General features: G+C 42.7%; 60 protein-coding genes, 2 pseudogenes and 1 other annotated feature (1 of these 63 running past the window's edge). Of the genes and pseudogenes, 7 read left to right on the top strand and 55 right to left on the bottom strand.

Translation table 11 applies throughout. The annotated features are described in order from the left end of the window. The 36 genes and pseudogenes from NIE32_RS05460 to NIE32_RS05295 all read right to left on the bottom strand — a co-directional run. On the bottom strand, window positions 1-733 hold the 5' end (the start) of the coding sequence (locus NIE32_RS05460) for a phage tail tape measure protein (RefSeq protein WP_253053731.1). The gene continues 2747 nt to the left of window position 1, outside the view; the window shows 733 of its 3480 coding nt (coding positions 1-733); it begins with the start codon at window positions 731-733; the stop codon falls past the left edge of the window. Between the two features lie 160 nt (window positions 734-893). Then, entirely contained in the window at window positions 894-1196 is a 303-nt protein-coding gene (gpG, locus tag NIE32_RS05455) for a phage tail assembly chaperone G (RefSeq protein ID WP_253053729.1), read from the bottom strand. Between the two features lie 51 nt (window positions 1197-1247). Further along, complete coding sequence (locus tag NIE32_RS05450) at window positions 1248-1820, bottom strand: major tail protein (RefSeq protein ID WP_253053727.1); 573 nt, start codon at window positions 1818-1820, stop codon at window positions 1248-1250. Window positions 1821-1850: 30 nt separating this feature from the next. Continuing rightward, window positions 1851-2207, bottom strand: a complete 357-nt coding sequence (locus tag NIE32_RS05445; protein ID WP_253053725.1) for a hypothetical protein — start codon at window positions 2205-2207, stop codon at window positions 1851-1853. Next, window positions 2204-2560, bottom strand: coding sequence for an HK97-gp10 family putative phage morphogenesis protein (locus NIE32_RS05440; protein WP_253053723.1), 357 nt, complete (start codon window positions 2558-2560; stop codon window positions 2204-2206). The genes NIE32_RS05445 and NIE32_RS05440 overlap by 4 nt, the downstream gene beginning before the upstream one ends. Further along, entirely contained in the window at window positions 2544-2882 is a 339-nt protein-coding gene (locus NIE32_RS05435; protein ID WP_253053721.1) for a phage head closure protein, read from the bottom strand. Before NIE32_RS05435 ends, NIE32_RS05440 begins: the two co-directional genes overlap by 17 nt. Before the next feature lie 4 nt (window positions 2883-2886). After that, window positions 2887-3168 (bottom strand): head-tail connector protein, encoded by a 282-nt coding sequence (locus NIE32_RS05430; protein WP_253053719.1) that lies wholly within the window; start codon window positions 3166-3168, stop codon window positions 2887-2889. A 14-nt stretch (window positions 3169-3182) separates the two neighbouring features. Next, on the bottom strand, window positions 3183-4370 hold the full coding sequence (locus NIE32_RS05425) for a phage major capsid protein (RefSeq protein WP_253053717.1): 1188 nt from the start codon (window positions 4368-4370) through the stop codon (window positions 3183-3185). A gap of 13 nt (window positions 4371-4383) precedes the next feature. After that, window positions 4384-5595 carry a head maturation protease, ClpP-related gene (locus tag NIE32_RS05420; protein ID WP_253053715.1) on the bottom strand — a complete coding sequence of 404 codons (1212 nt, stop codon included), beginning with the start codon at window positions 5593-5595 and terminating at the stop codon, window positions 4384-4386. Window positions 5596-5610: 15 nt separating this feature from the next. Next, window positions 5611-6366: a hypothetical protein gene (locus NIE32_RS05415; RefSeq protein ID WP_253053713.1), complete on the bottom strand. Its 756-nt coding sequence runs from the start codon at window positions 6364-6366 to the stop codon at window positions 5611-5613. Beyond that, window positions 6363-7787: a phage portal protein gene (locus tag NIE32_RS05410; RefSeq protein WP_290443468.1), complete on the bottom strand. Its 1425-nt coding sequence runs from the start codon at window positions 7785-7787 to the stop codon at window positions 6363-6365. The genes NIE32_RS05415 and NIE32_RS05410 overlap by 4 nt, the downstream gene beginning before the upstream one ends. Window positions 7788-7828: 41 nt before the next feature. Beyond that, window positions 7829-9559: a terminase large subunit gene (locus tag NIE32_RS05405; RefSeq protein ID WP_253053953.1), complete on the bottom strand. Its 1731-nt coding sequence runs from the start codon at window positions 9557-9559 to the stop codon at window positions 7829-7831. Continuing rightward, window positions 9559-10011, bottom strand: coding sequence for a phage terminase small subunit P27 family (locus NIE32_RS05400; protein WP_253053711.1), 453 nt, complete (start codon window positions 10009-10011; stop codon window positions 9559-9561). Before NIE32_RS05400 ends, NIE32_RS05405 begins: the two co-directional genes overlap by 1 nt. An 83-nt stretch (window positions 10012-10094) precedes the next feature. Next, window positions 10095-10481 (bottom strand): hypothetical protein, encoded by a 387-nt coding sequence (locus NIE32_RS05395; protein WP_253053709.1) that lies wholly within the window; start codon window positions 10479-10481, stop codon window positions 10095-10097. A gap of 193 nt (window positions 10482-10674) precedes the next feature. Beyond that, the gene (locus NIE32_RS05390; protein WP_253053708.1) at window positions 10675-11091 is read right to left on the bottom strand and encodes a DUF722 domain-containing protein; all 417 of its coding nucleotides are present in this window, start codon (window positions 11089-11091) and stop codon (window positions 10675-10677) included. Continuing rightward, window positions 11088-12470, bottom strand: coding sequence for a DEAD/DEAH box helicase (locus NIE32_RS05385; protein WP_253053707.1), 1383 nt, complete (start codon window positions 12468-12470; stop codon window positions 11088-11090). The genes NIE32_RS05390 and NIE32_RS05385 overlap by 4 nt, the downstream gene beginning before the upstream one ends. 25 nt (window positions 12471-12495) lie before the next feature. After that, window positions 12496-12792, bottom strand: a complete 297-nt coding sequence (locus NIE32_RS05380) for a VRR-NUC domain-containing protein (RefSeq protein WP_253053706.1) — start codon at window positions 12790-12792, stop codon at window positions 12496-12498. A 309-nt stretch (window positions 12793-13101) separates the two neighbouring features. Next, window positions 13102-15549: a virulence-associated E family protein gene (locus tag NIE32_RS05375; RefSeq protein WP_253053705.1), complete on the bottom strand. Its 2448-nt coding sequence runs from the start codon at window positions 15547-15549 to the stop codon at window positions 13102-13104. A 16-nt stretch (window positions 15550-15565) separates the two neighbouring features. After that, on the bottom strand, window positions 15566-15736 hold the full coding sequence (locus NIE32_RS05370) for a hypothetical protein (RefSeq protein ID WP_253053704.1): 171 nt from the start codon (window positions 15734-15736) through the stop codon (window positions 15566-15568). A 56-nt stretch (window positions 15737-15792) separates the two neighbouring features. Continuing rightward, window positions 15793-16011: a hypothetical protein gene (locus tag NIE32_RS05365; RefSeq protein ID WP_253053703.1), complete on the bottom strand. Its 219-nt coding sequence runs from the start codon at window positions 16009-16011 to the stop codon at window positions 15793-15795. Between the two features lie 29 nt (window positions 16012-16040). After that, window positions 16041-16646, bottom strand: a complete 606-nt coding sequence (locus NIE32_RS05360) for a hypothetical protein (protein WP_253053702.1) — start codon at window positions 16644-16646, stop codon at window positions 16041-16043. Window positions 16647-16652: 6 nt separating this feature from the next. Continuing rightward, a complete protein-coding gene (locus NIE32_RS05355; protein WP_253053700.1) occupies window positions 16653-17348 on the bottom strand; it encodes a hypothetical protein in 696 nt (231 codons plus the stop codon). A 192-nt stretch (window positions 17349-17540) separates the two neighbouring features. Next, window positions 17541-17705 carry a hypothetical protein gene (locus tag NIE32_RS05350; RefSeq protein ID WP_253053698.1) on the bottom strand — a complete coding sequence of 55 codons (165 nt, stop codon included), beginning with the start codon at window positions 17703-17705 and terminating at the stop codon, window positions 17541-17543. Window positions 17706-17710: 5 nt separating this feature from the next. Further along, window positions 17711-18334, bottom strand: coding sequence for a beta clamp domain-containing protein (locus NIE32_RS05345; RefSeq protein ID WP_253053696.1), 624 nt, complete (start codon window positions 18332-18334; stop codon window positions 17711-17713). Beyond that, complete coding sequence (locus NIE32_RS05340) at window positions 18331-18609, bottom strand: DUF3310 domain-containing protein (RefSeq protein ID WP_253053694.1); 279 nt, start codon at window positions 18607-18609, stop codon at window positions 18331-18333. Before NIE32_RS05340 ends, NIE32_RS05345 begins: the two co-directional genes overlap by 4 nt. Window positions 18610-18612: 3 nt before the next feature. Next, a complete protein-coding gene (locus NIE32_RS05335; RefSeq protein WP_253053692.1) occupies window positions 18613-20736 on the bottom strand; it encodes a DNA polymerase in 2124 nt (707 codons plus the stop codon). Between the two features lie 11 nt (window positions 20737-20747). Continuing rightward, complete coding sequence (locus NIE32_RS05330; protein ID WP_253053690.1) at window positions 20748-21458, bottom strand: DUF2815 family protein; 711 nt, start codon at window positions 21456-21458, stop codon at window positions 20748-20750. Window positions 21459-21500: 42 nt separating this feature from the next. Beyond that, a pseudogene (locus tag NIE32_RS14445) lies at window positions 21501-21614 on the bottom strand (hypothetical protein); the annotation flags it as partial. Further along, entirely contained in the window at window positions 21614-22795 is a 1182-nt protein-coding gene (locus NIE32_RS05325) for a DUF2800 domain-containing protein (protein ID WP_253053688.1), read from the bottom strand. The gene NIE32_RS05325 and the pseudogene NIE32_RS14445, both read right to left, overlap by 1 nt. Then, on the bottom strand, window positions 22792-23301 hold the full coding sequence (locus NIE32_RS05320) for a hypothetical protein (protein ID WP_253053686.1): 510 nt from the start codon (window positions 23299-23301) through the stop codon (window positions 22792-22794). The genes NIE32_RS05325 and NIE32_RS05320 overlap by 4 nt, the downstream gene beginning before the upstream one ends. 69 nt (window positions 23302-23370) lie before the next feature. Further along, the gene (locus tag NIE32_RS05315; protein ID WP_253053684.1) at window positions 23371-23619 is read right to left on the bottom strand and encodes a hypothetical protein; all 249 of its coding nucleotides are present in this window, start codon (window positions 23617-23619) and stop codon (window positions 23371-23373) included. A 39-nt stretch (window positions 23620-23658) separates the two neighbouring features. Then, window positions 23659-23781: a hypothetical protein gene (locus tag NIE32_RS14215; RefSeq protein ID WP_290443463.1), complete on the bottom strand. Its 123-nt coding sequence runs from the start codon at window positions 23779-23781 to the stop codon at window positions 23659-23661. After that, window positions 23782-23976 carry a hypothetical protein gene (locus NIE32_RS05310; protein WP_253053682.1) on the bottom strand — a complete coding sequence of 65 codons (195 nt, stop codon included), beginning with the start codon at window positions 23974-23976 and terminating at the stop codon, window positions 23782-23784. Then, complete coding sequence (locus tag NIE32_RS05305; protein ID WP_253053681.1) at window positions 23960-24106, bottom strand: hypothetical protein; 147 nt, start codon at window positions 24104-24106, stop codon at window positions 23960-23962. The genes NIE32_RS05310 and NIE32_RS05305 overlap by 17 nt, the downstream gene beginning before the upstream one ends. After that, a complete protein-coding gene (locus tag NIE32_RS05300) occupies window positions 24103-24303 on the bottom strand; it encodes a hypothetical protein (protein ID WP_253053680.1) in 201 nt (66 codons plus the stop codon). Before NIE32_RS05300 ends, NIE32_RS05305 begins: the two co-directional genes overlap by 4 nt. Beyond that, window positions 24304-24534 carry a helix-turn-helix transcriptional regulator gene (locus tag NIE32_RS05295; protein ID WP_253053679.1) on the bottom strand — a complete coding sequence of 77 codons (231 nt, stop codon included), beginning with the start codon at window positions 24532-24534 and terminating at the stop codon, window positions 24304-24306. 167 nt (window positions 24535-24701) lie between these two features. Between NIE32_RS05295 and NIE32_RS05290 the strand changes: the two genes are divergently transcribed. Continuing rightward, on the top strand, window positions 24702-25316 hold the full coding sequence (locus NIE32_RS05290; protein WP_253053678.1) for a LexA family protein: 615 nt from the start codon (window positions 24702-24704) through the stop codon (window positions 25314-25316). A gap of 79 nt (window positions 25317-25395) precedes the next feature. After that, window positions 25396-26547 (top strand): tyrosine-type recombinase/integrase, encoded by a 1152-nt coding sequence (locus NIE32_RS05285; RefSeq protein WP_253053677.1) that lies wholly within the window; start codon window positions 25396-25398, stop codon window positions 26545-26547. Between the two features lie 70 nt (window positions 26548-26617). On the opposite strand, the pseudogene radC reads toward NIE32_RS05285, so the two are convergent. The 5 genes and pseudogenes from radC to NIE32_RS05260 form a co-directional block, all read right to left on the bottom strand. After that, window positions 26618-27091 (bottom strand): annotated as a pseudogene (gene radC, locus NIE32_RS05280) (RadC family protein); the annotation flags it as partial. A gap of 173 nt (window positions 27092-27264) precedes the next feature. Further along, a complete protein-coding gene (locus tag NIE32_RS05275) occupies window positions 27265-28290 on the bottom strand; it encodes a hypothetical protein (protein ID WP_253053676.1) in 1026 nt (341 codons plus the stop codon). A 165-nt stretch (window positions 28291-28455) separates the two neighbouring features. Next, window positions 28456-30159, bottom strand: coding sequence for a sensor domain-containing diguanylate cyclase (locus NIE32_RS05270; RefSeq protein WP_253053675.1), 1704 nt, complete (start codon window positions 30157-30159; stop codon window positions 28456-28458). A 175-nt stretch (window positions 30160-30334) separates the two neighbouring features. After that, window positions 30335-31645 (bottom strand): bifunctional folylpolyglutamate synthase/dihydrofolate synthase, encoded by a 1311-nt coding sequence (locus NIE32_RS05265; protein ID WP_253053674.1) that lies wholly within the window; start codon window positions 31643-31645, stop codon window positions 30335-30337. A gap of 387 nt (window positions 31646-32032) precedes the next feature. Continuing rightward, on the bottom strand, window positions 32033-34666 hold the full coding sequence (locus tag NIE32_RS05260) for a valine--tRNA ligase (protein WP_253053673.1): 2634 nt from the start codon (window positions 34664-34666) through the stop codon (window positions 32033-32035). A 74-nt stretch (window positions 34667-34740) separates the two neighbouring features. Continuing rightward, window positions 34741-34968, bottom strand: a binding site (T-box leader). A 166-nt stretch (window positions 34969-35134) separates the two neighbouring features. Here NIE32_RS05260 and NIE32_RS05255 point away from each other — a divergent pair. Beyond that, on the top strand, window positions 35135-35317 hold the full coding sequence (locus tag NIE32_RS05255) for a YszA family small membrane protein (protein WP_253053671.1): 183 nt from the start codon (window positions 35135-35137) through the stop codon (window positions 35315-35317). Window positions 35318-35327: 10 nt separating this feature from the next. On the opposite strand, the gene NIE32_RS05250 is transcribed toward NIE32_RS05255, so the two are convergent. From NIE32_RS05250 to NIE32_RS05205, 10 genes are all read right to left on the bottom strand, one after another. Beyond that, window positions 35328-36371, bottom strand: coding sequence for a protein kinase family protein (locus NIE32_RS05250; protein WP_253053670.1), 1044 nt, complete (start codon window positions 36369-36371; stop codon window positions 35328-35330). A 1-nt stretch (window position 36372) separates the two neighbouring features. Next, a complete protein-coding gene (locus tag NIE32_RS05245; protein WP_253053669.1) occupies window positions 36373-37314 on the bottom strand; it encodes a hypothetical protein in 942 nt (313 codons plus the stop codon). Beyond that, the gene (locus NIE32_RS05240) at window positions 37307-38779 is read right to left on the bottom strand and encodes a LysM peptidoglycan-binding domain-containing protein (protein WP_253053668.1); all 1473 of its coding nucleotides are present in this window, start codon (window positions 38777-38779) and stop codon (window positions 37307-37309) included. The genes NIE32_RS05245 and NIE32_RS05240 overlap by 8 nt, the downstream gene beginning before the upstream one ends. A gap of 181 nt (window positions 38780-38960) precedes the next feature. Further along, the gene (locus tag NIE32_RS05235; RefSeq protein ID WP_253053667.1) at window positions 38961-39635 is read right to left on the bottom strand and encodes a DUF421 domain-containing protein; all 675 of its coding nucleotides are present in this window, start codon (window positions 39633-39635) and stop codon (window positions 38961-38963) included. 250 nt (window positions 39636-39885) lie between these two features. Next, complete coding sequence (gene yihA, locus NIE32_RS05230) at window positions 39886-40470, bottom strand: ribosome biogenesis GTP-binding protein YihA/YsxC (RefSeq protein ID WP_253053666.1); 585 nt, start codon at window positions 40468-40470, stop codon at window positions 39886-39888. A 301-nt stretch (window positions 40471-40771) separates the two neighbouring features. Next, window positions 40772-42490 carry an ATP-dependent protease LonB gene (gene lonB / locus NIE32_RS05225; RefSeq protein WP_253053665.1) on the bottom strand — a complete coding sequence of 573 codons (1719 nt, stop codon included), beginning with the start codon at window positions 42488-42490 and terminating at the stop codon, window positions 40772-40774. 642 nt (window positions 42491-43132) lie between these two features. After that, a complete protein-coding gene (gene clpX / locus NIE32_RS05220; protein ID WP_253053664.1) occupies window positions 43133-44401 on the bottom strand; it encodes an ATP-dependent protease ATP-binding subunit ClpX in 1269 nt (422 codons plus the stop codon). Between the two features lie 480 nt (window positions 44402-44881). Then, window positions 44882-46186: a trigger factor gene (gene tig / locus NIE32_RS05215; protein WP_253053662.1), complete on the bottom strand. Its 1305-nt coding sequence runs from the start codon at window positions 46184-46186 to the stop codon at window positions 44882-44884. Window positions 46187-46401: 215 nt separating this feature from the next. Beyond that, window positions 46402-47457: a tetratricopeptide repeat protein gene (locus NIE32_RS05210; protein ID WP_253053660.1), complete on the bottom strand. Its 1056-nt coding sequence runs from the start codon at window positions 47455-47457 to the stop codon at window positions 46402-46404. Window positions 47458-47533: 76 nt separating this feature from the next. Continuing rightward, complete coding sequence (locus tag NIE32_RS05205) at window positions 47534-48778, bottom strand: aminopeptidase (RefSeq protein ID WP_253053659.1); 1245 nt, start codon at window positions 48776-48778, stop codon at window positions 47534-47536. A gap of 174 nt (window positions 48779-48952) precedes the next feature. Here NIE32_RS05205 and NIE32_RS05200 point away from each other — a divergent pair, with 174 nt between their 5' ends. Both NIE32_RS05200 and NIE32_RS05195 read left to right on the top strand, forming a co-directional pair. Continuing rightward, a complete protein-coding gene (locus NIE32_RS05200) occupies window positions 48953-49336 on the top strand; it encodes a YolD-like family protein (RefSeq protein WP_253053658.1) in 384 nt (127 codons plus the stop codon). Window positions 49337-49485: 149 nt separating this feature from the next. After that, on the top strand, window positions 49486-50157 hold the full coding sequence (locus NIE32_RS05195; protein WP_253053657.1) for an SOS response-associated peptidase: 672 nt from the start codon (window positions 49486-49488) through the stop codon (window positions 50155-50157). 124 nt (window positions 50158-50281) lie between these two features. On the opposite strand, the gene NIE32_RS05190 is transcribed toward NIE32_RS05195, so the two are convergent. Beyond that, window positions 50282-51445 (bottom strand): iron-containing alcohol dehydrogenase, encoded by a 1164-nt coding sequence (locus NIE32_RS05190; protein ID WP_253053656.1) that lies wholly within the window; start codon window positions 51443-51445, stop codon window positions 50282-50284. Between the two features lie 254 nt (window positions 51446-51699). Between NIE32_RS05190 and NIE32_RS05185 the strand changes: the two genes are divergently transcribed. Continuing rightward, entirely contained in the window at window positions 51700-52335 is a 636-nt protein-coding gene (locus NIE32_RS05185) for a TIGR01906 family membrane protein (protein WP_381450774.1), read from the top strand. Window positions 52336-52421: 86 nt separating this feature from the next. On the opposite strand, the gene NIE32_RS05180 is transcribed toward NIE32_RS05185, so the two are convergent. Next, the gene (locus tag NIE32_RS05180; RefSeq protein ID WP_253053654.1) at window positions 52422-54356 is read right to left on the bottom strand and encodes a fructose-1,6-bisphosphatase; all 1935 of its coding nucleotides are present in this window, start codon (window positions 54354-54356) and stop codon (window positions 52422-52424) included. A 342-nt stretch (window positions 54357-54698) separates the two neighbouring features. On the opposite strand from NIE32_RS05180, the gene NIE32_RS05175 reads away from it, so the two are divergent. Then, window positions 54699-55217 carry a DoxX family membrane protein gene (locus tag NIE32_RS05175; RefSeq protein WP_253053653.1) on the top strand — a complete coding sequence of 173 codons (519 nt, stop codon included), beginning with the start codon at window positions 54699-54701 and terminating at the stop codon, window positions 55215-55217. Window positions 55218-55302: 85 nt separating this feature from the next. Here the strand turns inward: NIE32_RS05175 and scfB are convergent, their stop codons facing one another. Together scfB and scfA are read right to left on the bottom strand one after the other, a co-directional pair. Next, window positions 55303-56709 (bottom strand): thioether cross-link-forming SCIFF peptide maturase, encoded by a 1407-nt coding sequence (scfB, locus tag NIE32_RS05170; RefSeq protein WP_253053652.1) that lies wholly within the window; start codon window positions 56707-56709, stop codon window positions 55303-55305. A gap of 71 nt (window positions 56710-56780) precedes the next feature. Then, window positions 56781-56930 (bottom strand): six-cysteine ranthipeptide SCIFF, encoded by a 150-nt coding sequence (gene scfA / locus NIE32_RS05165; RefSeq protein ID WP_253053951.1) that lies wholly within the window; start codon window positions 56928-56930, stop codon window positions 56781-56783. Window positions 56931-57671 lie beyond the last annotated feature (741 nt).

Below are 57671 nucleotides of genomic sequence, written 5' to 3'. Positions count from 1 at the left end.
GTGCGCCTGAAAGTCCGCCATGGATTATGTCCTTAACAGACACCCCAGCTTTAACTAATTCTTCTTCGGCTTGTGCTGCCTGTGTTGCACTGTACGCCGTTTTTGATCCTTGTACAATGGCTAGATTTTCAAGCTCTTTACTATACCTGCGGACTTCATCAGGTGCCATTACTGACTTTACTCCGGACATCTGCGATTCAAAGTCCATAGCTGACTTAGCAGCAAGACCGAGACCTCCACCGATGGCAGTCGTAGCAACACCAAACGTACGCATCATTGTCGATCCAGTTGCAGAAACACGATCACCAACATCACGAAACCTGTCCGCATTTGCGGCCGCACGTCCCCAAAATGTGGATTGTTCAGCAATCTGTTTATTTACCCGACCAAGTTGAGCTTCTGTATTTTTCATTGCCGCTACGCTGTTGTTATAGCGTTTGGATAGATTATCGACTTCTTTTTGATTAATTTCCGCAGAATTTGATGCTCGATCATATTCAGACTTTAACGATGCTACACGTGATCTTTGCAGTTCTAATATGCTAGTTAGGCGGCGAGAGTTGGCCTGCATCCCTGCCAGCGTTTTGTCAAAACCATCAACACCTGCAGCTGCGACTTTAAATTCGCTGTTGACACCGCGTATTTTCCGAGTGATTTCACCCATGGACTTAGAAAAATCAGCCTCTTGAAGACTGAGACTGATTTTAAGTGCACCTATTTCTTGGTCTGCCATACTCTCACCTCCTACAGCAATTGATCGATGTACACACGTTCAGGCTTGTTCATAATAAAAAACATCCGGGCATCGATCTCGTTGATCTCTTTGTCCGTCATGCCATTTTTTTGCAACGCGCGATAAAGTTTTTTTATATTCTCAAACTTATCGCGCGGCGTTAGTTTTTTTCTTCTTCTGTTTCTGCGGATGGGAGAATACCCATAACAACATCAAAAAATTCAAGATATTTTTTATTCCACTCGATCATATCGATACCGTTTATTAATTCTTCTGAAGTAAACTGCCCATGAAAAATATCATCAGCTATAAATTGAGCAAATTCCTGAATGTCTTCTTTCTTATCAAGTGTTTTGAAGTCAATTCTTGTCTGCATTTCAGTAAGATTAATCAATGCTGCCAAATAAACTTTACCCGATGAAAATTTCTTTTCTTTGCCATCTATAGTTAATGTGACTTCCAATGTAAATCACCTCATATTCAAAATAAAAAAGGACTCCGAAGAGTCCATAAATTAAGCTGGAGTAGTTCCGTCATACACTTTGGTAAACCAGCTTGAAATCAAATTGGCAGCAATTCCTTCGTCGCCACTCTGCGCCTTGAAACGCCATTTACCATCATTATTTCGTGCAACAAAATTTCCCGTAATCGACGGCGTTTGAAAATTGATATTGTTATCTTTCGTTTGGAATTGCTCTTGGTATGGCTGGAATTTTCCTTTAAGCAGCCAAACATAAAGGTACGTATTGTCGGATTTAAGCGACCGAAATCCAATCGCCACATATGGAGGATTATCATCTGTACTATCCACAATCACCCCATTTGTATCTACAGTTTTCCCGAGCAGTGCTGCTTCGTCTTCCGTAGAAATATCTTTTGTACCGATTGTCACTGCGATACCGCCAAGACTTGATGCAGTTTCTGCTGGTCCGTCATCTGCAAATAAAGTACCATCATTATAAGTTGGATTGATATTTGCATTAATTAGACCGGCAATTTTTTTTGGTGTCGTATCATAAGTGACGCCTGTAGTATCATCAGTGAGAAGTTTGCAATAATACAGATCTTTTAAACCAATTTGTGCCATTGTACTGTCCTCCTAAAAATTAAAACGCACCTACAAATTAGGCACGTCAGTTTTTTTAAATCGTATTGCTCTGTGCATGATCTTTGTATCCATCTCGGGCAGATCATAAGCCCCGGTCCGAGCATAGTAGATACCATTCAATGCTGCTTTAACTGCCGCTTCAATTGGCAACGTATTCGTATAATTTCCACTGCTGTTCGGCTTCGCCCAAAGATCAACCTGCAAATAATAGTTGGTCAGCTGTTCCTCATCATCAGCCGTCAATGCTTCTGTCTCGTCAATAAACAAAAACGTGGCATAGGTGAGCGCTGAACCATTATAAAACTGGTAATTTACCGGCACACCGATACTCGCCAATGCTGTTAATACTTCACTATTCCGGCTCATAATCCCAAGTCCTTTCGGATGGAATCAGCCATCTTGTTCTGTGTTGTCTTAATTTCCGCATGAAACGTCTTAGCCATAAATCCTTGCGCTGGTTGTGTCGACGTCCCAAACTCAGGAAACTTCAAATACCAATAACCGTGATCGGGGCCAATCTCGCGGGTACCATTTTCTTTTTTAACAATAATGTGATCCGCGGCATGATCACTTCCGGATCCGCGTGGCACACTTTCGGCTATTTTCTGCCGCATATGTTCCGCCCCAACGTCAAGCGCTCGTTCTTTAGCAAATTCCGGATGCTCCAATTGACTCAGTTTAGATAAAAGATCGTCCATTCCCTCAAATTTCAGAGGCATCCGGGATCACCTCCTCGCAAACACAAGTTAGCGTTTGACGTAACTCGTCATCTTGCAGGATCGCTGTGATATTAAAAAAACGCGTCCCGTAGCGGATGCGCATATCCTCAGATAATCCAGTTGTATAGCGAATTCGCCAACGTTCTGATCGACTATTCTGATCGCTATTTGCCGCTACGAATTCACGACCACTCAACGTCTTTGGCCAAGCATAAACGGTCTTTACATCTGTCCAATCGGTCCCCGTCTGAAAGCCGTCTGCATCATAAACTGGTTGCATCGATTGAAAAGTAATCTTTCGATTGAATTTACCTGGATTCATCGGCTTACACCACCGGATCAGTCAGCTGTAGCTGCGTGATAATACCTTTCAAACCAGCATCAAGTTTTCCAGTAGATCTGCTCTCTGGATCTCGATTTTCATAATGATCAACAATCAGCATTTTTGCGGCAATCTTTGCGAGTTCATCGTCAGGATTAAGCGTACAACCAGCACCAATCAGATAGGTTTCAGCTGCCGATATATAGCTGTTTGCTTCATTATCACCGAGTTCATCAGGCGTTGCCCGAAGATATTCCCGCGCTTCATCAGGTGTTAAGATTGCCATAAGGCGTCAACTCCTTATGCTACTGGAATGCTGATCTGACCTTTAACAGCTGCTTCACCGTCAACAGTTTTAATATCAAGACGTTCACGGACCTTAATGCCTGTCTGGTCTTTACCCCACAGGTCTCCAGCTTCTGTTGAAATTTCGATTGACAAGGTTTCGCGGTCAAAAATCGTGATCGCTTCTTTAAAATCGCCCATGTAGACCGGTACAGTATGGCTAGTAACCGGATCACCAACAGCGACAGAAGGAAGCACTTTGTTAGATACAACATGTACTGGATATATACCGAAAAGCAGCTTGCGTGTCGCTTGTGTCGGATCTTTCTGCAGAATGTAATTACCTTCACTGTCTTTCTGCTTGTCCATCCAGTTGAAACCGTCCTGGTTTGTCAAAACAACAGACGAGATAGCAATCGCTGGGTCGAGGATGACGTTGAATACATCTTTGAAGTCATCAAAATCAGCAATTGTGACTTCTTTTCCAGCAGTGATTGTGTTTAATTGGGACAGAATCATAAAGTTTCGTGTAACACGAGCTTTTTTCTGAATCCAGTTTCCTAGATACGCGAGAATATTTTCTGCAGTATCTTGTAATAATTCACGAGATGATTTCAAGATTCCGCCTTTTTTTGCTACTTTATATTCAATGGTTGTAAACTCTGGTGTTGCAACATCTGGAAATTGAGCTGCTTCATCGACATTGTCAAACGGTACTTGATCGGCAGTAACTTCGATCACGCGCGAACCGGTTAGCGTTGTTACTGGTTCCACATGTACAAGCGGTTCAAGGGCATCAAGATTTCGTCTCATCTCCATAATCTGTGTACGAATATCTTGAGGTACTGTAACTCCACCTTCAGATATCCCTGCGACAGGATCAGCTTCAGTCATTGCGTTGTAGATTTTCAAATCTTCTTCGTTTACTGCTTGTTTAGAAAGACCAGCTTTGATGATATTAACGAACGCTTCATGCTGTTTCGCTTTGTCTTCAACAACTGGTGTAGCCGGCTGCGCATTATTAGTAGCGGTCTTTTCTTCTTCATCATAAAGATCTTTGGCCAAATCAAACTTGTTCTGCAGGTTAACCAGTTCATTTTTTGCTGCCTTTGCTTCATCGAGTTTATCCGCAGCAATTAAATCTTTCACTTCTTGTTTTTTTGCATTAATTGCATTCAGCATTTCAAGCAATTTCTTGTTCAAATTGTCCATCTCCTTAAATTAGGTCTAATTCATCGAGCAAAGCTTGTTTTTCCTGCTCGCGGTCTTGCTGCTGATGATCGGCTGCATTTTGCACATCGCGCATTTTTTCAAAATCAACCAGCCGGCGCATCGATAACTTAGCACTGTTAACAATTGCGTAACGATTAAAAGCCATATTGACAGCTGCAGGCTGCTTGTCCTGATTAAGTTCGCCATCAGCAAAACCATTTTTAATAGCCAACTTGCTATCCATGTACGTTTCGTCATCCATTAAGGCGGATAACTTCGAACGAGATTTATGTGTCTTGGCTTGATAGGCATTAATAATCGTCTCTTTAACAGTGTCAAGCACCTCCGCCTGTTTTCTCAGGTCGCTCGCGTACCCTTGAGCGGCGCTAAGTGGATTATGGATCATCATCACTGCAAGTGGCGACATAAGCACCTCGTCTCCAGCCATTGCAATGACAGATGCAGCAGACATCGCTTTTCCATCGATTTTCGTTGTTACTTTTCCGTTATGAGCCTTAAGCGCATTGTAGATTCCAGCTGCTGCAAAGACATCGCCACCGTAACTATCAATCCAGACATCAATCGGTTGTCCATCATAGTCTTTCAATGCTTCTCGAAACGCATTTGGCGCTGTAGCCTTAATGTCAAACCATTCATACAACCAAGCATCATCGTCTGAAATAATGTCGCCATCAATGCGTAACTCTGCGCTACCTGTATCTTCGTTCTTAACGAAGTTCCAAAATCGTTTTGACATATTTACAACCCTCCTTTCGGTGAAATTTTCACTATTTTGATCGTTACCGTACTCATCTTCATAACGATCAAACCAGTCATTGATAACCTGTGCCCATTCACTTTTGTCCTTGCGAGCTTCATCGAGTGCGAGGCGATCCAAGCACTCTTGCCTAGTCGCTTTCATCAGAATAAATTCTGCGCCTAAATCTTCAAGCTGCATTTTGAGCGGATCAGCTGGATAAGAGATAATCATCCAAGCACTGTCAATGTTGCGTTCTCGATCCATGCGATTGACGATGGTTTGACGAAAGTCGGTAATATACGAGATGATGTACTCGTTACGTTCATAAAGCGAAAGTCCGGATAAGTCACGCATGAGCAAATCAAAATCGAATATTAAATTATTTTCCGCTTTATGCTCATTGACGTAAGTCGTTTTTCCACTTTCCGGAGCACCCCAGATAACGTTTATTTTCATCCGTAATCACCTCCCTCACATGTTCATCCCAGACTTAAGCACTTCCGGATCAATAGGTTCTAGCCGTGAGTCATAATTCGTGATAAATGAATACGTGTTCATCATGATCGATGCCACTTTCTGAGCATGTACATTCAAGTCCGGAAGTGCTTCAGCATCAGAAATAACTGCATCACCATCAGCAGCTTTTCCTGCAAAGAAAAAAGAGCCGGATAGGCCCTTTAATCGTGATTTGACTGTATCAATCTGATCAGGTGGTGGAACAAGGATCATAAAGCCATCTGACGGAATCATGCTCAGCGGATCATCGTTAGTAAAGGTCACCTTTTTAAGTAATGCCTTCATCATGGGCAAAGAAAACAGTGAATTTTTAACATCCACACCAGTACTAAAAATGTCGAAAGTTGGTTGGTCTGCTCCAAGCATCTTCATGCCAAATTTTTTCAGATAAATGAACCGGTAAAAGCCTTGAACACCTGTTTCTGTGTCCGAAATGCTCATAGCAGCGTCAAAAGCTTCTTGCGATCCGACCCAATCCATTTTTTTAAGTGCTGAAAAGTCACTACCAGAATAGCTTTGTGCGAACAAAAAAGCATTGAAAAGGACCGGATCAACCACGTTAACAACATGTGAATTTGCTGGCTTTTTCTCCACGAATAATGCAAACGTGCCTTTATCTCCGAATGGCTCAACAATTTTGCTATACTTTGGTGAGTTACGAGCGATTGTCTTTCCAATCGTCTGACTAATACTGCCAAATAAGGGTTTCACATGCCATCACCGCCCGAATCATTCACATCAATACTTGGAATTTCACTAGCCGGCATGTAAATAGCGTCTCCGCCTTCAATCGGTGGCAATCCAATGGCAGCACGTCGTTCATTAACAGTCAGCACTGCTTTATCCTCGTTGTCAGCCTTTTTATACTGTTCCCCTGCCATTACTACAGGGATTAAGTTTCCATTTGCGGCCAAGACATCCCCGCCATCTTTACGTGGCAGATTCAGCAACTCACGCGCTTCATTTCTGCTGTAAATCCCTGAGTCAACAGCCTTTGTTAAGGATTCCATTTGCGACTTGCTATCTGTACGAAGGATGACTTTCTCGTTAAACTTTAAGAAATAGCCGGCCGTCATTTCTTGATCGGTTAAGAGTTTAAAATTTAATTCTTCTTCGTACTGTTTCAGGATGTACAGTTCGGTATCTACATAAAAACTAAGCTGCTGCATTTCCGAGTTTGAGTAAGACGACTTTTCATAGTCATTGATCTGATTTGGCTTAATGCCGAACGCCGCCGCAATTTGCAGTGCTCCAAATTTTTTCAATTCAAAGAATTGGCTATCCGTGAGTTTAATATTGAGTGGCGTCAATTTCATTCCGAGTGGTACCGGTATAATCTTGCCAGCGTTAGCAGATCCGTTTGCAAATTCTTCCATGCCAGCTTTAAGCTTTGCCTGCTTACTCTTGTCAAGGTCACCGGTATATTCAAGTACTGCTTTTGCTGTAAGACCACTCTTATAAAGGTTGTTCATAAAGTTTTGACTCTCAAGTCCGCCCTCTACCGTAGCTTTCAAAATATCTTTAACAGCCGCACCGGAAACACCGTCAAAACTGTATGATGTTTTAAAATGCAACACATCACGGCTACGGAAAAAGTATCGTTTTCCAGTATACTTGTCCGAATATTGATACCAAAGTGCATCAGGTTCGCCAAATAATCCTGCATCATCGTAATAAATGGTCACCGAATCACTAGGCATAATCCAAAAATCTTGCACTTCGTAATTGCCGCCGAACTGATAAAGCGTCAATTTTCTCCTGATCCACACGTAAGCATTGCCAAAATGGTTTCGGTTTTGCTCAACCGCTGCCCAAAACGTTGATGGTGTCATGTATGGATTAGGTCGGCGACTTAGAAGCTGATGAACTCGGTTTGATGCCGCTTTTTCAATGCCATTTTCGGTGTCCTGGTAATACTTTAACGGCATTTTCCCGAGTGTTTCAGACAACATTTTCAAACAGGTGAAATAAGTTGTTTCGCCCAAAACACTTTTTGATGTTTGTGAGATGCCTAGCCATTCAAGCAATTCTTCGTCTTGTAGTCCAACCGTTCCAGTAGGTGAGATGAGATTGACAATGGTACGCCGTACCCGTGATCGTACGCTGCTAAAAAATCGTTGAAATATATTCAAATCTGGATCACCTCCACCGGGCATAATTTATGGCTAACCATCTAATCCCATCCCATCATCTTCAGATAGTCGTCTGCAGATTCATTGATATCAATTTCATTTTCCCTGTTCATTAACACAATTTTATGTGCATCAATAGCAGCATCGATTGGGTCAATACGCTCCGTCCGGTGCTCTTTATCGATCTTCATTTCTTTGAAGCTGTTGTATGTTAGCTTTGCGTTTAACGCACACCATGTCAAAAGCCCATCATCTTTGTTGTAGAGCACGCTTTTTGCATCAACTGATAGCTTGAAATCTTCCGTTGGAGTGTTCAAGCTTTTAGCGCTCTGTACAATTTCGATGCAATCACATCCAAACTCTTCGAGGTCAGCCAAGAATGTATCTGCATTGTGTGGGTCGTAGGCGATTGCTTTAAATTTTAAGTTGTATTGATCTCGCAGTTCTTTAAGATATTGGATAATATACTTGTAATCCGTTTTAACGCCCGCAAGCGTCTCAGTGGCTGTAATTAATCCTTGCCTATGCCAAATATCATACGGTGCTTTATCAGTCAAAATATGCTCATTCAAACGCATTTTAGGGATAAATGAATGCTGATGTAAAAATACTTTCGGCATATATCCGCCAGGTATCTGAAATTCAAGTGCAAGTGATGTTAAGTCGCCACCACTCGATAAGTCCAAACCAACGACGCATTCTTGGCCACGAAAATCCTCTAGCGTCAGATCTGATGCACACGCTTTCCAATTTTCAGCATTGATGTAGTCTTCATCCGCCATTTGAACCCACATGTTGAGGTCCTTCGTCAAAAAATTACGAAGTTCTGTGCCTTGCATTTCCTTTGCTTTGACTGCATCATTCCGTAAGTTTTCCAGTGTTTCGTCTGTCCAAAGTGGGTTAGCTTTAGGCCAGTTCTTTTCATCCCAGATATCGTCATCCGGATCCAACTGAGCGATAAAAACAAATTGCGTTTCGTCTGGGATCCGCCCTTCAAGCACCTTCACACAGTAGTCGTAAAGTTCTTTGCAGGGTGAATTGATGTCAAATCCGGCTGTTGTAATGACCGAAATCAGCGATTGCTTCAGCTTTTTCGTACCGTCAGAAAGCAGCTTATACATTTGGTTCGTCTTGTGTTTATGGTACTCATCAACAGAACCAAAAAATGGACGGAAACCGTCAATGCTTTCGGTATCACGACCGAGTGCCTTGATGTTTCCGTTCGTTAGATTGCATTCTATTTCCGACTTGTAATCTTTTATCGTAAACAGTCCGGGCTTCGTTTTCGTCCCGGACAAATCACGATCAGCATTGATAAATTTATAGCACTCTTTTAAAACAATCTTTGCTTGCTGCTCCTTGGTTGCTACCACGTAAATCTGTGGATACTGATAGCCAGCAAAATTTCCATAGTACATTGACGGAACCGCATTACCAACTGATTTACCATTTTGCCTTGCCACCTGCATATAACTTGTTCGAAAACGCCGGTATGGCGTTCCTGACCTCAGCCAGCCGTTCCAGGAACCAAATACAAAATCCTGAAAGGCATAAAGCTTCATCGGTTGCGGTTCTTCACCTTCGGCAAGCGTCAGTGTCTCAGAAAAATCAATCATTCGGCTCGCTTGGTCCGCGTCCCAGTGATACGGAAATTCGTCTGTATCTTGTCGTTTTAAATCATTCAAATGCCGCTTGCATGCAAGAATTTCAAGCCTGCCTTTTGTATATTTACCATCCACCACGTCTTGTGCATACTGGGTAACTCGATCGATCATGCAAATTTATCCCATTTGCTTTTAGGTTTGTCTTCCTCTTTTTTCGGTACAACGAGTTTGCAGCGCGATGTGATGGTTAAGCCAAGATCGGTAGCGGAAGCACGACATTGTTTAAACAGCTTATCCTGTGCAGACGCAAAATCTTTATCAAGCATCAAGTCAGGCTTATTCAAAAGCTTAGTCATGAGGTCGTTGTACAATTTGCGAGACATAACAAAGCGTGCCAGTGCATCAACATCCAAGTTACTCATTATATTTATTTCAACAAGCTCTTTTGCAAGCTTACGAAATTCTTTTTTTAAGTCATTGGTCAAGTAAGAAGGCGCCCGGATCTTATCCGATGGCGCCTTAACTTCTTCTGATTTTCGTTTTTCAATCTCAGCCTTCGTCAAATGCTTTTTGCCTTTGACCAAGAGCAAATCTGTTGGTTGTTTTTGGCGTCCTGGCATCCGGATCACCTCCTAATCTCAAAATTTCAAAAAGGGAGTTTTTGCGAGAGAATCCTGGGAGCCGCGTTCCCTGTGGGATCGCGTCATACTTTTTCAGTACCCCCTGCCCCATCTCGCCATCGCTTCAACAGTTCAAACAGCTGTTCTTGCGTCTCTTTCTTCCGTCCTTCACGGTATGCTTTCTCGACTCGTTGATGTACTGACTCACACAAAGGTATGATGCAGTTGCTATTGAATCGTTTTGACCAATCATCCTTAACCGGTATGATGTGGTGCATCGTGTAGTACGGTACGATCTTATGCTCAACCAGATATGAGTACACACATAAGCCATGATAGTAACCAGCCAAGTATTGTCTCAACTGTTCCCATTGTCTTGACTTATAGAACTGTTGCTCACGCTTATCAGTACGCTGTCTGTTGTACCTTCGATGCCGATACTTATCTGACTGTTCACGTCGCTGATCCATGATTGCTTGACAATCAGTGCAGTATCGTTGACCGGCAGGTATTAACTTATGACAGTGTGCGCAGAACTTCATGAGAACCATATTCATCACCAAGACTTAATAAAAGCGCCCTCATCAGGCGCTTTAGGCAATATCTATATCATTACCACACTATCATAATACCATGGAATTGCTGTTCAAAATCACACGGTAATCACACGCCTATCTTGTCAGCAACAAGATAAACAAATCGACGTCTGTATTTTGTTACCGTATTTGGATGAACAAAACACTTGTCAGCAACCTCTTTCCACTGCATCGACTGGCGATCCCAATATTTCATTCGAATTATTTTTTGATATTCGCTAGGTATCTGCTGATACGCTGATTCGATTGCGTCAATGACCTCTTCCATGTTTCGAAGTTTACGATTATTGACTAACCTTGACGCAATTCGTTCTGTTGGCCGTCCTGGTTCGCTTGGTCGACCACCACCGATATTATCTTCGGATGACGAACCGTATATAATTTGTTCTCGAAGTCGCTTTATTTCTTTCTTTGTCTCCGGATAATCATAAAGTTCTGACTCAATATATTTAAACACTGCGGGTTTTAATTTCGTTTCCGTCATCCTGTTACCTCCTGTTTCACACGCTTAATCCTCGCTTTCAAAGATTCGATCAGCTCATCCTGCGTGCTTGCTTTATCCGTTAGCCGTGCAACCACGTCCTCATCCATTCCTCCCGAAACCGTCAGCATGTGCATGATCACCTTCTGGGTCTGCCCTTGCCGATGCAGACGCTTATTTGCCTGCTGGAAGAGTTCCAACCCCCAAGGCAAGCTAAACCAAATCACGTGATTGCCGCCGTATTGCAGGTTCAATCCGTATGCTGCGCTTGCAGGATGCGCCAAGAGGATATCAATCTTGTGGTCATTCCAATCCTGCTGATCTTGTTCGGTCTTCAACTCACGTACACGAAGCATTGAATCCTTCAATGCTTTCAAGATACGTGCCTTATCATGCTGATAGTTATAAAATACAAGTGCAGGTTTTCTAGCAAGCCCTTCGATCAACTCTGTAAATGCGTCGATCTTACAGTTATGGATTTCAACAATGTTCCGTTCACCGTCATACACAGCACCATCGCAAAGCTGTAGCAGCTTATTGCCAAGTACGGCTGCAGACCCGGCATCGATCGTTGACTCGTCTATCTTCAAGATCATATCCTGCTCAAGCTTCTCATACGCTCGTTTTGCTTTTGGATCCAGGATCACAGGAATCTGATCCGAAATCAGATCAGGAAGTTGCAGATAATCATCGGCTTTCATGCTCACACAGATATCGCCAATCAACTTTTGCACTGCATTATCTCCGCCATCTTTAGGCTTGTAGCTGTAAACCTTGTCACGCCCTCGTTGATCCGGTTCAAAGTACCGTTCACGGAATCCTGTGATGCGTTTGCCTAAGCGCTCCCCTTGATCTAGGAGATAAACCTGTGCCCACAGGTCCATCAATCCGTTCGGCGCTGGTGTACCCGTCAATTCAACAATCCGTTTGATGTGCGGCCGAACCATTCTCATGGCCTTAAACCGTTTCGCCTGATGGTTCTTAAAGCTTGATGATTCATCCAAAACCACCATGTCAAACGGCCAATTGTTTCGGTAATATTCAACCAACCATGGAATGTTTTCTCGATTGATCACATAAATATCTGCAGGAGTATTCAATGCTCTGACTCGTTTCGTCTGCGATCCTAGGCAAGTTGAAAAACGAATCAATTTCAGATGGTCCCACTGCTGCGCTTCTTTCTGCCAGGTTGCTTGTGCCACTTTCTTAGGTGCCACAACCAGTACTTTGTTGATTGCAAATCGGTTATATTTCAGATCATTGATTGCGGTTAACGTGATGGCCGTTTTGCCAAGTCCCATGTCCAAAAACAACCCCACAGCCGGTCGATCAATCACTTTTTCGATTGCAAACTTCTGATAGTCGTGCGGTTTGAACATCATGTGGCATCACCTGCCTTTCGTTTTGTCATTTTAAATGCCTTGAAACACATAATTCTTCCCAAACAAAAGTATCAACCTGTTCTTTTGAATCGATAACAAGTACCCGGCAGTTAAATCCTTGTAGTTCACTAATCTTCTTAACTTGCAACGGCCTTGGCTTTCCACCTGGTCGTTTCAATTCGACGAAATAAATTCGATTGCCAGGGAAAACCACCAATCGATCTGGCACTCCATCATTTCCTGGCGATTCAAACTTGTATGCTTTCCCTCCAGCTTTCTTCACTTGTTCCCGGAGGTACGTTTCAATCTCTCGCTCTCGCATTCTACAAACCTCACTTTCAAAAGTGGGCTTGTCAACCTTTTACCCTATACGCGTATATGATTCTAAATTAGGTAATTTGAGGGTATATATACTCTCTAAATCCTCTATTTACCTATTTATCTATCTATATAGTATTTAAGGTTGACAAGGTATACATTAGTTAATATTTACTGATATAAAGGGATTTTTCTGTCAACCTTTGTGTCAACCTTCATAGTTTAGAAGGTTGACAAGGTTGTATTTCCAAATTTTACAAGGTTGACAAAATGGGTAGAAGGTTGACAAGAAGGTTGACCCATTATTTTCCAATTATCCCCGAATAAATCCACCTTTAACCCTCCCATAGGGCCCAAATCGATATGAATTTTTGACCTTTTCCCAGCCCTTAATTCGCCCAAGAATGTCGTTAATCACGGCAACATCACGGCGTTTCATGAACCGTAAATCACGGTTACCTAAGCACTCCACCCATATTTCTTGGGCGCATACGCGGTCTCTCTGAATCGTTTCAACGGGTTGCTCCGGCTTGCCGAACTCACTATTCCAGTACATCATGCGGGCATTAATATCTTTTTTGTCCCAGTCTGCGGGTACCTTTCGCTCGACAAATTCATTAATAGCGGCTTCCCACGGGTCACTTTCAGAGTGTTCCTCCTGCTGCCGCTTTGCCTCCTGTTCCAGTTCACCCGTGAGAAACAGGCTCTCGCCCAGCCGCCAATGCATCACGGCTTCAGCCCATAACTGATCCACTTCACTATCGAGATCATCAAAAACACTTTTAGTCGGACGCTGCACGCCAACATCAATCGGAAGAAATCGTCGGCCACCTGTTGGATCTCTTAAATAGTCGCTCCGATTTGATGTACCAAAAAACACGCAGCGTCTCGGGTGCTTCTCCGTTTTCCGCGCATAAGCTGCCCGATACTGGTCCTCTGTGCGGCTGAGAAACCCTTTAATCGTATCCAGGTCAGACTTCTTATAAGCACTCATTTCGCCAATCTCGACAATCCAGACACCTTGCAGTAGTTCTGCAGCGTCTTTGCCCTCAAACGATTCCACACTGTTCGTGAACCAGTCTTTACCCAGCTTTTGAATCAGTGTCGTTTTGCCCAATCCCTGCGTGCCGGTAAGGACTGGCATTGTGTCGTACTTAACGCCAGGCTTCATTGCACGGGCAACGGCAGCCACGAATGATTTGCGTGTCACGGCTCGCACATAGGGCGTGTCTGCTGCACCGAGATAATCGATGAATAGATCATCAAGGCGCTTCTTGCCGTCCCAGGTGAGACTATTCAAGAAGTCAGCTACCGGATTAAATCGGTTCTTTGCCGAGCACTGACTGAGTGCATGTTTGATCTTGTCGGCAGATTGGAAGTTTAAGAGTTTTTCAAGATAGAGTGCGAGTCCACTATCGTCGTCTTCTGTCCATAGAAAGGGCTCGTTCTCTTGGTCGCGTGGCGCCCATGGCATCGGTGCAACACCTACAATGCTCTCGGCGAACGTGTCCTTCCTGATCCGTCCGGTTAGTGCAGGGTCACCCTCAAGAACGATTAATATGTTCTCGATCGTTTTCATCGGCTGACCGGTTGATGGATGCAGCTTTAGCTTTCGGATAAAACTGGTATCCGGCTTTGATTGAACCTTTTCTTGCCCTGGCTCTTGCTGTTCCTGAGGCCCAAAGTCCTGAACTGCCTGTTCGTATCGCTTCTGCGACAATTCGCCGGCTACAGCATCATCCTCAAGTGCAAATGCACTCATCCGACTGTAGCTGGGTAGACGATTGACCGGTGTTCCTGGCTCTGCATCGTCGTCCTCATCCCCGAATTTGTGCGTGCGCACCAGGTCAAAACTATTGACGAGACGACCACTTACCGGATCCGTCGCATGATGGCTGTACAAGAACTTGCCATCCTCGTACACGATCGCACCACCAACCGTTGATCCTTCAATAAAGGTCAGTCGATCGGCTTTTCCTTCCACTTCTTCATACACACCAGGCAGGAACTTATCAATCGCCTGGTAGATATCGTACTGCCGGCAAAACGCACCAACGATGCCATGCTTTTCAAGTGGGTTACCCTGCTTTGCTGCCAGACGCACATGCTTATTCTCTGTGCCTGGCACAACCGGCCAGGTATCCACATCGCGCCAGTCGTCGTACATGCTCAGTAGCCCATCTACCGATAAGAAAGGATTGTCCGAGAACTCGTACACATATTGACTATTTGCGCAGCATGATGGCCAGTACATTAGCCGACTTGCTTCGAACGTCGTCGGATCCATAAAAGCCATGCCAATGATAGATCCGAGTTTCCGTGCGATTGGCTCGTACTCGTCTGCAGTTGCCGTACGATCCAGCGGAAACAGGCAGCGCAGACGCGGTTTACCTGGCTCATGTTTGCGTGTACTGTACACGACATAAGCACAGTTGAAGCTGTTCAACCGTTTTAGCACATCATCCGTTCCACCGGCAGGAATGTTGTCGAGGTCTAAGGTGATCAGGTCACGCCCGGTAACTGCTGACGCCTTCCGGTGCCCACCTTCAAGTGATCCACCGACAAAGCCCCCCACGTCCTTCAGATCGTCCTGCTGACGCTTTGGCAAGCGTAGGTAATCTTCCAGTGTCTCCTTTCCTCGCGCTGCTGTCCGTAGTCGTTCAGCAAGCTCTGACCAGTAGATCGTCTGCTGTTGCCATAGCTTTGCTGTTCGGGTTCCAGCGGTCGAGATATTGAGTTGTCGATCGTTAACTACAGCCATAAGGCTTCACCTACTGTCACTTGTTACTTCCATACAGATCAAAAAATAATTGGTTACGTTCTTCAATCCATTCTTTGTTCGGATCTAATCCTGCCGCATCGTAGCGATCAATTGCCTCGATCAAATCAGTTAATCTATACTGAAGCCATATACTTCTTGGCGTTACTCCGAGTGGCGGTTTAATCATGAATTAAGTCTCCTCTCTTGTTGCGCATCCGTGTCGAACTGCGAATTAATCGAAATCTATATCTCTTCCAAAATGTTTAAACCAATAATTGTATTCTTGTCTATTTCAGTAGACATCTCATGCACATTTCTAAAAACTATCTTGTTTCCTTGTTTCTTAAAAACCCCTGGCATGTGCCATGACCAACCATTTCCCATTCTCCCAGTCACTATAAGATTTTTATTAAATGGAATTTGAGATATATTATCAATAGTACCGATTTTTTTATATGCCATACTTATTTCATCTCCTTCACATTTGCTGTCTACCGTGCAATACCGTGTTCCCTCGCTATCCGATTTACACGCTTTGCTCCTGCATGTAGATACTTCTGTATCCACCAATTAGACTTTTTATCGATGATCGCTTGTAGGATCTCTTTATCGCTTGACAAAGGTTTTCTAAGTCCATCCAATTTATAACCGTTCGCATGTCGAAACAGCTCAAGTTGTCCACGCGATACACCTAATCGTTTTTGTATCTGTGATGGTCGCAAACCTTCTTTAACCAATTCTTCATAGTCTATTTTGTCAATTTTGCTTTTGTATTTTGACCGACCTACTCGTATACCATTTTTCTGTTTCCATCGCCTGATCGTGGACGTGGACACGCCTTTTTCAAAAGCGATTTCTTCATCGTTGAAACCTATATTGCGTAGCTCCATATACTCGTCCGAACTTATAACGAGCTTGACGTATTTATCTCGATGTTTTTCCGCCCACAATGGCTTACCAACTTTACGCATCTCATGATAAAGTGCGCAATGCCCATGTACCTTATCTGGATGCCCATCTTGCCGGTACCGTAGTGGGCAATCACCACACTGATCAAGTAGTTTGTTGATAATCTGTATTTGTTTGTGCTTGTCCATAGAGCATCACTTCTCCGGCTCTAATCTGGTCAGGACGTATGCTTCCAGTGCTTTTAACTGTTTGTCAGATTGGTTGTAGAGATTGAAAAATCGGTCACGTTCTTGCCCTGTGTAAGCCAGCTGATGTTCAAGGTCAGTCTTGTCGTTACGCAGTCCAATGATTTCAGCTTCGAGGTCGTCAGCTGCAGCATTGAGGTCTTCTACTTGTTTGCATTTAGCGTTGTAATTGGAATTAGCATCTGTAAATGCCTTGCTTAATTTCTCAATCTCTTGGCACAGTGAATAATTTGCACGTGTTTCACGTTCGTATTTATCATTGGCAATAAGTAGTTCTTTTTGAACTTCGTCCAATCTCACTATCAGTTGGCTCTTTGCTTGTAATGCTTCATTCATTCGCTTTGAACGTTCTTCAACCATAGTTTTGTAAGCCGCCAGTTCTTTGTTGATCGTTTTTTCATTTTGATCATTTCCACTTGTTTTTTGATCATTTTTAGCTGTTTTCGGTACATTATTGCTTGTTTTCCTTCCTGGCTTAACTCGTAGTTTCAGCTTGGCTTCCTTAATTTCTTCCTTGTGCTTGGTTACCCAGTTGTTCAATGCCGATAAAGCTACACCATATTTATTGGCGATGGCTTTATATGTCTTTCCCGATTTATTCAATTCAGCAAAATGTGTAGCGGTTAAATTATCAAGTGGTGACATTTTTAATCCTCCCTCATCTGTAATCAGTTGATTTCCTAGCTGACGTATTTTTTTATAATGCGGGCACGTTTGGCAAATTTTAATCACGTTTTGAGACAAAGATGAATGACCTTCAACCAACTTGCATCCGTGGCAATGCTGATCCAATATCTTCCCGATCTCGATTCTGATCGCATGCTTGTCCACTTGGCATCACCGCGCAATGTGCGGCATGGCAAGCGTTATAAATAGGGCAACAGACGATGATACAGTGATTAAAGCAAACACAAACCGCATTGATCGTTCTTCGTTATCACCAAACGTGCCAAAGATACCGGCAATGATGAGCAGGATTAAAATTGCTTGGTAGAGTTTCATTTTCATCACCACGCCCGCACCGGCAGAACAAGCGCCAAGAGATTATCTTTCTTGAACACAAGCGGTCTCATGTTTCCGTAGTATTCAACCGTCAGATCGTCAAAGCCGCAGTCGCCAAAAAGGTCAAACGCTTCAAATAGATAACCTGCGTTAACCGCCAAATCGATCTTTTCTTCTGATAGCCCAATTTGTACGCTTGCCTCGATTGCCCGATCACCTCGTGTGTTCAGCCAAATTTTTCCGTTTGCTGAATCAAAGCTGAGAAGTACATGCTTTTTGTTATCAGCGGACTTATCTAGATCTTCTGGGTATCGTGCTGCTTCCCAAAGGATTTTAGTAATCTTTGAGATTTTGCCGATATGCCAAATTTGGAAGGTAGTTTTCGGGTTAGTAGGGATGAGCCGATCAGTGTCAGGGTAAGTGCCCTCGATCAGTTCGCCAGTTTCCGGATTGATCAATCGCTCTTGAATTCCGTTGTAAAGTCCTTCTGCTCGATAGAGTCGATGTGAGTCAGTTGCAATGAGCACACCATCTGTGCGATGGAAGATGCCTTTCAGTGTCGGTCGCGCTTCATTTGCTGCCTTTGTTACTTTGCTTGCATGTTTGATGAATGTCGTATATGAAATCATTTCTTTTCAGCCTCCTCAATCAGCTTGTCCAGATACACACGTGCCTTTTTCAAGTCCTCAACACCGTTCTTATCATGCCAACGTGTCACATATTTGACGATGTTGCCTTCGAGATAATTAAGCCCTTTAGCAATGATGTAGTCCCACGTCTCAATGCCACCATGTTTGTAGTAGCTTGGTGAGGTGGAGTCTTTTGATTCGTCACTGGCATGAATTTCTGCTTTAGTTTTTTCAATGGCACGGTTGATGGCATCATTTTTAATGACGTTACTCATTTATCAATCATCCTTTTTGTAGTAGTCGTTCACGAATCCATCTGCATTCAGCGGCAGCCCTGGTGCCCACTCGATCGGCTGTTTCATCAGATCAACCACGTGATCAAGGTCAGCGCGTTCTGCCGGCACGTCCAGTACCACTTCATCGTGTATGGTCATAACGGTTTGATAGCCTGCTGAGGCTAGTCGGTTCAGCGTGACTGCTAGGCAGTCACGAGCGATTGCCTGTACGACGTTTTCCACAAGTTTGCCACCGTAGGTGCTTTGTTTCACCCACTTGTGTTTTTCCTGATCGAGTCCGTAATAGTAAAGGGCATCTTTTTCAAACTGGTTCTGCGCGATGAACGGCTTAACGTAGTAGAGCTTGCGCTTGCTTGGCAGCTGAATGGTCAGGAAGTCAAGACCGTTCACAATATCGCTCTCACGAGCGAAGATTAAGCCGTGTGTTCCAGCTGGTCGTCCATCGTTCATGACAGATAGCGCCGCATTTTCAAAGGCGTACCACATGTTGACGATGTGCTTGCTTGCTGCCCGCCACTTCCGCACTATGCTGAGATAGTTGGCGTCGATCATGGCGTCTCTAGCAAGTTGATACTGATCTTCTCCTGCGTCCTCGGATAGAAAGTCTCCATTTTCGTTGGCGAATACTCTAACTGCTTCATCGCTCATATCATCTGGTCTGATCTTCCCTCCGAAGTCCATGCGCTTCATTGCACCAACACTGCCTTGATAGCCAAGGGCGAGTTCTGCAACTTTGCCCTGTTGCCTCAGTGAAGACCCTTTTTTGATCTGATCGATCGGGATGCCGAACATTTGGGACGCAGACGCTTCATAAATTTTGCCATGTGTGTTGAACACATCTAACCGCCACTGTTCTCCGGAGAGCCACGCAATAACGCGGGCTTCAATCGCTGAGAAATCGGCAACGACGATCTTATGCCCAGGTGCCGGAACAAAAGCCGTCCGTACAAGCTGGCTGAGTACATCTGAGGTGTTCCCATAGGTGAAAGATAGTAAATCAGCTTTCTTGTTCTTCACCAAGTCACGTGCCAAGTCCAAGGTGCTCATATGGTTCTTGCTGAGGTTCTGAACCTGGACAAGCCGTCCTGCCCATCGTCCGGTACGATTGGCGCCGTAGAACTGCAGAAGTCCTCTCACGCGTCCATCAGCGCAGATTGCTGCGTCCATAGCTTTGTATTTCTTAATGCTTGTTTTGGAAAGTTGCTGCCGGATCTCTAGCACCTTTTTCACTTCACCGGTAGTTGTTTTAACGAGTTCAGCGACTGTGTCTTTTTGAAGGTTCTCAACTTCTACACCCTTTTCCGCTAGCCACTTGGTCAGCTGCGCGGCACTGTTCGGGTTATCGAGACCGGTTAATGCCTTTGCTTCATCTTTAAGCTGGGACGTTGATAACTGGTCGATGTAAAGCGCACCGTTAATAAGTTCCTCGTCTAGCTGTATGCCATGGGCATTGGTCTGCATATCGAGTCGCCATTGCTGCCAAACATCATCAGGTACCGGGAAACGCCCGAGCCGTTTCTCGATCTCCATTTCCACTGCAACGTCTTGGTTGTTATAGTCCTTGAACAGCTGCCACTTCTCAGGCTCATGGTGCGGAAGTGTTCGCGTGCGATTGCCATTTCGCTTGTTGGGTGTCGTCGGTGTACAAAAGATTTTAATGAGGTTACGCCCAACGGTCATTTTCTGTTTATCTTGCGGCAGCCCTAGCACTTTAGCGGTAATATCAAGCCCGCTCGTAAAGCCGCAGTACAGTCCGTGTATCATGGTGTCTTGCCACTGTTCAATCGGACTGTGCCAAAACTTGTTCAGCGCGTACCACTCAAATGCTGCGTTGTATGCATGCTTGATGACGTTTGGATCAGCCAAGGCATTGATCACTTCTTGCGGCACGGTCTCACCTTGCAAAAGATCAATCGTGATGACCTCACCACCATTAAAAGAGTAAGAGAGTAATAGGATTTCAAAGTCGTCTGACTGGATGTATTTGTACGATCCGCTCTTACTGATTTCCACACTTGAAAACGTTTCAAGGTCAATATTTAAGTGACTTTTAGGTAAATTTAAAGAGGGCATAACTGGATGCCCTCTGTTTAGTTGTTCATTCATTGGTCAGCACCTCACAGAAATTGCCCAGTTAATGGATCAAATCGCTGGCCTTGTCCTTGTGTTTGACCATATGGCTGAGGTGCTGCTGGTTGAGCAGTCTGGCCATATGCCTGCTGACCGTATGGCGGTTGCTGATACTGCGGAGCTGCCTGAGCAGGTGCACCGCCGAAGTCACTACCTGCATCCGGAGCAGAAGCACCTAGCGGTTCGCCATCACGAGTTTTCATGACGTTAGTCGAGATATAAGCACCGACACCTTTGTTACCGTTGCTGTTGTATGGTGCAAAGTTAACTGCAATACGTCCGAACATGCCGCTGTAAACTTCAGTTGCATCCATAATTGGTTGTAGATCCGGACCAACAATCTTTGGCGGATAATCTGTGCCGCTGCTTACCGCAAGCACCCAGTGTCCTTTGCATTCAGGACCGTATGGTAGTCCGTCGCTTTCCTTTACACCGTCGCCATCGTGAATTGGCAGCCGGAGCCGTGGCGGAATGACATTGCCCCACTTTTCTGCTTTACCTTTTTGCGTGGCTGCATTAACCGCGGCGTCAAGAGCAGCTTTCGTTTGTGTATGAGCCTTCGGAATAAGCAGTACGGCGCTGAATTTTGGATCGCCGCCGAACGTACTAGCTTTTGGTTTTAGTAGATTTACATAGCTGAAACGAACTTCTTCCGGTGTAACCACACGTGTTGCATAAGAGTTTTGTGAATTTGGCATAATTGATTTAGTCTCCTTTAGTTTTATGGCTACGAAACGATACTTAAGTGCGTCCGTGCCTATTTTTTGTCTTAGTTTACGGAAGGCAGCGCGTTTGCTTTTCTCGGCAATTCCGAAAATGAATTTGCGTGAAACTGCGCTATAAATGCCATACATCAGCTAAAATCCTGTGTTGCTGAGGTAATCGCCTGGCGCTTATCCTTTGCCGGTGCAAGCGTTGGCTTGCCTTGCGTCTTTTCAACAAGTCCGGGTACAACAAGCAGCTCATCGTATTGCTTTTTCTTAAGCAACTTCTCAACCTTTGGAACGGTCAGTGGTACACGATCGTAGAGTATGTTTTCATCAATACCGTGTTCTGTGAGGTAGGCAAAGGCTTTATCCTGGTCAACGTAGTTTCTCGAGCCGCGTCCCTCGACTGCTTTCCATCCAGGAATCTCGTTGCCGGCAAGACATTGGCTGAGTGCGTACTCTTTAACCGCCTTGATCCAGTTATCAAGATGCTGGCCAATGTTAATCACCTTGCCGATTTCCTCATCCGTCAGGAGCGCGGGCTTTTTAACCGGCGCACCAAAGTCTTGTAGTGCTGTAAATTGTCCGGCATAGGCTCGGCACTGTGCTTTTGCCCGGCAGAACCGGCAGTGATCGCCAGGTACAAACTCACCCTCTCCCGCATCTGCCAATGCTGCTTTCGGTTTAACTAAATTCTTACCCCAGATCACAAGATCTTCCCGCCGAAAAACCCATTCGCTGATGTTGTCTAATCTCGGTTGGATAATGGCTAAATGCACCTGCTCAATCGGGTACAAGATGCCGTACTTCTTCAGAGCACCCAGCGCGTATAACATCATTTGCGGATTGTTTTCTGCTGATACTGGAACGCCCTTGCCATACTTAAAATCGTTAAGGAAAAGTGTGTCGCCCTCGATCATGATGCAGTCGGCTGTGCCGAATCCGCCAGGTGCATAATCGCTATAGTCCATCCGCTGTTCGATCGTGACGAACGGTGCGTTCGGTCGGCTCATGGACAGCTCCTTCAGGTACTCAAGGTACGTGTCCGTGTGCTTGTCCATTTCGTCATCGTAGTGCTCGTCGCGCTTGAACTTGTTCATACGTGTGTTATAGGTGCGGCTACTCATTGGCTCGATGAAATACTTCCGCAGCTTGAGTTCGGCGATCTCATGCGCCAGCGTACCTTCCTTTGCATACTCGCTAGTCGTATCTGGGAACTGCTCTTCCAGTCGTGCGCTTGGTGTACAGTTCAGCCACTTATGCGCGCCACTTGCACCAAGCAGCGCATGGCTGCGGTGTGCATGGTCAATCTCTTTGACTGCTGTCATAGCTGTGCACCTAGACCGCGTAGCGCTGTTGCGAAGTCGCCATAACGTTCAACCGGCAGGAAGTTTAGTGCTTGTACCCCAAAAGTCTTGTTAAGCAGATCAATTAACTGCTGCTGTTTTCCGCTGTCCATGAGTTGCCCTGCTGCCTTCGCAAGCTCAGGCAGGGTGTACGTTTTGGCTGTAGTCGGTACGGTTGTTGGTACTGACTGAACTGGAGCCGTCTGCGGCTGTGTGACTGGCTGTTGTGGTGCGGCAGTTGGCACAGCTTGATAAGTTGGCGCCTGCTGAACTGGCGCGGTTTGTTGCACTGTTTGAAGTGCCTCAGCGGTAGTTGTTATCGGTTGAACAGGCTTCGGGTCTTCATCAGGATGTTGTAGTTCTGCATTGGCGTTCCATTTCTGTTCGCGCATCAATGCAGCGGCGCTTTTGTCGCCGAGTGCAGCGGCAAGAAGTGTGACAGCTTGTGCCAATTTATCGGCTTCAGGTAGGTGTATGGTAATTTCCATGCATAAATCAGTCCTTTCGTGCTATACTGAGCACAGGTAGATTTGTTTAGTCGTCTTTGCAGAGACGGCTTATTTTATTGGCTTGATTGATATTCCTTCATTAATCAGCATCAGGTTAAATAAAACGCCTTTTGCAAAATCTTGAAGATGCTGTTGCATCACATCGTCAAAATCAGGATCGTTCATGATTCTACGAATTTTAATTAATTCATTAACCGATGCCATAGAAGTAATCCGTTTAATTTGATCAGGTGCATTGATGCTTTGTTTTAAATCAATGATGTGTGCTTCAAGCTTTTCTTTTGCTTCCGGTGTCATTGGCTGTCACCCCCCTTTCATTTGGCTTCAAGCAGACGTTTAAGATCTCCCACCCCCTTTCGTTGACTTTCTTTTCATCCACCAATCATCAACAAGCGCATAAGTGATAAGTACGACTACTGATACAGCAAGTTCTGACCAAGCTCCTACGGTAAGTGCCAATCACTTTGCCTCCTCTCGTTGATTGACATTGATATCAATTGCTTGTTTGCTGCCGTCCATGACTGACAAATGAATACGTTTGTTGCTAAAGATCGTTTGCATCTGAGCTAGTCTAAACGCCACTGCAAGGGCTTCGTTGATGGTGTCATACTTCGTTTTCTTACAACCATGAATGTGGTCAACTACCCGATACATCACTGCCCCTCCCCACTTCGTTCTGTCGGCATAGGTGGTCGTAATGGACGAGGAAACGTTGGTACGTTTCAAGGCCCATGACCCAGGACAGATCATCGATTAGATTTTGTGCTTTTTCAGCGTCAGTCATTGGGCTTGTACCTCCTCGCAATCCGATCCTAGCCAGGTGTCGATCTCATCAAGGTCAAAAATCAGAACTCGTGGAGATGGCTTACTAAACGGAATCGAATTTGTTCTTTGCAAGGTTTGAATCGTGCTACGTGACATTGGGCAACCAATTGAATCTAAATAATCAGATAATGCTTTTGCACCTCGAACCTTTCTCATTTACCCCACTTCCTCTTCACTACAGTTTATCTGTAGTTTAGGATTAAAAAAAATAATGCTGTCTAACTTGATACCAGTGATCCGAGAAAAATTCATACCGTCATTCATGCGAAATACTTTGCGGTATTTTTCGTATTGAATGTACGTTTTCTCAGACATACCAAGTCGTTCAGCCATTTTCACTTGAGTAAGGCCAGCCAAAATTCTTGCTTGAGCAATTGTGTACCTCATGTTCTCACCTCCCGATATCCAAATATTACTACAGATTTTCTTTACTTGCAATAACAATTTACAGATTTTCTGCATAAAAATAATTTTTATTGAATATAATACAGAAATACTGTACATAATTACAGATACAGTGTACAATATAAATAACAAAAGGAGGATTTATAAAGATGAAGCTAGGGGAAAAGATTAAATCATTACGTAAGCGTGAAGGATTAACACAGGCTGATCTTGCTAAGAAATTAGGTGTCGCACCGACTGCAGTATCCGCATGGGAACGTGATGATAATCGTCCTTTAATGGATAAGCTCTCCATTTTATCTAAAATTTTTGGAGTTTCCGTTACATACTTCTTTGATAAAGAAGATGTAATCAGGGAGACGAATGAAAATTATGAAGTATCGCCAATTGTGGAATTACCGATTGTTGGTAAAGTTTCTTGTGGTAACGGTATAGTCGCACTGGAAGAAATTGAAGGTTACGAAGCAACCCCAAAAAACTGGCTGAATGGTGGCGAATATTTTTATCTCCGGGCTAAGGGCGACAGTATGGAAGGTGCACGTATCCACGATGGAGATCTGCTGCTGATTAGAAAACAAGAAGAAATAGAAGATGGAGAAATAGCCGCGGTTTATTTTGACGGTGAAGCCGTTTTAAAGCGGGTATATAAACAGAATGGAACATTAATCCTCCAGTCAGAAAATCCAAAGTATAAGCCTATCATCATTACAAGCGGTGAAGTAAAGATCATTGGTAAATTGAAGAAATTGGTTGTCGCTTTTTAACATAATCTGCCCTTTTTATCGGGCCCTTTTTATCCTATACATAGAACATACATTCCCTTGAAAGGAGGTGAGAATGAAAATGGCATCGTACCAGGAGATCGCACCAAACAAATTCAAAATATATGTAGACGTAGAAACAGAAGAAGGACAGAAAAGAAAACGTAGAACAAAAACAATCGTTGCCAAATCAGATCGTGCTTTAAAAAAAGCCATTACTGAATTTGAAATTGAAGTAAGTAAGCAAAGCGAAAACTTATCTAAAATAAAATTTGAACAGTTTGCCGATCGGTGGATGAATGTGTATGTACGTCCAAAGCTTACGGTCAAAACGCGTAATACCTATAAAACATGTCTTGATAATGGACCGATCGATTATTTTGGTGATATGCAACTTGCTAAAATAAAAACATACCATGTAGAAAAATTCTTCGCTGAACAAAAGAAGATCAATGCTGGATCGTTGAAAGGAAAATATTTATGCTTATGTAGTATCTTTACAAAAGCGGTCAAGTGGGGTGTGATTGAAAATTCACCGATGAAAAATGTTGATGAGCCACAGGAGCGTTCAAAACGTGAAAGACCGTTTAAAGCATATACAGAAGTACAATTAAAAAAAGTTCTAGCAGTTCTCGATCGTGATGCTTTTAAAAAGCTACGAATACAGTCAAAATTAGCTTGCTTTGTTGGATTACGTTTGGCAGAGATCGCAGGATTACGAAAAGATTGTTTTGACTTTGTGCATAACAAAATACGTATCGATCGAACACTTCAATATGATAAAGAAACAAAAAAGTTTTTTCTCGGTCCGGTTAAAAATAAAATGCCGCGGATAGTCAATGTGCCGCAGAAATTTATGCAGGGCGAGTTGAAGGAATACGTATATTGGCATAACTGGCTGCAAAAGAAATGTGGGGAAGCATGGAAACCACTTATCATAAATAAGCAGCCAATTGATTTGCTTTTCACAAATGAAATCGGCTACCCAAACCATATAAACAGTATGGGGAATGAATGGATAAAGTTTTTAAAAAAACACCCTAATCTTCCTTACCTCAATTTTCACGGACTTAGACATACATGTGCATCTCTGCTTGTACTAAAAGGCGTAAATTTTAAGATCATTCAGGAGCAGTTAGGGCATAAGAATATTCGCGAAACAATCGAAACGTACAGTCATTTGGAGGAATCGAGTAAAGCTGAAGCGTTAGATAAGTTAGATGAGGTTCTATAGTTTGTCACTTTTATGTCACTCGATGAATATTGCCAGTTAAAAAAGCTTTAGTTAAAGCTCATTTTAGCGGTGGATGGACGATCGATGCGTTCAAGCTTCCGACGAAGATTGTCTTCTTTTGCAAGACTTGGTTCTTGGTATTGAGAAACAAAACTGTAAAATGTTCTTGTTTAAGTGTGCGCATCTCTTCCATAACAAAATCTGCGCCATCTTCCGGTGAACGAATTGTATAACGAGAATGAGGCAATCCTCTGGCCATACGCTGTCCGATCTCAAAGCTTGCCAGGAGTTGAACCGCTTTCGCCTCTCCGATCCCTTTCACCTGTTTCAATTCTTCAATGCTCGCCTCTCTCAGTAGTTCAAGGCCCTCGAATTGGCTGAAAAGGCGCTCAGCAAGTTGCATGACGGATTCATTCCTTGTTCCAGAATGAAGCAATAGAGCAAGTAATTCTTGATTGGATAATGAAGCGGCACCATTTCGGATCAAACGTTCTCTAGGTCGGTCATCCTGTGGTATATCTTTCATCATCACGTTTTTGTTCATGTTTCGGCTCCCCCATTCTCTGAAGACAATACCATTTACCTTACACTTTACCGTTGCTGGTACACTTCTGCAGAATGGGAAAAGCCAAAAAAGCCCTGTTTAATCAATTAGTCGCTCATTATTTTCGACGATAAACCTGTATTTATGTCAATAAAGCGCAAAAATAGGGTAATTTATTTTTTTCCAGTTTGAATGAAACGGTTATATTCAATAACTGATTCAAGGAGCGTTTGTTGATAATGTGCGAAGTGGTCATCAGTATACCCAAACGACACTGTTTTTGCAGCCTCTCGAGCTAAAGAAAGATCGGTTAGAAAACGGTTCGTTTCCGGATCTTTTACCGAGGATCCCTTCTGTTTACAAATGGTATACCATTTTTCCATCGTTTTAATTGTACGTGATGACGGCGACTTTTTGCCTAATTCTACTTGATCAGATAGGTCAAGCATTGTCATGATTAACTTGTTCCCATAATATGCCACCGTGGCACGTCGATCATCACCTTGAAAAAGTGAAGTTGGTTTGATTGCTATTTGTTTTTTGAAAACAGTCATGCCTAACTGTTTATTGTGCATTAGTAATGGTTCTGAGCCGGTTGCTGTCTTTGAAATACCAACAAATATTGCCGTTCCTTCAGATGTAGGCATGACCGCAGCAGAACCTTGTTCCTTGAGTTTGGTGGCCATTTGGGTTGCTGTACTTCTCGATTCAAAGACGCCAGCCTGGATCATATAGACCGACAAGTTGAGATTACGGCGCTGAACGGTTTGCGCTTCTTCCGTTGTATTCACACTACTTTTACCAAGCCTACTTCCCTTAATCATATTGTTTTGTTCACTAAGGATCATTAACATAGACAGTCCGATCACGAGTCCGACAACTATTGCAGCAGTTCCGGGTAACCAGAACATACGAATCATCCGTAGAGGTCGCATGTGCTGATTCTGATTCGTTTTCCAACCCTTTTTCTTTTTGAAAAGGGTTGGTTTGTGGCGACTAAGCGGATCATGATCCCTATCTGAAAAAGTTCGTGATTGCTCACTTTGCAACGTATGTTCATGAGAAGAAAAAGCGCCATGCCAATCCAAAGATGTATCCTTATCAGCAGCAGTTTCTGTTCTTGTCCACTCATCAAGGCTATGTTTTTCCCCATTTATCATGACCGTCACGTGGGGCTTCTGTTGTTTCTTTTCGGGCACATTGATCCCCCTTCACAGTGAGACAAGCTTTTCTTTCAAAGATAGTAGCACAGAATATATAAAAAAAGACAAGACATTTGTCGTCTTGTCTAAAACTTTTTTCGCTATTATTCATGTTGTTCTTCTCATTTGCAATACTGAGAGTAAAATCAAAAGGTAAAACGATCATACATAGCGAGCAACTCGATTTTTGCCTTTCTGCTTAGCACCTTTATACATCGCATGATCTGCATTGTAAATCAATTCCGAGGATTCTGTTGCATCAGCTGGTGCAGTTGAGGTACCTAAGCTAATCGTTACATAGATTTGGTCGTAACGATTGTCAGATTCATTGAAAATCATAAACGGTTCGGCAGCAACAGCGAGTCGAATCGTTTCCGCGACCGCAAAGCAGAGATTTCGATCAAGTCCCGGAAGAAGAACGGTAAATTCCTCCCCACCATATCTTGCGACAATACCTTTATGACCAACCGTTTTTCTTAAGCGGTTAGCAACGCCAATCAGAATGGCATTACCGTTTTGATGTCCATAAGTATCATTGATTCTTTTAAAATTATCAATATCTAACATAATAATAGAAAAAGACTCTAATGCTGGATTATTGAATAACTTGCTTATTGCCTTCATTAAGTACCGATAATTAAATAGATCAGTAAGCGGACAACGCTCACTTTCTTTTTTCCGAATTTCAAAATTTTTGGCGTTTTCTAGGGCAATGGCCAGAAAGTCGCCAACAATTTCCATCCCTATTCTACTGGTCTTTGTATACGCTTTGTTGATGTGTGAGGCAAGTGTCATCACACCCAGAACTTGCCCGCGGTGCATCATCGGAACAGATAGGTATGATCTTGCTCGTCCATCAGAGAGCGCGTCTAGGAATGGGTACATCTCACCAGCATTTCCAGAACCAATCACCGCTTTTGCTTGGCGATATACGCGCAGACTAATATCAGCTTCTTGTTGGAAGGGAACAAATGATTCTCCCTCGTCCTTACGAAACATTCGAATGAGTTTCGGTTTCTCGGGTTTGGTATACATAACAACATAGAGATAGTCAACAGGCAGTATGTCTGGCATTTTCTCAAAAAGCAAATCCAATACACGCTTGACAGAAAGTTCTTCTGTAAGCTGTTGACCAAGATGATTCACACTTTGAAGAAATTTAATTAATTCTTGGCTATTGTTAATGAGACGAACGATGACCGAGAGTGTAACCATAGGAACAGCAATAATCATCATTCCGAGCCAACCTTTGGTTCCATACATGAGATAAAAGGCAATACCAAGAGGCATCATCATTGCCGTCACAACAATTTCCCATACAGCATCCTTATCAAATACTTTTGCTTTCACCGGGAGGCTAAGCAACCATCTCCTGATTAAGTCAAGGCATAGTGTATTCACGAGATATGCTGAAAGATAAAAACCAATAATTGGAATTAAACTAAGATCAAGAACATTACCCGAAACGACACCTATTTCCCCGCCTAGCGCGTAATATGCACTGCCGGCGGAAAGGGAAACTAAGAGAAACATCACAGAGTTTAGCGGTAATCGATAGACATCGTTTTTTCCAATTCTCTGGGATAGTAGATAAACAAGGATGCCGAATTGTGTCAGTAATGTCTCAACAAATAAACCGAAAATAAGGAATCCGGCAAGCCCTATTCCTTGAAGTGCAATAATATCTGTTCCTTTGACTTTAAAACTGAAAAGAGCGGTGAGCACAAATACTAAGCCTACAGTAATCAGAGAAGAAGGTGTTATATTTCGTGGAGGATCGGTTATATATAAAAGAGGCATAGTAACTATGAATGAGAAAAACCAGATTGCACCGACCACTCGCTGCTTCACTTTGCTCAATCGCACTTCCCCCTTTATAATGACTTGTGCGATTTTCTTAGTTGAAACTGTTCTAAGACTATTTTACTAAGTGTATTGTAGCAAAATAAGGACAAGATGAAAAGCTTTTTCAAAACCTTCTCAACTTTTTACAAAATATGCTGATGAACACCGTCTTTTCTTTTTCTGAAAAATACATCTTTTACAAGCTTTGCAGATGTAATAGTTCATGTCGAACAACGGCAATAAAATAGAGTGAACCGCAAACAAGCAGCATCTCATCTTCATTGGTTTGTTGCATCAGCTGATGTAACGCAGATTTCCAGTTGGCCTGATTACTTTTTAATTTGTGCAGCGAAGCAGCATAGAGAAGGTCGCTGCTTGCAGCACGAGGATAATCAAATGTTGTCAGGGTTACGTCATGAACTACTGTCTCAATCAATCGGATCATTTTCACATACTCTTTATCTTGCAAAGCGGCATAGAGCAAATGAATTTTTTTGCCGGAATAGTACCTTTTTACCGTATTCACAAGTGCCTCAGTTCCCTGGACATTATGTGCACCATCAATGATTACAAGTGGTTTTTTTAACATCCGTTCAAATCGTCCCGGCCATGCTGCATGCTCAAGCCCGGTCTGTATTGCTTGATCATCAACCTCAATTCCGCAGTAATTTTTAAGATATCCGACAGCCATTAGTGCTGCAGCCGCATTTTTCAGTTGATGTTCGCCTTTCATATGAATGGTAAGATCAGATCGAGTAAAAATCGTCGATTCAAAATCAAAATGTTCCCCCTGTTCGTCATGACCATGTGCATGTACCTGAAATTCCTGTCCAAGGACAAACAGTTTTGCTTTCTTTTCCTCCGCTTTCCCACGGATCACCTGAAGTGCATCGGGATGTTCTGCAGAAGTGACAATGCCAACACCTTCTTTAATAATCCCTGCCTTCTCGAAGGCAATTTCTGAAATGGTGTTGCCAAGTAATTTCATATGATCCATAGCAACATTTGTAATCACGGAAACAAGCGGATGAATCACATTCGTCGAATCCAATCGCCCACCAAGACCTACTTCATAAATAACAAGATCACACGGATTAAGCTGACCGAAATAGACAAAGCTGATCATGGTCACCACTTCAAATTCCGTTGGAGTACCCAGATCAGTTTCTTGATCAACTGCAAGCGTCAATGGGTAAACACTATTAGCCGCTCTCACAAGATCATCGTTACTGATCGGCGTTCCATTTACCATCATTCGTTCATTAAAGGTTGTAATGTAAGGAGATATATAGGTACCAACCTTGAAACCGGCTGCCTCAAAAATATGCCAAAGATAGCATACCGTCGAACCTTTACCGTTGGTTCCTCCAACATGGATGGTGCGCATCGTTTTTTCCGGATTTCCAAGCTTTGTCAGCATCCATTCCATCCTTTTTGTTCCGGGTTTGATCCCATGGGGAATTAAACCGTGTATCCATTGTAGTGTTTCATCAATTGTTTCAAACATGATTAGCCCTCCAGTTAACTAAATGATTTATCGTGATGTCACTATGCGCAGAGATCGAACTGATCTGAACTTATCAAAAATTACACAATTCTTTCTAATTATTAGGAACAACTGAGCGATGTCCCGCATCTTCACTGCTTTTCTTATCTTTGTAAAAAAACGGTGGCGGGCAGTCAGCTCCCACCACCGTCATCAGTGATTGAATGGTCCATTCTTATTTTACACGATGATCAAGTAGAAATAATACTTAGTGATCATCGTGTCCATAATCTGTTTATATAAAGATCTTTAACGGAAGTCATCCATTTTCTCTAATCACCGTATTCGTTATTTTGTCAAGTGGATGTCTCCGTAAGCATTCATGACTATTCAATTCTCTATCTACAGTTATGCCTTAAGTTCAGCAATTCTTGCCTGAAGTTTATCACGTTTTTGCATATAGTCTGCTTGTTTTTCTCGCTCTTTGTTCACTACTTGTTCTGGTGCTTTATCAACGAACCTTGGATTACTTAACTTCTTTTCCACGCGTTCTACTTCAGCGTTCATTTTCTCCAGTTCTTTCATGAGCCGACTAATTTCATCCTCAATGTTGATCAATCCAGAGAGTGGCAAATAAATATCCGCACCGGAAATGACCGCAGAAACAGCTTTATCAGGTGCTTGAATAGCCGTGCTGATCAGCAAACGCTCAGGATTGCAGAAGCGTTCAATATAGTCTTTGTTTGCTTCGAAAATAGCTGTTTCACGATCGGATACCGTTTTGATCAGCATATCCACTGGTTTCTTTGGTGCAACATTCATTTCTGCACGAATATTACGTACAGAGCGGATCACATTTTGAAGAGCGCGCATGTCATTTTCAGCATCCGCATCGTTCCATTCGGGATGAACCGTCGGCCATTGGCTATGCATGATCGTTGCCCCTTCATGAGGGATATGCTGCCAGATTTCTTCAGTTACAAAAGGCATAATCGGATGAAGCAATTTTAAAATTTTGTCCAGTACATAAGTAAGTACGGATTTGGTTGTCTTTTTTGCAGCATCATTTTCACCATAAAGCGGTAATTTCGCCATTTCAATGTACCAATCACAGAAATCATCCCAGATGAATTGATACAGGTAATGGCCGGCTTCACCGAAATCGTAGCTTTCGTAAAGTGCCGTCACCTTTTCAATCGTTGCATTCAAACGTGTCATGATCCAACGATCTGCAACCGAAAGTTCACCAGAAAGATCCATATCTTCGAGTGTGAATCCTTCAAAATTCATAATGACAAAACGTGAAGCATTCCAGATTTTATTGGCAAAGTTCCAATTGGCTTCCACTTTTGACCATTGGAACGTGAGATCTTGACCTGGGGTTGTCCCTGTTGCCAATGTATAGCGAAGCGCATCTGCGCCGTATTTTGCAATGACATCCATTGGATCAATGCCATTTCCAAGCGACTTACTCATCTTCCGTCCTTGCTCATCACGTACGAGACCGTGAATCAGCACATCTCTAAATGGGCTCTTGCCGGTAAATTCTGTGGACTGGAACATCATACGTGCAACCCAGAAGAAGATAATATCATAACCGGTGACCAGAGCGTTGGTTGGAAAATAATGTTTGAAATCAGCAGCTTCTTCATCCGGCCAGCCCATTGTTGAAAAAGGCCAGAGTGCAGAACTGAACCAAGTATCCAAGACATCTTCATCCTGTTTCCAGTTCTCAATATCGTTTGGCGCTTCCATTCCTACATAAACTTCACCGGTTTGTTTGTTATACCAAGCCGGGATACGGTGACCCCACCATAGCTGCCTTGAGATGCACCAATCACGAATATTTTCCATCCAATGCTTATAAGTCCCTTCAAAACGTTCGGGAACAAAATTTACTTTGTCCTTACTTTTTTGCATGTCGAGTGATGCATCGGCGAGTGGCTGCATTTTTACAAACCATTGCGTCGACAAAATGGGTTCGACAACGACACCGGTTCGTTCTGAGTGACCAACCGTATGCGTATGTTCTTCAACATATGCGAGCGCACCAGCTGTTTCAAGATCTTTCACAATTTGCTTACGGCATTCGTCACGATCCATTCCTTGATATGTACCCGCATTCTCGTTCATTTTACCGGCTTCATCAATGACAAGAATACGCGGTAAATGATGGCGATTGCCTACTTCAAAGTCATTTGGATCATGCGCAGGAGTAATCTTCACAGCGCCGGTTCCAAAAGATTGGTCAACGTAACTGTCGGCAACAATTGGAATCTCCCGTCCCACAATCGGTACTATGGCTGTTTTGCCCACAATATCTTTATAACGTTCATCATCAGGATGAACCGCAATGGCGGTATCTCCAAGCATAGTTTCAGGACGCGTCGTCGCAATCTGAATCGAACCTGTTCCATCGGATAGCGGATAATTCACATGCCAGAGAAAGCCAGGAACCTCTTTATAAATAACTTCAATATCGGACAACGCCGTCCGTGCTGCCGGATCCCAGTTAATGATGTATGCGCCACGGTAGATCAACCCCTTTTCATAGAGCTGAACGAACACTTTGCGAACCGCCTTTGACAAGCCTTCATCCAGTGTGAATCGCTCTCTTGAATAGTCCAAGGATAAGCCAAGCTTTGCCCATTGTTTTCGAATAAAAGTGGAATATTCTTTTTTCCATTCCCAAGCTACTTCAAGGAATTTCTCACGGCCAAGATCATAACGTGACTTTCCCTCTGCACGCAGTTTCGCATCAACCTTTGCTTGTGTCGCAATACCCGCATGATCCATGCCGGGAAGATACAGCGCATCATAGCCTTGCATCCGTTTGAACCGGATGAGCAAATCCTGCATCGTTGTATCCCAGGCATGTCCGAGATGAAGTTTACCTGTTACGTTTGGTGGCGGAATAACGATCGAATACGGTTTCTTCTCCGGATCGCCTTCTGCTTTAAAATAATCGTTTTCCAGCCAAGTCTTATACCATTTTTCTTCAGTCTGGCTGGGATCATATTTGGTTGCTAATTCTTTATCCATCCTGAACCGCTCCTTAATGAAACTTATACTGTATGCTCATCGTGTCAGTGAACGTCAAAAAGAGCTTTCTCCATCGCAAGGACGAAGAAAGCTCCGTGGTACCACCTATAATTTACGTGCATGAAACACGCCTCATTCATTCGATAACGGAAACTCCGGTCATTCCTACTAGACGACAAGTGTTGTTCAGAAAGACTGCTCAAGGGTTACTTCGATATCGTGGGCTAAAGAAGCTTTTCAGCGTATCGGCTTCTCTCTCTGTTAGCTGAAAGATATGTACTACTCCCTGTCTCAGCATGTTCACTTTGGCACATGAGCTCATGTGTTTTGTACTCATTATATAAACTTTCTACTGCTCTCGTCAATGTTGACTCGAATTTTTTTTATAATCGGCTTTGCACAAGCATCATACAGTGTACATAAACTACAAATAGCCAAGTTAAATGCTATCCAGAGAGGTGCTTCCCTATGTTTAAGAACAATCGTTTTCAACCGTTCTTTAAAAAATGTCGTGAAGGTTTGAGTATTATTGTACTTCCACTCGCTATTTTTCAATTACTCCGTACTATTTTTTTGCCAACAACCATGGATGTACTGCTCTGCGCCCTACTCTTCTTTATCTATGTCGGTTTTTTAAAAAAATGGCTCTAGTAGGCGTGCACTACGCGTCTTCATTTTTCATTTTTTTATCTACTTCAGCTTGAATCGTTTCCTTTTTCTTGCGCTCTTCATCTATTTCCAACTTAATTGTTGTAAACATTTCTTGATGGACACGGCACAGCTTCGTCCATCTGCTCACAAACCATTGCTCACTCCTCTGGTCTGTTTGCATGTAGCGTTGAAGCAACTCTGCATGTGCACTCGGAAATAATAGAAAATGAAGTAGAAATTCATGCTCTTCATCTGACATGGGACAAGCAGCCTCATAGGATCGAAAAAAACCTTTCCAGTCCGTTTTCTTCGTTCCAAGTGTTACACTTGATTGTTCAAAAAGAGTGGCGATTTCAACCACAAAAAAGCCGTACTCACTATTCTCAAAATTAGTGAGGGCGCTTCTTTCTTCTTGTATAAGTAAATGCAACGGACTCAGCCTTCCATGACATAGAGCGCGCCGCATAAGCTTGCCTTTTCCTTCGTCGTCGTGATCACGAGAAAAAAAATCTCGAGCACGCTGCATATTGACAAGATAAATCGCAGCAGATTTAAATACCATCTGCTCGAAAGGGGACGGATAGACATGGTGCTCTGCTTGATACAGGAATTGCTCCCAGACCATTTGCCTTTGATTGATCACCCGTACCATGTCCTGATAGAGCGTCATACACTCTGTTTCTTTTTCAAGCGTCTGTCGATGTAATTGACCCGCTTTAATAAAGAGATGACGATAGCGTTCGAGCAAGTCGGATGCATCAACCGTCTCACGAAACCAGGGCATTAAATAATAGCAGAGTTCATCCGTGCGGATAATGAGGTCGCCATATTTTGATGAAAGTGGGCAAACGGCATCAATCGTCATTTGTCGTGCCAGAGAATAGACCGTTTGTAACTTACGGATTTGCTGATCATTCAGCGCTTTCCTCTTAAGTGCAAATGTTCCTGAATACGTTTCAATCTTAATTAGATTTCCTTGATCGTCGAAATGATGGGGGTATAGGTCATATTGATAAAGTATTCGATTGATCTGATTACTCACTGTTGGCCCCAAATCATGTACCTCCAACGGATGCTCCTGTTTGCAGAAAAAGCGTGCTGAATTCATGGATCAGCCGTACTTTTTGATCCCAGACGTGCTTAAACTTTTGCACCGTAATGTCAGTTCGAATACCCTGATCTTTTTGAACAGTACTGTACACGAACTGAACCCACTCAGTAGGTTCAAACCATTGTGCAAGCATAAGATCTGCACTTCTTTGGTCAATGGCGTCGTTTCGACTCAGATGTTGGAGCAAGTGATGCACGGACTGCTCCTCATGTTCTAATGCTTCTCTAAGAAGGAGGTCAGCCAAAAGGCGGTACCCATCCATTGGTTGTGATTGCCCTAATTCACAGAAGAGGGTATCAAAAAGTTGTGTGCATGAATGGCTTGAGAAATCCTCTGGTAGTAAGAATGTCTTCATTTGGTGCTTATTGGATTCCCGCAGATGATCCGCCTTTTCCGCACGCGTGAATACCGAAGAAAAGCATGAATGGATCAGTTTCCATTCTTCATGGTCCATAACCTGGAAAGTCTTTGCTTGTTCAAAAACATTCTGGACATGGCTAGCCATTGAAAAATGCTCTTCAGTTACAGGGGTACTTCTACTTCTCATCATAAGATGCGTGATCAAGTCTGCCCAAAGCCCCTCATGACCCGCAATCGGAGCGACTTCATAGGGAGCATCATGACACGTAACTGCGTAATGTCCCACACGAACAAAGGGGAGACCGGAACGTGTCACATACATGCGGTCTATAAAAAATCGATCAGTAACCAATTGTTCCCGCCATTTCAAATGCAGCTTGAGCATGGCTTCGTTATCCCATATTCTGATTTTTTTCAATCCACGTTCGGTTTCAATGAGGAATGGTTGTTCATTTACCCTATTAATTTGTTTAAACCGGTAATTAGATTGTATGGCAGACATTAATAAAGATTGCTGATTATTCATCCTTCGCTGCCTTCGAACTTTTTGGTATATAAAGCAATTCACCTGCCTGAATTTCTCCAGTGGACAATTCATTCTTTCTCAGAAGCGTCGTGACCGGTACATGGTATCGTTCGGAAATACTCTCCAGCGATTCGCCCGATTGAACAATACAAATCTTGACCCGAGTTTTTTGATCCTTTTCTTCACCAGCAAGTACTTTAGTTAGGTACTGACTGGTCGCTTCAGAAGATTTGCCCTCTTCTTTCTTTTCCTGTTCCTCAGATTGAAGAGCTTCCTTTTGAATGGAAGGCTTTTGCCCAGCTTCAGGAACCGTTTGCGGTGCTGCCTGACCCGCTTGTGGTAATTCTTCAGATCTCTCCGATGTTTCATTAAAAGCAACAAACGGCGACGACGCATCCGCTCCATCCTCAAGTTCTCTCTTGCGGAATGCCTCATAGTGGAAATCAGTATGTTCATCATCACCCAATTGATTTATAGGCATCTCATCAAAATAAGATGAAAAATCAGAGTCGGCAAGTGAACTCTCATCTTTGGAAAATCTTTTTCCTTTTTTGGTTGGTTTCTTTTCTTTAGGTGCTTTTTCAAGAGCTTCTTCATTCTTAGCTGCTATTGTTTTTTCAAGGGGTTTAGCATTTTCTACCGACTTCTTTGGTTTTTCAACGTTTGCTTCTGCTTCCACCGACTTCTTTGGCTTTTCAACCGTTGCTTCTGCTTCCACCGGTTTCTTTGGCTTTTCAACCGTTGCTTGTGCTTCCACCGGTTTCTTTGGCTTTTCAACCGTTGCTTCTGCTTCCACCGGTTTCTTTGGCTTTTCAACGTTCGCTTCTGCTTCCACCGGTTTCTTTGGCTTTTCAACCGTTGCTTCTGCTTCCACCGGTTTCTTTGGTTTTTCAACCGTTGCTTCTGCTTCCACCGGTTTCTTTGGTTTTTCAGTTGGTAGCGGTGCTTCTTGTTTCATTGGCTTCTGTGTTTCTGCTGCCGGTGCCTGAACAGGCGCCTTTGCTTTTTCTTTGCGCTCTTGATATGTCGACTCTGACAAACCTGTGATAGCTATGTCTGCTTGCAGCTGGATATGACGATGCTCGGAAAGCTCATAATCAAACGAGTCAATAATCACAAATAAATTCTCCAGATTTGGCACGCGATCTGCCGGGATCGTAATGTCAATTGGAAAATGATGTTCTAACGTGTCCGTTCCACTGCCTGTTTCCATAATTTCATCAATCGTACGGAAGGGCGCGGTTTGATTTTCAAAATCACTTACCCCGTCTGCCTGTACCTCAGATGGTCGATATTCGCCTGTTAATCGAAGAAAGCCTTTAATGGTGATGTCATTCCAACTTTCTTCGACAGTGATATCGGGTTCTAGCGCCATTGACAATATTTCGTCTGCAGGTGCATCATCTCGAAGCCATACGGATTCATTTATCGAAAACTGCAAGCGATCATTCGAAGATTGAGACATTCCTTCCACCCTCTCATCCATTCTTATTAATGTTCTATGCTTGGAGGATGGAAATATGCCCGATGATTCTTATTTACTAAGTAAACGAACGCGCGGATTAATCCGTTTCTTTGGACTGTTTGCTCCATGACACAACGATCATGAAAAAGAAAGTTATGGATAAGATGGTTGAAACTCACTTTTACATTTTTTCAATAAAAATGCCTTCATCCTTTTTCCATTCACAATAAAATACATCCTTGTAATTATGAATATGGTGTAAGCGAAGATTTTTCAAGAGCCATTCTTCATTCAGACCCGCTTCTTTCACATTTTCCCAGTCAACTTCACCATCGCTAATAATTGTGATCGGCAAGTAGACCGATTTCTTCGGTTGACTTAAGTCTTCCATGGTCGGTGTGTCGTATTGAGACTTTTTAAGTACGCTTACCGTTCCGTCGGTTTCCAAGATCGCATAAGCTACTTCCCGAATCGAGAAAACACTCTTTTGTCTTAATAAATTAAGAAGCATATCAATGTCGAGTTTCTCTTTTTTCATCGCAGTTCGATCCAAGTGCCCATTCCGAATAATAATTGCTGGTTTCCCTTCGAGGAAAGATCGAGATGAACGAAATTTCTGGGTGCACCACTCAACCAAATAAATCAATAAACCCCATAGTGCAATGGCATACAATATGGAACCAATACCCACGTTCTTATCGTATAATGCATTTCCGACAAACTCCCCAAGAACGATAGCAGAAATAAAATCAAATGCCGTGACCTGTGCGAGTGTCGCCTTTCCGAGAATTTTTGTCATAATGAAAAGCCCAGAAAAACCAATGATTAACTCAATCGCTATTTTGACAAAGTGCATGTTCGGTTCACCTTCAGACGATTATTGACTTGAAAACATAGTTAGTGTGAGCAGAAATAGAATAAATATTTCATGCGATGCATCAAATGCTCCATCTAATTTATTTTTTCATAGCTGAAGGAGGTACGTGGTTTTCACTATAAAAAAATCAGGACGACAACAAAGGTTCTCATCCTGATTTGTATAGATTCTCAATCATGTACTTGATTGATCAAAAAATTGTTAAGTTGTTCATTTTGGATCGTCGTTATTAGTGCAAATAGGGTTCTAATGCTTGCCAAGCTTCATCTTTTCCCGTACCATTCAGCGAGGAAAAAATCAAGAACGGATCATCTGCCTGCAAACCGAGTGCCTTCTTTATGATTTGCTTATGCTTTTGATGCTTACTTCTCGGTACTTTGTCTGATTTCGTCGCCACAGTGATCACAGGATGTCCAAAATAGGCCAAATAATCATGCATTTGAATGTCTTCTTTGGACGGTGGATGGCGTAAATCAACCAATTGAACGACCGCCTTCAGCGGCTCCCTTTCCGAAAAATAAGTTTCCAGCATTCGCCCCCAAGCCTCTTTATCTTTTTTTGAAACTTTTGCGTAGCCATAACCGGGCACATCAACAAAGTAGAAGGCATGATTCACAATAAAATAGTTCAATTTTTGCGTTTTCCCAGGTTTTTCAGAGGTACGGACCAAATTTCTTCGGTTTAAAATTTTATTAATAAATGAAGACTTTCCAACATTGGATCGTCCTGCTAATGCTATTTCCGGCAGCCCATCTACTGGGTATTGTGCCGGTCCGACAGCACTTATCACGTATTCCGCCTGTGTTATTTTCATCGTCATCTCTCCTCAGATTGCGCCAACATCGTGCATGACGTGAACCTGTTGTGTCTCCATCATTCTATCTTATGTTCATTACTGCTGTCCAATAGAGTTGCTGATGTACGCTCGGTGCCCGCTTGCCGAAGACGATCCACGTTCCCCCTATACATGCGCCTTATCTCTAGGGCCGACTTGGTGCGCGATGACCACAAGCATCTTGCACCAAATCCACCATAGACACCATTCGTGTTAAACATGGCCATCCGTTTGTATAAAAAAAGCCGGATCAAATTGACCCAGCTGCTCAAGTAATCGATTAACCTTGCTTTTCAACACCTGATTCTGCTGAGTGTGCAGAGAGTGTCCGATTCAGAATCTGGTCCGAAAATGATGACTGTTCTTCTTTTTGCGGTTGTTCCATTTCGGGGTACAGGGACAATTCAAAAACTTGATGTAACGCGTCTACCGGAATAATCGTCGCCCGATCATAATTTTTCAAAGTCTCTTGCATATTTTCACTCGGAATAATGACACGTTTTGCCCCAGCTTCAACGGCAGCTTCGATCTTCGCCATGACTCCACCAATTGGCTTGACCTGTCCATGAAGCCCTAGCTCTCCAGTCATTGCAATATCTGAGTACACTTTCCGTCGGGAAATCGCCGAACTGATCGCCACAGCCATAGCGATACCGGCAGATGGTCCGTCGACTAATGCGCCCCCAGGAAAATTGACGTGAATGTGATAGCGATAGGCAGCAAAGCCCATCCGATTGAGTACAGTCAGGACATTTTCCACTGATGCACGCGCCATACTTTTTCTGGTAATTGAACGTCCGGAAGTCCCCATGGATTCCTCTTCAGCGATGCCTGTGATGGTTATACTGCCTTCATGTCTGCTCTTCACTGCAGTAGCTTCGACTTCTAAAAGCGTGCCTAGCCCTGGTCCATATACTGCAAGCCCATTCACTAGCCCCACTTCAGGATTGGCTTGAACCTTGCGACTCGGTTTCGGAGTAAGCCTGCTCGAACGAATCACCCATTCAATTTCATCGATACCAATGATGCTTGCTTCTTTATGTTTGGCTAAGGCAACGCCGGCTGCAATTTGCATGATGTTCACAGCCTCACGCCCATTTTTTGCATAATCTGCAATTTTTTCAACACAAGCACTTGATACATCAATGCCTAATTTAGCCGCAGAACGTTTCACAATCTTTCGAATATCAGTGCGGGTCAGCTCCGAAAAAAATACTTCGAGGCATCTTGAACGAATCGCAGGCGGAATTTCTTCAGGGCGGCGTGTTGTTGCGCCAATTAGTCTAAAATCTGCAGGTAAGCCTCTCTGAAAAATATCATGAATATACGCAGGGATTTGCTGATTTTCTGAATTATAATACGCACTTTCCAGAAATACCTTGCGATCTTCCAACACTTTCAGCAATTTATTTAATTGAATCGGGTGCAATTCACCGATTTCATCAATAAACAGAACGCCTCCATGCGCATGTGTCACCGCACCTTCCTTCGGCTGTGGAATACCCGCCTGTCCCATGGCTCCTGCCCCTTGATAAATGGGGTCATGCACCGAACCGATCAGTGGATCAGCAATCCCGCGTTCATCAAATCGTGCCGTCGCACCATCAAGCTCGACAAATGGGGCAGTGGGTTTGAATGGTGAATCTGGATTCTTTCTTGCTTCCTCGAGTACAAGACGTGCCGCTGCCGTCTTACCAATTCCAGGTGGTCCATAAATTATGACGTGTTGCGGATTCGCACCACAAAGTGCAGCGCGAAGTGCCACAATGCCATCCTCTTGGCCAATCACATCATCTAAAGTTCTAGGACGAATCCGTTCAGAGAGAGGTTCAGCCAGGGAATTTTGGCGCATTCGATTCAATGTGTCCATTTCTTTTTTTGATTCTCTATCTATTGAAATCTTCTGCACGTGCTGATTACGCAGTAGGCTCCAGAAATAAAGTCCAATGATCGCTCCGAAGAAAATTTGTGTAACAATTAATAGTACCATCCAGCTCATCTGTTGTTTTGCCTCCCGGAGAAACAGCCGCATCCTGCGACTTGCCCCATAGAAATTTCGTATAAAGGCATTATCTCCATTCGCAAAAGCAACTAAACAGTGACCATGAAGAAAACTTGGTAAAGCTAAGCGTCGGCGATGGCTGAGCCTTAGTTGAACTTATACTTTTTTCCTCTACGCTTTTTATCTTTTATTTATTGTTCACGATTATGAGAAAAATGCTCGGCAAATGCCGCACTGTCTTTATTTTGCATCGGTTTTGCTTCGATTGCTCGCTTGCCGCGGGCGCACTGTGAGCCTCCTCATACAACCAAAAATCTACGGGGTTTCTCTGGAACGCTGATCCTGCTGGCGTCTCGCTTCTTCGCTCCATTTTTAATCAAAAAGCCTTAGACTTTCATTTTCAGAATAACACCTGGGCAAATGCCGCACTATTCTTATTTTGCATCGGTTTTGCTTCGATTGCTCACTTGCCGCAGGCGCACCGCGAGCCTCCTCATACAACCAAAAATCTACGTGGTTTGGAACGCCGATCCCGCTGGAATTCCGCATATTTGCTCGGTTTACGCAAAAAGCCTCATTCTTGCTCATAAAAAAACGTTCGCTCCGAATTAAGAGCGAACGTCGTATCATTAAATTAGTTTATGCACTTTCTTTAGGTGTTTCAACGCTGACTTCCGTGCCATCACTCAGAATCAAAGTGGGACGTGATTTTCCATCAACTGTTTCTTTAGTGATTACGCATTTTTCAATGTCCTCGCGCGATGGTAATTCATACATCACATCAAGCATCATGCCTTCAATGATCGACCGTAAGCCACGCGCACCTGTTTTACGTTCAATGGCAAGTTTAGCAATGGACTCAAGTGCGTCATCTGTAAATTCCAGATCAACATCATCAAGTTCAAGCAACTTCTTATATTGCTTTACAAGTGCATTTTTTGGTTTGGTCAAGATGTCAACCAGTGCTTTCTCATCCAGTTGTTTCAATGTACTAATAACTGGGAGACGTCCGATAAATTCAGGAATCAGTCCGAATTTAAGTAAATCTTCAGGAAGAACATTCTTCAACGCATCATCCCGATGCATGTCCTGTGCCTTATTACCGGCACCAAATCCGATAACCTTCTTACCGAGACGACGTTTAATAATCTGTTCAATGCCATCAAAAGCACCGCCGCAGATAAACAAAATGTTTGTTGTATCGATTTGAATAAATTCCTGATGCGGGTGTTTTCTTCCACCTTGAGGCGGAACACTGGCAACTGTTCCTTCAAGAATCTTCAACAATGCCTGTTGAACGCCTTCACCGGATACATCACGTGTAATCGATGGATTTTCTGATTTTCGTGCGATTTTATCAATTTCATCGATGTAGATAATGCCCTTTTCAGCTTTTTCAACATCATAATCAGCAGCCTGAATCAATTTCAAAAGAATATTCTCGACATCTTCACCGACATAGCCCGCTTCAGTCAGCGATGTTGCATCGGCAATGGCAAAAGGTACATTTAAAATTCTTGCCAACGTTTGCGCGAGCAATGTTTTTCCGCTACCCGTCGGTCCGATCATCATGATATTACTTTTTGAAAGTTCAACATCATCGGGCTTTTGCTTACTGTTGATACGTTTATAGTGGTTATATACCGCTACCGACAAACTTTTCTTCGCATCATTCTGACCAATAACGTAATCTTCCAAGATTGAGCAGATTTCTTGCGGTTTCGGAATATCTTTGAATTCTACTTCTTCATCCGTACCTAATTCCTCTTCAACGATTTCCGTACACAATTCAATACATTCATCACAAATATAAACACCTGGTCCGGCTACAAGTTTGCGTACCTGGTCTTGAGTCTTTCCACAGAAAGAGCATTTCAGCTGCCCTTTTTCTTCGTTGAATTTAAACATTCTTTCACCCCTATTCATACATTCCTTTATTCGCGTTTCTTACAAAAAGCGAAACCTGGGCTTCTCGGCTGTTTTACCGACCATTCATTGATGAACGCCGCTTTTTAGTATCTTTCCCTTTTTCCCACAAATCGCGTAGTCTTTTGGAAAAGTACACGAGATGAATGATACCCATTACAGCCGCACCGCCCTGTAAAATGAACAGGAAATCGTTGCAGCAAAGAACCATTTCATTTACTAGTAAATTTTGTCACCTAACTGTGTGCCTCACACGATTGGGTGTTACAGCTTGCCCTATAGCAAGTTCTATGTAGGCATTGTAACATAAAATAACTCTTCCGATAAGCCATATGCTTTCTGTAAGAAAATATGTATGGCAAAGGAAAAATCATTCATTTTCCTTTGCGAATAAAAATAATAGTTGGTGGACGAACCCGTAGATTCGTCCACCAACATTCATTCAATTATGTTCTTGCTTGCTTATTTTTCTTCGGCAGCTTTTGGTTTGCTGTTTTCAACAAGAAAATCTACCGCTTTACGCAATTGGATATCACCCTTGATCAGATCCGTACCGCCCATTGCAGCTTTGATTTGATCAACGCTAATCTTATATTGGTCAGCCATTTTTTTCAGTTCTTCTTCAACATCTTCATCCGATGCTTCGATTGATTCTGCTTTGGCAATGGCTTCAAGTGTCAAGTTAGCACGAACGCGTTTCTCAGCATCGTCTTTCATCTGATCACGCAGAGCGTCCTTGTCTTGACCTGAAAGGGAAGTATACATTTCTAACGTCATTCCTTGAGCCTTCAAACGTTGTTCGAATTCCTTTAGAATGTTATCCTGTTCGTTTGAAATCATTACTTCAGGAACATCGATTTCAGCATTTGCTGCAGCTTGCTGCACAACACTGTCGCGTTTGCTGTTCTCAGCATCTGCTGCTTTGTGTTCCTTTTGATGATTCTTGATTTTTTCTTTCAGGGCATCAAGTGTTTCAACTTCTTCATCGACATCTTTAGCAAATTCGTCATCCAGTTCAGGAAGTTGTTTCTGCTTGATTTCATTAACCTTTACTTTAAATGTTGCTTCTTTTCCTTTCAATTCTTCAGCATGATAATCTTCAGGGAAAGTGACAACAACATCTTTTTCTGCACCGACTTTAACACCAACGAGCTGGTCTTCAAAACCTGGGATAAAGGAACCAGAACCAATTTCGAGTGAGTAGTTTTCAGCTTTGCCGCCTTCGAATTGTTTGCCGTCAACATAACCGTCAAAATCGATAAGAGCAGTATCGCCTTGTTCCACTTCACCGTCTTCTTTAACAACTAATTCTGCATAGCGTTCTTGAAGATGTTTAATTTCATGATCGACATCTTCATCAGTGACTTCCGTACTCTTTTCTTCAACTTCGAGGCCTTTGTAGTCGCCGAGTTTAACTTCCGGCTTTACAGTGACATCTGCTTTGAGTACCAACTTTTTGCCTTTACCGATTTCTTCAACATCAACTTGCGGCTTGTCCACCGGTTCGATACCCGTCTGATCAATTGCTTCAGAGTAAGCATCTGGAAGGACAAAATCAATTGCATCTTCATAAAGTGCTTCTACACCGAAGCGTTGTTCAAATAACACGCGCGGTACTCTACCTTTACGAAAACCAGGAACGTTGACTTTCTTAACGACTTTTTTGAAGGCTTTGTCCAGAGCTTCGTTAAAGCTATCCGCATCAACTTCAAAAGTTAATGTGCCAACATTACCTTCTTTTTTTTCCCATTTTGCTTCTACAGTCATTTATTCTTACCTCCACCATCTATCTTCATGCTTTTTCAGCATATTGGCTTTTTGCCTGAATCACGCGCAAACATCCGCCATTTGTTATGCCGACGTGAGTGCATCTCTGGGGATGCCCTGCAGCAAAGCAATGACAACCCTGTTATTATAACATAAGAGTTTCTTGTGAAAAACTTATTTGTACGAAATTGTCGCTGATATGCTTCAAAGGATCATTAAGAGGACCAAATTCCGTAACTTTCAACATCTTGCACCATGCTTACCGCTGAATGATACTCTTCTTCCTCCACACCAAATCGACTCAATAATTTTATCTCATCCGCAGAAGAGCCCCCCATTGCTCGAATAGAAAAAACGGCAGCCCATAATGGGACGGAGGCCGGTACAAACGGTTTTGGATAGACATTCATTGTAAAGAACCGTTCCATGTCAACCGCTAAATCCGCTAACGTTGGATTGTCTGAATCCAATTTCCGCCTGATTTCCTCTTCAATCTGATCGGCAAAGCGCTTATTGAGAAAATCCTCGCTGTCCAATTGGACGTGATAGACCGCCCCAAATTTCTTCATGGAGATCTCACTAGCCAGTTTGCCTTCCTTGACGGCACAGAGCAACATGGTTTTGATTTCAGGTTGCTGATGCTCATCCATCAAGAAACGCTCGATTTCCGGAAGATGCTTTGTTTTTAACTGGCCTGTTAAATTATGGAGAAGGAGCATTTGAGTGTTCGAATCAGCTTTTTCTAAAGCCGGCCAATCAAGACTCTGTTCTGCTCCCTGTTCGCGTTGCTGCTTATTTGGGAGAGCACCGACGTCCTCACCTATTGATTGGTTCCATTCTGGTTCATGAAGCCGAATTCGGCAGAACTTCTGCATCTGAAGAAAGAAATCCTTTAATTCAAGCGGTACATTATGTTTCTTATTGGCTTTCATTATCTCTTGCAATGCGCTTTTATAATCTTTCCGCTCAATGAGAATGGTTAAATAGAGACGGAACACGTCATAGTAATAGGGCGTATCTTCCTCCAGCAGTAAAACAACCGATTCTTCGGCAGCACGATAATCACCTAGTTCTACGGAACAAACCGACCAGCCATACAGGCCACGGATGTCATGTTCATCGATTTCAAGCATTTCTCCAAACAAATCGCGGGCTTGATTATAATTTTTCTCTTCCACCAGCTCCATTGCCTTTGCCAGCAGCCGTTCATCCAAATGAGGGAACATGACCAGCTTGCTGTTATCACGATTTGTCTTTCCATTGTTCTTCATCTTGCATGTCCCGCTTCCGTCGTCTTTGTGTTTAGAATATCAGTTTCGTTCTTCCATAGCAATGAACAGACCGTTCTTATTCAAATGAGAACGCCCATGCACCCTTTCGGAAAACCGGTACCCGCACTCCATCACTTGTCACACCGTCAATATCAAGCTCTGCGGATCCGACCATAAAATCTTCATGGATTAAGCTGTCATTCACACCTGCTTGATCAAGACCGGATTCATCCAGCTCATTACCGCCTTCAATGCAGGTCGGATAGGCTTTACCGAGTGCCAGATGGCATGATGCATTCTCATCAAATAGAGTATTGAAAAAAACTAGCCCGGATTCAGAAACCGGTGAATGATGCGGTACAAGAGCAACCTCGCCTAGCCGTCGTGCACCAGGATCTGATTCAAGGAGATGTTTCAGTGTTTCTTCACCTTTTTCCGCTTTAAAATCAACCACTTCTCCATCTTTGAATGTTAATGAAAAGTGATCAATGATTCCTCCATCAGAATTCAAAGGCATTGTACTCATCACCGTTCCATTCACACCACGTTTATCCGGGAGTGTAAACACTTCTTCGGTCGGTATATTAGCATTAAAGACAATGCCTGCTGTTGATGGTCCTGAACCGCCACTCCAGATATGTCCGACTGGCAAATCAATAGTTAAATTCGTTCCTGGGGCGCGATAAATCAACTGTTTGAATTTTTTACGATTCATAAATGTGCTTGCTTTATGCATCGTTTCGTTATGTACGTCCCAAGCAGCAATCGGATCCTCGTGACCACTTACTCTGCTAATTCGTAAAATTTCTTCTAGTAATGCATGCTTCGCTTCTTCAATCGGCTTATCCGGAAATACTTTCTTCGCCCACGCAATTGTTGGATAGGCAACAATGGACCATTGCGTTTCATCCTTCATAATGCACTGCATATAATCCTTCAATCCTTGACTTGATGCTTTCATAAATGCACCGACACGTCCACTATCAATTCCGTCATATAAATCAGGATTAGGTCCATAGATATGGAGTACTGCATAGTTGTCTCGAACTGCTGCATTCTGAGCGGCAAATTTCCAATCGGGAATAGTTTCAAGAGCATCCAATGGTGCATAATTTAACCGCAACCGATCGACAGTATCATCCCCCCATCGTATGGTCACATCCTTTGCTCCTGCTTTATAAGCTTCCTCGGTCACAAGGTGCGCAAAATCAGCTGCCTCAATTGGTGACGTAAGAAAAACACCTTGCCCAGGTTGTAGATTAATCCCTGTCTTAATCGCCAGCTTTGCAAATTTTTGCAATGATTCCTTAAATGTATCCATAGTAACAAACCTCCATCATTTATTGTTTCATTATAGACGACTTGGTGCGGATGGGAAACATTGGGAATCACACATTATCTTTTTAGATGTTTACAAGAACATACATTCGTATATAATGAAATTAATCATGATTTAGTGAGTAGATTCAGCATGAAATGAGAAAGAAGGTTTGAATTGAAAACGAACAAATTAACCAATGGATCAAATATGCGTTGGGAATCAAGCAGAATGATGCTTCCCGAACATGTTCAGGCACTACGAGCACTCGCAAATGAAGAGACAAAAATCAGCAAACCTCAACTAGATGAACAGAAGTGGGAGGAAATCGAAAGAATTGTGCATGACGCCATATACCATAGAAAAAGATTAAATGTCTCGTATTATAAAGACGGAGCGATCAAAGACTTATCAAACAGTGAAGTGAATTTGAATCAAAACGGTCAAAGCCTACAAATCACTGATTCATTTGGTATCCGCTGGACAATCGCTGCACATGATCTCATCGATGTTGCATACAGCGCGCCAATCAACGGAGATTCGCAACATCAAACTTTGTGATCTACTGCCGCATTTTTAGTCCTTATTTGCTCAAATCTGAACAGTCGACAAAAAGGAAAACCTATCTTGATCTCGAATAATTTTATTCGTTGAGCATTCCCATTCATCAATACTTGCTTTTATACTTAAATGGAGAATGAGGTGATTCTATGTGCGGACGTTTCACAATCATCGCACCTTATGAATATATCATTGATCGCTTCCACGTGAAGCATGCCACTGGGAAAGAACTTTATCGTGCAAATTATAATGTCGCTCCAGGGCAAAACATCCTTACAGTGATTAGAGGGAATAACGGAAACCGGATGGGGTATCTGCGATGGGGCCTCATCCCTTCTTGGGCCAAGGATGAAAAAATCGGCTATAAACTAATCAACGCTCGAGTGGAGAGTATCCGAGAAAAACCGAGCTTTCGGGATGCATTTCACAAAAGGCGCTGTTTAATTGTTGCTGATTCATTCTATGAATGGACGCATCGACAGCCAAAAGAAAAAAAGCCCTATCGTTTCATGATGAAAACAGGTGAGCTCTTCGCGATGGCCGGATTATGGGAATCATGGCGAACATCAAATCAACGCGTCATTCACAGTTGTACAATCATCACAACAGAAGCCAATACAATCATGCAACCGATTCATGATCGTATGCCGATCATACTGAGAAAAGAAAATGAAGCACAGTGGCTTGATCCCACAACAGACAGTCAAACCTTAATGAACATAATGCAGCCATATAATTCCAATCAAATGCAGGCATACGAAGTATCACAAGATGTAAATTCTCCACGTCACAATGCCCCATATTTGATTGAAAAGCTATGATGCACTTTTCACCCTCATTTTGGGACACAAAACTTGTCTACTCTTCATGTCACTACACGAAACGTATAAGAAAAAAGTCCGTTTGCTCCCAATATATTGAGCAAGCGGACTTTTTCTATATGACTCACAGTGAAGCGCGGTATATTGCTAAAACATCATCACGATCCAATCGCTTAAATTGTCCAAATACACCTCGCGCCATCGCACGATCAACGAGCAAATCAAGCTTACTGTCGTCGATGTCATAGTCGGCAAGCCGGCTTGGCGCACCAATGCTCGTCCAGAAGTCACGCAACGCCTGAATGCCTTCCAACGCAACATCTCGATCGCTCTTCCCCTTTGGATCGATATGGAAAACACGTTCAGCCATCTGTTTAAATCGACCGACATTTACATCAAGGTTATGCCTCATCCAGTTCGGGAAAATAATCGCAAGGCCACCTCCATGCGGAATGTCATAGACAGCTGAAACCGCATGTTCCAAATTATGCGATGCCCAATCCCCATTGAAGCCCATAGAAACCATGCCATTCAATGCCATCGTCCCACAATAAAGAATCGTCTCACGCAAATCATAATTTTCAAGATCATTAACCAGTTTCGGTGCTGTCTCAATAACTGTCTGCAAAATAGATTCACAGAGTCTGTCTTGCAACGGCGTATGTTCAGTTGGATGAAAATAATGTTCAAATACATGGGCCATCATGTCAACCATTCCATAGATCGTTTGATTTTTCGGGACTGAAAAAGTAACCGTTGGATCAAGGATCGAGAATGCCGGATAGGAATACGCACTCCCCCACCCATATTTTTCATGTGTATCCCAGTTGGTAATTACGGAAGCAGGATTCATTTCAGAACCAGTCGCTGCAATCGTTAATACTGTGCCGAAAGGAAGCGCGTCATGGACAGCTTTCTTTCTCGTAATGAATGTCCAAGGGTCGCCATCGAATTTTGCACCAACAGCAATTGCTTTCGTACAATCAATGACACTTCCACCGCCAACCGCAAGCAGAAATTGAATATCCTGTTCGGCACAGATAGAAATACCCTTCTTAACCGTTGAAAGGCGTGGATTCGGTTCAACTCCAGACAGTTCATGCACCTCTGCATTGACTTCTTTTAACAATTTCATCACTTGATCATATAAGCCGGTACGTTTGATGCTTCCACCGCCGTAGACAAGCAAAACACGTTTTCCATAGTTTGGAACTTGAGTTTTCAATGCTTCCAATTGGCCCTTACCAAAGATCAATGTTGTCGGGTTGTGAAATACGAAATTATCCAAAAATAATCGCCTCTCTTAAAAAAAATAAACAGAACACTTGACGCTACACTTCTATTATAAACTGATTATGATCAATGACGCTTGATTCCTGATTTCAAACAAACCTTTTTCCGAATTTAAGAATTGATCATCGTGTGCGTTGTCAAAAAAAATGACTGATAATCAATTTTTTGTATTTCTTCATCAAATCATAGATAATAGATCTATTCAATACGGATCGTTGACTATACCTTGATGCTGGGATGTGTATGGTTTTGTCTTTTTCCGCGTACCGTTTCTTACAGTTTCTTTTGTCACTCTGTATGGCACTATTTATCATTTGTTCCGCCATTCAGCTTACACTGCTGTTCACACCACTTTATTATCTTGATGTTTGGTTCCTAGATATCGCAAAACAATCTGGGATGGATAGAACACAAATTATCGAAAATTATCGCTACATGATTCATTATTTGCTGAATCCACTTCCGCAAACTTTTGATCTGCCCTCTATTCCCTATTCAAATCCAGGCAGAATTCACTTTCAAGACGTTAAGCACCTTTTCTTCCTCATTGATCTAATTCTCGTAGTGACCGGGGTCTTCAGTGCAATTGGCATTTGGATTAAAAGAAAATATCATGATTATTACTATTTGCGAACTGCGGCTCTTTTGCTTACAGTGTTCACAATTCTTCCGCTTGTTGCCTTTGCTATTGATTTCAACGGCACATTCATACTCTTTCATAAACTCTTTTTTCGTAATAATTACTGGATTTTCGACGCACAAACAGATCCGGTGATTAACATTTTGCCAGAGACGTTCTTTCTCCATGCTGCATTGCTTATTCTCGGCCTAATTGCAGTTGGGATCATCACTTTGCTCCTTATTTATAGAAAGAAGACGCGGTGAATAGAATAACCTTATGACAAGATGACTTGATTAAAACAGGGCACAAATCCTCAAAGGAACTGTGCCCTGCCTATTTTTTTCAACGATCAACGGTTCGCATAGCGATACATCAATAGTTGGTTCAGAACAGCGATTTGATCTTTTAATGATTGACCAATATTTGTTTCCATAACTTTTTTGCGTCTGAGTTCACGATCGACAAGTCTACGCACCGAAAGCACATCCGTCCCCTTCAACACAACATCTTCTTTTGATGTAAAGCGTTGATGGGCAACTAATTGCATACCATAAGAATTGTATAGAAGCGTATAACCAGCAATGCCCGTCTCCGATTGATAGGCTTTGGAGAAACCACCGTCAATCACGATCATCTTGCCATTTGCCTTGATTGGATTTTCTCCATTAATTTCTTGGACCGGTGTATGTCCGTTGATAATGTGCCCTTCTTCGGGATCGAGATCAAATTCTCCTAGGATCCGACGACAAGTGGTTTCTAGTTCACGCAGTTTGTAGTAGGGATTCTTCTGTTCTCGATGTGTCTCCTTATCGGCAATAAAATACCGCTCAAAAGTGGTCATCTCTTTCTTCCCAAAAAGTGATGAATTTTCGCCTGTCCATAAATACCATACCATGTCGGTGGCAAAGTCATCGTGAAGTGATGGATGCGCGCAACTCTCACGTAAATAGTGCTCAAAAACATCAAGAAGTGCCTTTCCAGAATAATTTATTCCTTGAATCCTCATTTTCTTTAAGCTTCCGTCTTCATTTAACGGAATACAGCCATGAATAAGCAAATTTCCATTGTATTTCAGATAGAGGCTTCCCTTATCTAGCAGGAAATTCATTTGTCTACCGAGCTTTTCAGAATGCTGGATTGAATGCAATAAACGCTCGAGCACTTGCTCTTCTTCTGTTGTAAGGTCCTCGGGATGTTCCGGATTAATCGTCGCAAAGCAGGTGTTTGTAAGTGGATAGGTCTTGCCATTCAAACAAATGGTCTGACGCGCATAATCTATTTTTTCTAACAAGAGCCGTTGCTTCATTTGGAAATCAGGACATCTCTTGATTATGGGCATTTCCAATTTGAATTGAATCATTGCGATTGCTTGATGAATTTTCGTAATTTGTAGTTTCTCATTTTCTGAAACACGATCTTCTGCTGAGATCTTTGGACGGAAGGCGGGGTTATCTTGATAGTATTTTTCAGCAAGGTTGAGTAGCGGAATAAGATTAATACCGTAGAAATCTTCAATGATGTCCAGATTGTTGTATCTTGCACAAATACGGATGATATTTGCCAGACATACCTTAGAGCCTGCATAGGCACCCATCCAAAGGACATCATGATTTCCCCATTGAATATCAACAGAATGATAGTTCATTAACGTGTCCATGATTCTATCCGGATTTGCGCCACGATCATAGATATCTCCGACAACATGGAGATGATCGACAACCAGTCGCTGAATGGTGTAGGCAAGACCAGTAATCAGTTTGCTTGCCATTCCAAGTGAGATGATTCGGTTAATAATTTTCGTATAGTATTCCTTTTTATTCGTGAATTCATCGGTTTTATATAACAGTTCTTCGATGATATAGACAAATTGTACCGGCAACGCTTTACGTACCTTGGAACGTGTGTATTTCGTTGATGCAAATGCTGTCAGCTTAATCATATGTCCGATCGTTTCTGCATACCACTGATTTAAGCGTTGGGGTGATTCAATATTTTTTTTTACGAGCTCGAGCTTCTCTTCAGGGTAATAGACCAGCGTTGCGAACGAATTGATCTGTTTCTGGGTCCATTTCTCCTTGTACAGATCCTTAATTTTTTCTTTCACATTCCCGGAACCATTGCGGAGTACGTGTTGAAAAGCATAATATTCCCCATGTAAGTCGCTCACAAAGTGTTCCGTTCCCTTTGGCAAGTTCAAGATCGCCTCTAGATTAATAATTTCCGTCGCAACTTTTTCCTCACAATCATATTTCTCAGCGAGTAAATCCAGATACTTTGTATCCATCTGCATCCCCTTACCCCAAAAATTATCATTTTTTATCTGCATACATGGAAACGATCACAAATAATCGTAGTACTTAGAAGAACAGAGCTACCGAAAGAGATGCTCATAAAGTAGATCAACAATAAGTATATCACATAAATAGTTATATCGATCTATTATGATGCTTTATTAGTTTATTGTTCTACATTAAAATGATTAAATCCTGCAAAAATTATTTTGAGAAACAATTCACATTTATGTAACAAAAATTGTAATCATTAACGACACTCAAGAATTATACTGTAATCAGGGTATCACTTGTAATCAATGTAAGCGGTACCATGAAAAGGAGGATGGATAAACATGGTTCAATGGTTAAGAACAAGTAAACCGGCATCATTTATATTATTAGTCTTGCGTGTTTGGTTAGGCTGGCAGTGGTTGGTGGACGGCATTCATAAAGTGTTTGGTGCTCAACCTTTTGATGCTTCTGGTTTTATGAAAGGTGTAATTGCTAATCCAGTTAAAGGTCCCACAGGAAACGTGCTCTATGGACCGTTCAATGCCTTTATTCAGCACATCGCCTTGCCAGGATCAGGATTTTTCAGTTTCTTGGTTAAATGGGGGGAACTGCTCTGCGGTTTAGGCCTACTTCTTGGCACACTGACCACCGCCGCTGTATTCTTCGCCTTATTAATGAACTTTATGTATTTATTCGCTGGCACGGTATCAAGTAATCCGCTCTATATTCTTATTGGTGGAATCATTCTTTTTGCTGGGTTTAATGCAGGTAAATGGGGCGGGGACTATTGGGTTATTCCTTGGATTCGTCAAACATTTAGCAGCAAGTTCGGGAAAAAAAGTAATCAATTAAATGCCTAAGAAACAAATGATTTTCAGAATTTTATAGATAAATAAAAGCCGCACATCAGTCATAAATGATTGATGTGCGGCTTTATTTCCGACCTTAATTGTTGACCGCTTGCTGTTCTTCGTTCATCGTTCTCATCGATTGTGCCACTTTAACCATCATCGCACACTCAATGCGCTTACGAAAAATATCACAACCGAATTCAAAATTCCCGTTAAGAGAACCCGTCGCATGCAACGAATTAGCCGGGCAGCCACCACTGCAATACAGTTTTGCCCAGCAATCTTGACATTCGGGTTTGGAATAACAGTTCGTTTCTTTAAATTGTTCCTGTATTTCGCTATTTTTAATCCCATCCCAAATATTGCCCATGCTGTAGTCGCCATCGCCTACAAATTGATGACAAGGGTAAAGCTCTCCCCACGGTGTCACCGCTAGATATTCGGTGCCTGATCCGCAACCCGAAATTCTTTTAAAGATACATGGCCCTTCAGAGAGATCGAGCATGTAATGATAGAAGACAAAACCCCGACCTTCTTCCTCACGTTTCAACATCTCTTTCGCCAGAATTTCATATTGGTTGTAGATTTCAGGAAGGTCCTCTTCCTTCAGTGCATAAGGTTCTTTTGGATCACAAATCACCGGTTCCATTGAAAGACGATCAAAACCAAGATCTGCCATATGGAAAATATCGTTTGTGAAGTCGATGTTATTATGTGTAAATGTACCGCGTACATAGTATTCTTTATCTCCCCGTTTCTTCACGAAATTCTGGAATTTAGGGACGATGTACTCATAACTGCCTTTTCCATTAATCGTTTTACGCAGTCGATCATGCACTTCTTTTCGACCATCAAGACTCAGAACGACATTGTGCATTTCTTTATTCAGAAAATCAATAACCTCATCGTTAAGTAATAGCCCATTCGTGGTCAATGTGAAACGAAAATGTTTGTTACATTCTTCTTCCTTGCTCCGGGCATAGGCAACGAGTTGCTTTACGACTTTCCAATCCATCAGTGGCTCACCGCCAAAGAAGTCGACATCAAGATTACGATGAAAGCCGCAATTTTCGAGTAAGAAGTCAATGGCACGTTTGCCAACTTCATAGCTCATGATGGCTCGCTCACCATGGTACTTTCCTTGACTGGCGAAACAGTATTCACACGAGAGGTTGCAGGTATGTGCAACGTTGAGACAAAGCGCTTTTGTATAGGTTTTACGCTTTTTCAAGTTAAAGGAAAGATCCTTAAATTCATCCTCAGAGAAGAGCTGTCCGTTTTCTTTTAACTGGGCAATATCGTCTAAGGTCTCACGTATGCTTTCTTCTGTTACATCCTCTTGTTTCGAATAGTGATCAAGCAATTGAGCAACAATTTCATCAGTGCTGTTCTGTTCATAAAGTGCAATCGCGTCATATGCCAAATCGTCGACAGCATGGACTGAACCACTAAATGTATCCAGGACAATATTGTATCCGTTTAATTTGTATTGATGAATCATACCTCTACTCCCTCTTTCCAAAAAATAGCCGCCCAGCTGCGAAAGACAGTTGGGCGGTAGAGTTCTAGTGCTTATCGATTTGTCGGTTCGGCACATTTCTGGTTAGCAACACCACAAGATGTTTTACAAGCCGATTGGCATGAAGTTTGGCATTCACCATGTCCACCATGATTTACAGATTCTTTTAGATTCATTGTGTTCAGCGTAACGATTCTTTTCATCATACACGTCCCCTTTTATTGTGTAGTTATCATCGAACACGAAGGTTCTTCAATGACCTTTATTTCGACCTTATCCACCAAAATCAGTTTTCCTGTGTTATCTCCTCTATTTCAGCCCCAGAAAACATTGAAAACCTACTTTCCTCAGTATACAGAAAGTAGGTTTTCATTACTGTGATGTTTGATATTGTAATTGGAGATAATTAGAAATTGCCACTCAACACGCTGATGAGATTTGTCTTTCTTCCGATAGTGAATGCTCTATTTCAATCCTGTCACAAAGTTTATTAATAAGTACAATGCCTTGTTCCACTCGATCTAATTGATTATGAGCGTCTTTTAACAGTTGTTCGAAAGCGGGATACTCTTGATTCAATTCTTATCGCTCCTTTATTCCAGTGGATTTTCACAGATATGAAAGCCTTACACTACATTTCTGCCTTCCGATAGTTTGATGTTAGCATTTATTCCTGAACATACCCTATTTTGTCTACTATATTCACTTCAAAGATCATAAACAGCATGACTGGTCAATGACCTCCATAGCTCTTATGAAAAATTATCCTGTTTCTGAAAAAGGTGCTCGTTTGAAGGAACAGCATAAATTATTGAACAGTGGAAAAGGGAAAAGAATAAATTATTACGATTCAACCATTGACAGATCTTATCACATTCTTTAAAATAATAAAGGTCGTCATGAAATTTGAAATTTGTCCCAGTAGCTCAGCTGGATAGAGCAAC

It is taken from the genome of Sporolactobacillus kofuensis (assembly GCF_024125425.1).
Taxonomy (GTDB): domain Bacteria; phylum Bacillota; class Bacilli; order Bacillales; family Sporolactobacillaceae; genus Sporolactobacillus; species Sporolactobacillus kofuensis.
The sequence above is the reverse complement of the archived record's forward strand: the minus strand, read 5'-3'. Positions and strand labels throughout refer to the sequence as shown.

Excerpts from the sequence above, each read along its gene's own strand:
- NIE32_RS05450 (WP_253053727.1), bottom strand. The coding sequence starts at position 1,820 with ATGGCACAAATTGGTTTAAAAGATCTGTATTATTGCAAACTTCTCACT.
- NIE32_RS05445 (WP_253053725.1), bottom strand. The coding sequence starts at position 2,207 with ATGAGCCGGAATAGTGAAGTATTAACAGCATTGGCGAGTATCGGTGTG.
- NIE32_RS05440 (WP_253053723.1), bottom strand. The coding sequence starts at position 2,560 with ATGCCTCTGAAATTTGAGGGAATGGACGATCTTTTATCTAAACTGAGT.
- NIE32_RS05435 (WP_253053721.1), bottom strand. The coding sequence starts at position 2,882 with ATGAATCCAGGTAAATTCAATCGAAAGATTACTTTTCAATCGATGCAA.
- NIE32_RS05430 (WP_253053719.1), bottom strand. The coding sequence starts at position 3,168 with ATGGCAATCTTAACACCTGATGAAGCGCGGGAATATCTTCGGGCAACG.
- NIE32_RS05420 (WP_253053715.1), bottom strand. The coding sequence starts at position 5,595 with ATGAAAATAAACGTTATCTGGGGTGCTCCGGAAAGTGGAAAAACGACT.
- NIE32_RS05400 (WP_253053711.1), bottom strand. The coding sequence starts at position 10,011 with ATGCCAGGACGCCAAAAACAACCAACAGATTTGCTCTTGGTCAAAGGC.
- NIE32_RS05395 (WP_253053709.1), bottom strand. The coding sequence starts at position 10,481 with ATGGATCAGCGACGTGAACAGTCAGATAAGTATCGGCATCGAAGGTAC.
- NIE32_RS05390 (WP_253053708.1), bottom strand. The coding sequence starts at position 11,091 with ATGACGGAAACGAAATTAAAACCCGCAGTGTTTAAATATATTGAGTCA.
- NIE32_RS05385 (WP_253053707.1), bottom strand. The coding sequence starts at position 12,470 with ATGATGTTCAAACCGCACGACTATCAGAAGTTTGCAATCGAAAAAGTG.
- NIE32_RS05380 (WP_253053706.1), bottom strand. The coding sequence starts at position 12,792 with ATGCGAGAGCGAGAGATTGAAACGTACCTCCGGGAACAAGTGAAGAAA.
- NIE32_RS05375 (WP_253053705.1), bottom strand. The coding sequence starts at position 15,549 with ATGGCTGTAGTTAACGATCGACAACTCAATATCTCGACCGCTGGAACC.
- NIE32_RS05370 (WP_253053704.1), bottom strand. The coding sequence starts at position 15,736 with ATGATTAAACCGCCACTCGGAGTAACGCCAAGAAGTATATGGCTTCAG.
- NIE32_RS05365 (WP_253053703.1), bottom strand. The coding sequence starts at position 16,011 with ATGGCATATAAAAAAATCGGTACTATTGATAATATATCTCAAATTCCA.
- NIE32_RS05360 (WP_253053702.1), bottom strand. The coding sequence starts at position 16,646 with ATGGACAAGCACAAACAAATACAGATTATCAACAAACTACTTGATCAG.
- NIE32_RS05355 (WP_253053700.1), bottom strand. The coding sequence starts at position 17,348 with ATGTCACCACTTGATAATTTAACCGCTACACATTTTGCTGAATTGAAT.
- NIE32_RS05350 (WP_253053698.1), bottom strand. The coding sequence starts at position 17,705 with ATGAAACTCTACCAAGCAATTTTAATCCTGCTCATCATTGCCGGTATC.
- NIE32_RS05345 (WP_253053696.1), bottom strand. The coding sequence starts at position 18,334 with ATGATTTCATATACGACATTCATCAAACATGCAAGCAAAGTAACAAAG.
- NIE32_RS05340 (WP_253053694.1), bottom strand. The coding sequence starts at position 18,609 with ATGAGTAACGTCATTAAAAATGATGCCATCAACCGTGCCATTGAAAAA.
- NIE32_RS05335 (WP_253053692.1), bottom strand. The coding sequence starts at position 20,736 with ATGAATGAACAACTAAACAGAGGGCATCCAGTTATGCCCTCTTTAAAT.
- NIE32_RS05330 (WP_253053690.1), bottom strand. The coding sequence starts at position 21,458 with ATGCCAAATTCACAAAACTCTTATGCAACACGTGTGGTTACACCGGAA.
- NIE32_RS05325 (WP_253053688.1), bottom strand. The coding sequence starts at position 22,795 with ATGACAGCAGTCAAAGAGATTGACCATGCACACCGCAGCCATGCGCTG.
- NIE32_RS05320 (WP_253053686.1), bottom strand. The coding sequence starts at position 23,301 with ATGGAAATTACCATACACCTACCTGAAGCCGATAAATTGGCACAAGCT.
- NIE32_RS05315 (WP_253053684.1), bottom strand. The coding sequence starts at position 23,619 with ATGACACCGGAAGCAAAAGAAAAGCTTGAAGCACACATCATTGATTTA.
- NIE32_RS05310 (WP_253053682.1), bottom strand. The coding sequence starts at position 23,976 with ATGTATCGGGTAGTTGACCACATTCATGGTTGTAAGAAAACGAAGTAT.
- NIE32_RS05305 (WP_253053681.1), bottom strand. The coding sequence starts at position 24,106 with ATGACTGACGCTGAAAAAGCACAAAATCTAATCGATGATCTGTCCTGG.
- NIE32_RS05300 (WP_253053680.1), bottom strand. The coding sequence starts at position 24,303 with ATGAGAAAGGTTCGAGGTGCAAAAGCATTATCTGATTATTTAGATTCA.
- NIE32_RS05295 (WP_253053679.1), bottom strand. The coding sequence starts at position 24,534 with ATGAGGTACACAATTGCTCAAGCAAGAATTTTGGCTGGCCTTACTCAA.
- NIE32_RS05290 (WP_253053678.1), top strand. The coding sequence starts at position 24,702 with ATGAAGCTAGGGGAAAAGATTAAATCATTACGTAAGCGTGAAGGATTA.
- NIE32_RS05285 (WP_253053677.1), top strand. The coding sequence starts at position 25,396 with ATGGCATCGTACCAGGAGATCGCACCAAACAAATTCAAAATATATGTA.
- NIE32_RS05265 (WP_253053674.1), bottom strand. The coding sequence starts at position 31,645 with ATGTTTGAAACAATTGATGAAACACTACAATGGATACACGGTTTAATT.
- NIE32_RS05260 (WP_253053673.1), bottom strand. The coding sequence starts at position 34,666 with ATGGATAAAGAATTAGCAACCAAATATGATCCCAGCCAGACTGAAGAA.
- NIE32_RS05255 (WP_253053671.1), top strand. The coding sequence starts at position 35,135 with ATGTTTAAGAACAATCGTTTTCAACCGTTCTTTAAAAAATGTCGTGAA.
- NIE32_RS05245 (WP_253053669.1), bottom strand. The coding sequence starts at position 37,314 with ATGAATAATCAGCAATCTTTATTAATGTCTGCCATACAATCTAATTAC.
- NIE32_RS05240 (WP_253053668.1), bottom strand. The coding sequence starts at position 38,779 with ATGTCTCAATCTTCGAATGATCGCTTGCAGTTTTCGATAAATGAATCC.
- NIE32_RS05235 (WP_253053667.1), bottom strand. The coding sequence starts at position 39,635 with ATGCACTTTGTCAAAATAGCGATTGAGTTAATCATTGGTTTTTCTGGG.
- yihA (WP_253053666.1), bottom strand. The coding sequence starts at position 40,470 with ATGAAAATAACACAGGCGGAATACGTGATAAGTGCTGTCGGACCGGCA.
- lonB (WP_253053665.1), bottom strand. The coding sequence starts at position 42,490 with ATGAGCTGGATGGTACTATTAATTGTTACACAAATTTTCTTCGGAGCG.
- clpX (WP_253053664.1), bottom strand. The coding sequence starts at position 44,401 with ATGTTTAAATTCAACGAAGAAAAAGGGCAGCTGAAATGCTCTTTCTGT.
- tig (WP_253053662.1), bottom strand. The coding sequence starts at position 46,186 with ATGACTGTAGAAGCAAAATGGGAAAAAAAAGAAGGTAATGTTGGCACA.
- NIE32_RS05210 (WP_253053660.1), bottom strand. The coding sequence starts at position 47,457 with ATGAAGAACAATGGAAAGACAAATCGTGATAACAGCAAGCTGGTCATG.
- NIE32_RS05205 (WP_253053659.1), bottom strand. The coding sequence starts at position 48,778 with ATGGATACATTTAAGGAATCATTGCAAAAATTTGCAAAGCTGGCGATT.
- NIE32_RS05195 (WP_253053657.1), top strand. The coding sequence starts at position 49,486 with ATGTGCGGACGTTTCACAATCATCGCACCTTATGAATATATCATTGAT.
- NIE32_RS05180 (WP_253053654.1), bottom strand. The coding sequence starts at position 54,356 with ATGGATACAAAGTATCTGGATTTACTCGCTGAGAAATATGATTGTGAG.
- NIE32_RS05175 (WP_253053653.1), top strand. The coding sequence starts at position 54,699 with ATGGTTCAATGGTTAAGAACAAGTAAACCGGCATCATTTATATTATTA.
- scfB (WP_253053652.1), bottom strand. The coding sequence starts at position 56,709 with ATGATTCATCAATACAAATTAAACGGATACAATATTGTCCTGGATACA.
- scfA (WP_253053951.1), bottom strand. The coding sequence starts at position 56,930 with ATGAAAAGAATCGTTACGCTGAACACAATGAATCTAAAAGAATCTGTA.